34 protein-coding genes and 5 pseudogenes are annotated in these 41,382 nt (G+C 38.8%); 31 read left to right on the forward strand and 8 right to left on the reverse strand.

Annotation, left to right across the window (positions count from 1 at the left end; translation table 11 throughout):
• The coding region (locus A3IA_RS0104160; RefSeq protein ID WP_018380092.1) for a helix-turn-helix domain-containing protein at nucleotides 1-183 on the reverse strand (183 nt) is incomplete at its 3' end.
• 340 nt (nucleotides 184-523) lie between these two features.
• Here A3IA_RS0104160 and A3IA_RS0104165 point away from each other — a divergent pair.
• On the forward strand, nucleotides 524-2,437 hold the full coding sequence (locus A3IA_RS0104165) for a beta-glucoside-specific PTS transporter subunit IIABC (protein WP_018380093.1): 1,914 nt from the start codon (nucleotides 524-526) through the stop codon (nucleotides 2,435-2,437).
• A gap of 127 nt (nucleotides 2,438-2,564) precedes the next feature.
• Here A3IA_RS0104165 and A3IA_RS0104170 read toward each other — a convergent pair whose 3' ends face one another.
• Nucleotides 2,565-3,494 (reverse strand): helix-turn-helix domain-containing protein, encoded by a 930-nt coding sequence (locus tag A3IA_RS0104170; RefSeq protein WP_018380094.1) that lies wholly within the window; start codon nucleotides 3,492-3,494, stop codon nucleotides 2,565-2,567.
• 144 nt (nucleotides 3,495-3,638) lie between these two features.
• On the opposite strand from A3IA_RS0104170, the gene A3IA_RS0104175 reads away from it, so the two are divergent.
• The 8 genes and pseudogenes from A3IA_RS0104175 (at nucleotide 3,639) to A3IA_RS0104205 (ending at nucleotide 12,960) form a co-directional block, all read left to right on the forward strand.
• Nucleotides 3,639-5,075: a glycoside hydrolase family 1 protein gene (locus A3IA_RS0104175; RefSeq protein WP_018380095.1), complete on the forward strand. Its 1,437-nt coding sequence runs from the start codon at nucleotides 3,639-3,641 to the stop codon at nucleotides 5,073-5,075.
• A gap of 187 nt (nucleotides 5,076-5,262) precedes the next feature.
• Nucleotides 5,263-6,273, forward strand: coding sequence for a Gfo/Idh/MocA family oxidoreductase (locus A3IA_RS0104180; protein WP_018380096.1), 1,011 nt, complete (start codon nucleotides 5,263-5,265; stop codon nucleotides 6,271-6,273).
• A gap of 13 nt (nucleotides 6,274-6,286) precedes the next feature.
• Entirely contained in the window at nucleotides 6,287-7,099 is an 813-nt protein-coding gene (locus A3IA_RS0104185) for a Cof-type HAD-IIB family hydrolase (RefSeq protein ID WP_018380097.1), read from the forward strand.
• Between the two features lie 526 nt (nucleotides 7,100-7,625).
• Nucleotides 7,626-9,104 (forward strand): glycoside hydrolase family 1 protein, encoded by a 1,479-nt coding sequence (locus A3IA_RS0104190; RefSeq protein WP_018380098.1) that lies wholly within the window; start codon nucleotides 7,626-7,628, stop codon nucleotides 9,102-9,104.
• A 65-nt stretch (nucleotides 9,105-9,169) separates the two neighbouring features.
• Entirely contained in the window at nucleotides 9,170-10,069 is a 900-nt protein-coding gene (locus A3IA_RS0104195; RefSeq protein ID WP_018380099.1) for an ROK family protein, read from the forward strand.
• Between the two features lie 662 nt (nucleotides 10,070-10,731).
• A pseudogene (locus A3IA_RS12540) lies at nucleotides 10,732-10,860 on the forward strand (IS630 transposase-related protein); the annotation flags it as partial.
• 226 nt (nucleotides 10,861-11,086) lie between these two features.
• Complete coding sequence (locus A3IA_RS0104200) at nucleotides 11,087-12,526, forward strand: 6-phospho-beta-glucosidase (RefSeq protein WP_018380100.1); 1,440 nt, start codon at nucleotides 11,087-11,089, stop codon at nucleotides 12,524-12,526.
• Between the two features lie 104 nt (nucleotides 12,527-12,630).
• Complete coding sequence (locus A3IA_RS0104205; protein WP_018380101.1) at nucleotides 12,631-12,960, forward strand: hypothetical protein; 330 nt, start codon at nucleotides 12,631-12,633, stop codon at nucleotides 12,958-12,960.
• Here the strand turns inward: A3IA_RS0104205 and A3IA_RS12960 are convergent.
• Complete coding sequence (locus tag A3IA_RS12960; RefSeq protein ID WP_018380102.1) at nucleotides 12,957-13,103, reverse strand: hypothetical protein; 147 nt, start codon at nucleotides 13,101-13,103, stop codon at nucleotides 12,957-12,959. The genes A3IA_RS0104205 and A3IA_RS12960 overlap by 4 nt on opposite strands.
• 238 nt (nucleotides 13,104-13,341) lie before the next feature.
• On the opposite strand from A3IA_RS12960, the gene A3IA_RS0104215 reads away from it, so the two are divergent.
• From A3IA_RS0104215 to A3IA_RS0104245, 8 genes and pseudogenes are all read left to right on the forward strand, one after another.
• Nucleotides 13,342-13,656: a PTS cellobiose transporter subunit IIB gene (locus A3IA_RS0104215; protein WP_018380103.1), complete on the forward strand. Its 315-nt coding sequence runs from the start codon at nucleotides 13,342-13,344 to the stop codon at nucleotides 13,654-13,656.
• 44 nt (nucleotides 13,657-13,700) lie between these two features.
• On the forward strand, nucleotides 13,701-15,692 hold the full coding sequence (locus A3IA_RS0104220; protein ID WP_018380104.1) for a BglG family transcription antiterminator: 1,992 nt from the start codon (nucleotides 13,701-13,703) through the stop codon (nucleotides 15,690-15,692).
• 1 nt (nucleotide 15,693) lies between these two features.
• A complete protein-coding gene (locus A3IA_RS0104225) occupies nucleotides 15,694-16,008 on the forward strand; it encodes a PTS cellobiose transporter subunit IIA (protein ID WP_018380105.1) in 315 nt (104 codons plus the stop codon).
• A 12-nt stretch (nucleotides 16,009-16,020) separates the two neighbouring features.
• A complete protein-coding gene (locus A3IA_RS0104230; RefSeq protein ID WP_018380106.1) occupies nucleotides 16,021-16,542 on the forward strand; it encodes a hypothetical protein in 522 nt (173 codons plus the stop codon).
• Between the two features lie 19 nt (nucleotides 16,543-16,561).
• Nucleotides 16,562-17,557: pseudogene (locus A3IA_RS13400) on the forward strand (PTS transporter subunit EIIC); the annotation flags it as partial.
• Nucleotides 17,558-17,584: 27 nt separating this feature from the next.
• Nucleotides 17,585-18,679: a SpaA isopeptide-forming pilin-related protein gene (locus tag A3IA_RS13590; RefSeq protein ID WP_342302239.1), complete on the forward strand. Its 1,095-nt coding sequence runs from the start codon at nucleotides 17,585-17,587 to the stop codon at nucleotides 18,677-18,679.
• Between the two features lie 187 nt (nucleotides 18,680-18,866).
• The gene (locus tag A3IA_RS0104240; RefSeq protein WP_018380108.1) at nucleotides 18,867-19,514 is read left to right on the forward strand and encodes a YczE/YyaS/YitT family protein; all 648 of its coding nucleotides are present in this window, start codon (nucleotides 18,867-18,869) and stop codon (nucleotides 19,512-19,514) included.
• A 203-nt stretch (nucleotides 19,515-19,717) separates the two neighbouring features.
• Nucleotides 19,718-20,560, forward strand: a complete 843-nt coding sequence (locus A3IA_RS0104245) for a Cof-type HAD-IIB family hydrolase (protein ID WP_018380109.1) — start codon at nucleotides 19,718-19,720, stop codon at nucleotides 20,558-20,560.
• A gap of 155 nt (nucleotides 20,561-20,715) precedes the next feature.
• Here the strand turns inward: A3IA_RS0104245 and A3IA_RS0104250 are convergent, their stop codons facing one another.
• Together A3IA_RS0104250 and A3IA_RS0104255 are read right to left on the reverse strand one after the other, a co-directional pair.
• Nucleotides 20,716-21,213 carry a DUF308 domain-containing protein gene (locus tag A3IA_RS0104250; protein ID WP_018380110.1) on the reverse strand — a complete coding sequence of 166 codons (498 nt, stop codon included), beginning with the start codon at nucleotides 21,211-21,213 and terminating at the stop codon, nucleotides 20,716-20,718.
• A 271-nt stretch (nucleotides 21,214-21,484) separates the two neighbouring features.
• Entirely contained in the window at nucleotides 21,485-22,012 is a 528-nt protein-coding gene (locus A3IA_RS0104255; protein WP_018380112.1) for a TetR/AcrR family transcriptional regulator, read from the reverse strand.
• A gap of 828 nt (nucleotides 22,013-22,840) precedes the next feature.
• Between A3IA_RS0104255 and gdhA the strand changes: the two genes are divergently transcribed.
• The 8 genes from gdhA (at nucleotide 22,841) to A3IA_RS0104300 (ending at nucleotide 32,349) form a co-directional block, all read left to right on the forward strand.
• The gene (gdhA, locus tag A3IA_RS0104265; protein WP_018380114.1) at nucleotides 22,841-24,190 is read left to right on the forward strand and encodes an NADP-specific glutamate dehydrogenase; all 1,350 of its coding nucleotides are present in this window, start codon (nucleotides 22,841-22,843) and stop codon (nucleotides 24,188-24,190) included.
• 890 nt (nucleotides 24,191-25,080) lie between these two features.
• Nucleotides 25,081-25,491 carry a peptide deformylase gene (locus A3IA_RS0104270; RefSeq protein WP_018380115.1) on the forward strand — a complete coding sequence of 137 codons (411 nt, stop codon included), beginning with the start codon at nucleotides 25,081-25,083 and terminating at the stop codon, nucleotides 25,489-25,491.
• Nucleotides 25,492-25,575: 84 nt separating this feature from the next.
• Nucleotides 25,576-26,130, forward strand: coding sequence for an NADPH-dependent FMN reductase (locus tag A3IA_RS0104275; RefSeq protein WP_018380116.1), 555 nt, complete (start codon nucleotides 25,576-25,578; stop codon nucleotides 26,128-26,130).
• A gap of 251 nt (nucleotides 26,131-26,381) precedes the next feature.
• Nucleotides 26,382-27,587: a quaternary amine ABC transporter ATP-binding protein gene (locus A3IA_RS0104280; RefSeq protein WP_018380117.1), complete on the forward strand. Its 1,206-nt coding sequence runs from the start codon at nucleotides 26,382-26,384 to the stop codon at nucleotides 27,585-27,587.
• An 18-nt stretch (nucleotides 27,588-27,605) separates the two neighbouring features.
• Nucleotides 27,606-29,327, forward strand: a complete 1,722-nt coding sequence (locus tag A3IA_RS0104285) for an ABC transporter permease/substrate binding protein (RefSeq protein WP_018380118.1) — start codon at nucleotides 27,606-27,608, stop codon at nucleotides 29,325-29,327.
• A gap of 472 nt (nucleotides 29,328-29,799) precedes the next feature.
• Nucleotides 29,800-30,423, forward strand: coding sequence for a GTP pyrophosphokinase (locus A3IA_RS0104290; RefSeq protein WP_018380119.1), 624 nt, complete (start codon nucleotides 29,800-29,802; stop codon nucleotides 30,421-30,423).
• Between the two features lie 5 nt (nucleotides 30,424-30,428).
• Complete coding sequence (locus A3IA_RS0104295; protein ID WP_018380120.1) at nucleotides 30,429-31,121, forward strand: response regulator transcription factor; 693 nt, start codon at nucleotides 30,429-30,431, stop codon at nucleotides 31,119-31,121.
• On the forward strand, nucleotides 31,114-32,349 hold the full coding sequence (locus tag A3IA_RS0104300; RefSeq protein WP_018380121.1) for a sensor histidine kinase: 1,236 nt from the start codon (nucleotides 31,114-31,116) through the stop codon (nucleotides 32,347-32,349). The genes A3IA_RS0104295 and A3IA_RS0104300 overlap by 8 nt, the downstream gene beginning before the upstream one ends.
• Before the next feature lie 6 nt (nucleotides 32,350-32,355).
• Here the strand turns inward: A3IA_RS0104300 and A3IA_RS0104305 are convergent, their stop codons facing one another.
• A complete protein-coding gene (locus A3IA_RS0104305; RefSeq protein ID WP_018380122.1) occupies nucleotides 32,356-33,252 on the reverse strand; it encodes a LysR family transcriptional regulator in 897 nt (298 codons plus the stop codon).
• Between the two features lie 313 nt (nucleotides 33,253-33,565).
• Here A3IA_RS0104305 and A3IA_RS0104310 point away from each other — a divergent pair, with 313 nt between their 5' ends.
• Complete coding sequence (locus tag A3IA_RS0104310) at nucleotides 33,566-34,252, forward strand: gamma-glutamyl-gamma-aminobutyrate hydrolase family protein (protein WP_018380123.1); 687 nt, start codon at nucleotides 33,566-33,568, stop codon at nucleotides 34,250-34,252.
• A gap of 272 nt (nucleotides 34,253-34,524) precedes the next feature.
• On the opposite strand, the pseudogene A3IA_RS12550 reads toward A3IA_RS0104310, so the two are convergent.
• A pseudogene (locus A3IA_RS12550) lies at nucleotides 34,525-34,749 on the reverse strand (IS110 family transposase); the annotation flags it as partial.
• 981 nt (nucleotides 34,750-35,730) lie between these two features.
• Between A3IA_RS12550 and A3IA_RS0104315 the strand changes: the two are divergent.
• The 5 genes and pseudogenes from A3IA_RS0104315 to A3IA_RS13595 form a co-directional block, all read left to right on the forward strand.
• Nucleotides 35,731-36,426: a polyphosphate polymerase domain-containing protein gene (locus A3IA_RS0104315; RefSeq protein ID WP_018380124.1), complete on the forward strand. Its 696-nt coding sequence runs from the start codon at nucleotides 35,731-35,733 to the stop codon at nucleotides 36,424-36,426.
• A gap of 34 nt (nucleotides 36,427-36,460) precedes the next feature.
• Nucleotides 36,461-37,138 (forward strand): DUF4956 domain-containing protein, encoded by a 678-nt coding sequence (locus A3IA_RS0104320; protein ID WP_018380125.1) that lies wholly within the window; start codon nucleotides 36,461-36,463, stop codon nucleotides 37,136-37,138.
• Entirely contained in the window at nucleotides 37,131-38,576 is a 1,446-nt protein-coding gene (locus tag A3IA_RS0104325; protein ID WP_026217553.1) for a CotH kinase family protein, read from the forward strand. The genes A3IA_RS0104320 and A3IA_RS0104325 overlap by 8 nt, the downstream gene beginning before the upstream one ends.
• Nucleotides 38,577-38,582: 6 nt before the next feature.
• Nucleotides 38,583-40,727: a hypothetical protein gene (locus A3IA_RS0104330; RefSeq protein ID WP_018380127.1), complete on the forward strand. Its 2,145-nt coding sequence runs from the start codon at nucleotides 38,583-38,585 to the stop codon at nucleotides 40,725-40,727.
• Between the two features lie 162 nt (nucleotides 40,728-40,889).
• Nucleotides 40,890-41,030 (forward strand): annotated as a pseudogene (locus A3IA_RS13595) (glycosyltransferase); the annotation flags it as partial.
• Here the strand turns inward: A3IA_RS13595 and A3IA_RS11830 are convergent.
• Nucleotides 41,000-41,382 (reverse strand): annotated as a pseudogene (locus tag A3IA_RS11830) (transposase); the annotation flags it as partial. The pseudogenes A3IA_RS13595 and A3IA_RS11830 sit on opposite strands and share 31 nt — an antisense overlap.

Genomic DNA, 41,382 nt, shown 5'->3' on the forward strand with positions numbered 1-41,382 from the left:
CCTACTTTGACGCACTTGTTGGAGAATTAGCCCCCGCTTGACCTCATTATGAATGGTTTGAGGAGCTTTATCTAGTCGCCTAGCCACTTCACGATTGGAACACCCTTCATGTAACCAACGTTCAATATTTCTACGGTCTGATAGTGTTAAATGTTTTCCTTTTGGTGTATAATAGTCTTGCATCTCAGAGTCCTTCTAATTGTTTTTGTGGTGATTACAATTATATCTCTCTGAGGTGTTTTTTCATACTTTTAAGTGGCTAACTTCATTTTAAAACTTTTAATTATTGGTCTTTTTAAATTGATTGTATAAAAAAATAAAAAAGCGCTTGCATTATTTGGATAAGTCTGTTATGATAATAAACATCAGATGGATTGTTACTGGTTAAGCAGGCAAAACCTAAATAAATACAAGATAAACAAGGACAGGAGTAGTAGCCACTTCTGGAGGTTTATTTGGTATTTGTTTAGGTTTTTTGTTTGTCTAAAGCAATCCAATAAACAAATATTTAGGAGGAGCCCTAATGGCTAAAAAAGATTATACTGAGTTGGCAAAAGATATTGTCGCTCATGTTGGTGGCAAAGATAACGTTGTCAACCTTAGACACTGTGTGACACGTTTACGTTTTGTTTTGAAAGACGAAAGCAAGGCAGACACGGATTACCTTAAAGCGCGTGATGGTGTGGTCACTGTTGTCAAAGCAGGAGGGCAGTACCAAGTCGTTATTGGAAACCATGTGCCAGATGTTTATGCAGCAGTTCTTGAACAAGGCGTTCAAGGGGTTGGCTCACTTGATACAGATGAGGGGGATTCAGCACCTAAAGGCAATCTTTTTGACCGTTTTGTGGATTTGGTTTCAGGTATTTTCCAACCTTTCCTAGGACCTTTGGCAGCTGCTGGTATCATTAAAGGTATTGTTGCTATTATGGGTGGTCTAATGGGAATGGATGCATCAAATAGCGCTCTATACGTTATTTTAAATGCCACTGGTGATGGTTTCTTCCAATTCCTGCCATTGCTAATTGCCATTACGTCTGCGCGTAAGTTTAAAGTGAATGAATTTACCGCCCTTGCCATTGCTGCGGCTCTTGTTTATCCTGATATTGCAGCTTCAGTAGCAGGGCTAAAAAAAGCAGGACTTGACAACGTCTTTGGTATTCCATTTGCACTTCCAGCCAGTGGTTACCTCTCAACTGTTATGCCAGCGATTTTAGCAATCTGGGTTGCTTCAATCATTGAGAAATTTATGAAGAAAATCACGCCTGATGTGGTGAAACTCTTCGTCGTTCCTTTTGTAACAATCTTACTCACTGTACCGTTGACTTTTCTTGCAGTAGGTCCACTTGCTAATGTGCTATCAGACGGTTTGAGTAGTGGACTGGTTGCCATTCAAAGCTTTAACCCAATTATCTTCGGCTTTGTTCTTGGTGCTGGATGGCAAGTGATGGTTATGTTTGGTCTTCACTGGGCAATTGTCCCATTAGCCATCTTACAAGTGGCAAGTACTGGCGAATCTGCAATGTTTTCACCAGCCTTACTTCCAAACTTTACGCAAACTGGTGTTCTTCTTGCCATCTTGCTCAAAACAAAGGAACAAAAAGTTAAAACAATTACAACGCCAGCCCTTATCTCATCAATCTTTGGGGTTACAGAGCCAGCTATTTATGGGGTGACCCTCCCTATGCGTACACCATTTATGATTTCATGTGTTGTTTCAGGAATTATTGGTGCAGCTATGATGGCTTTAAAAGTCACTACTTATGCTATCGGTGGTATGGGTGTCTTCCTTTATCCATCGTTGGTAAATCCTAAAACTGGTGATACAAATGGTATGATGTGGGGGATTATCTTAACCCTTGTAGCTATTGTAATTGCCTTTGTTATTCAATACTTTGTACCAGTTCCAACGCTTTATAGGAATCCAACTGAAGAAAAAGTTAAAGAAGTAGAAGTGGTTGCGGCGGAAGAAGTTGTTGACATTAAACAAGAAATTATCGCCAGTCCACTTATCGGTAATGTTGTTGCTCTTGAAAATGTTCCTGATGAAGTCTTTGCTTCAGGAGCGATGGGGAAAGGTATTGCTGTTGATCCAGCAGACGGTGTTGTTGTTGCACCAGCAAATGCGGAAGTATCGCTCGTCTTCCCAACCAATCACGCTATCGGTCTTAAAACTGAGAACGGAGCTGAAATCTTAATTCATATCGGTATGGATACCGTGTCATTGGCAGGTAAAGGCTTTAAGAATTTTGTTGAAGTTGGTGACAAAGTGACACCAGGACAAAAACTTCTTGAGTTTGATGTCAATACTATCAAAGCAGCTGGACTTCCAGTCATCACACCAATCATCGTGACAAACACAGATGACTATACAGATGTTTTAACAACACAAGAAGGCCGTGTCAACACAGGTGACTACCTTCTTACAACTGTTAAATAAGTTATTTCAATCCTTCCTTCGGGAGGGATTTTTTACTGACTTTCAAAAAGAGCCTGAGACAAAAGATTTCTCAGACTCTGTGATGTTATGTTTTAAGTAGAACTTTTGTCCTCGCTTTTTGTTTCCTTTAATAGAGGCCGTCGTTGGTTGGATTAATGAGTGTTTTGGCTTCTTTAGTTTTGGTGTATTGTTTGCGATACTGGCTTGGGGTCATTTGGTAATAGTTTTTAAACTGGCGGTTGAAGTTGGATAGGTTGTTAAAGCCAACTTGTGTGGCGATTTCGATGATTGGTTTGCGGCTATTCACTAGAGCGTCACAAGCCTTGCTTAACCTGACTTGAATGATAAATTCGGTACAAGATGAACCCGTTTGCTGTTTGAAAACGGACATGAAGTGGGTTTTGCTGTAGCCCATTTTTTCAGCCAGAAACGAGATGGACAGTTCTTCATTGTAATGATTATTGATGTAATCAATCAGTTCTCTAAGTTTTTCGTCTTTGCGGTAGGAATCATCAGTGCGTTTACGAAGGACGTAGCGGTAGAAGAAGAGCAAGTATATCAACTCGTTCAATTTGGCTTTGAGCAAGACTTCATAGTGTCTCCCTTCTTCTGTGGCTAATTTAAAAATATCAAAAAGGATACGTTTAATCTCGTCATACCCCTCCATATGAGGTTGAATGCGCTGGACAAATTTGTAGGTGGAATTTTGCAGGGGTTGGAGATAGCGAAGACTGACCTGATCAACGATGGAGTAGCCAATCATGTCCAAGTGAAAGAGGAAAGTATCAGTGACGTGTTTTTCCCTACCAATGGGGTGAATGGAATGCATGCCATTGGGACGGATGAGTACAATGTCGCCAGCAGTGCTGTTGAAAAAATCATAATCAATATGATAGCGAGCACTCCCTTCATAGATATAGTTGATTTCCAACTCTGGATGCCAATGAAAAAGGGTATCTGGTCGACCATCCCTAACTTCTGTATGGTAGAAGTGGTAGGGCAGTAAGTGGTTATTATAATCAATATCAAGACGAAAATCTTCTTTTTGTTTGTTCACAAATGCTCTCCTTTTGTTCAATTCTATTTTAGCACAAGTGATGACATTATCAAAGGATAGTATCAGTTTTCCAAAGGATAGTGCTAGTCATTGAGACCTCATGTTTATATAATAGTTTCAGATAAAAATGAACGAGGTATTGATATGGCTTATACATTTCCAAAAGATTTTCTCTGGGGCGGTGCGACAGCTGCCAATCAATTTGAAGGGGCTTATAACCTTGACGGCAAAGGTTTGTCCGTGCAAGATGTGACACCAAAAGGTGGGCTACCTGCCAAAGCTTTTGATAAAAATCCCTTGATTACAGATCAGCCAACTGAGGACAACCTCAAATTGGAAGGGATTGATTTCTACCACCGTTACAAGGAAGATATTGCGCTTTTTGCTGAAATGGGCTTCAAAGTGTTCCGCATGTCGATTGCTTGGTCACGCATTTTTCCAAATGGTGATGAAACAGAACCCAACGAAGCTGGTCTTCAATTTTACGACAATGTGTTTGATGAGTTAGCCAAATACGGTATCGAGCCTTTAGTGACCCTGTCTCATTATGAGACCCCGCTTCACTTGGCGCGCAAGTACAATGGCTGGGCAAATCGTGATTTGATCGGATTTTATGAGAATTATGTCCGTACCGTCTTCACTCGCTATAAGGATAAGGTTAAGTATTGGTTGACCTTTAATGAGGTCAATTCGGTTCTTCATGCGCCTTTCATGTCTGGTGGAATTGGAACGCCAGTTGAAGACCTGTCCCAACAAGACCTATATCAAGCGGTACACCACGAATTAGTTGCTTCAGCGTCAGCCACTAAAATCGCTCACGAAATTAACCCTGATTTCAAGATAGGTTGTATGGTGATTGCTATGCCAGCCTATGGCATGACTTCAAACCCACTAGACCAACTAGCTGTGCATGAGTTTGAAAACCAAAACTATCTTTTCTCAGATATTCATGCGCGTGGGAAATACCCTAACTACATCAAACGTTTCTTTAAAGAAAATGACATTGAGATTCAATTTGCGCCAGGCGATGAAGAAATGCTCAAAAATACTGTTGATTTCATTTCCTTCTCGTACTATATGTCAGTGGCTCAAGCCCATAACCCTGAAGACTATGCTAGTGGAAAAGGAAACATTCTGGGCGGAATTACCAATCCTTACTTAGAGTCATCAGAATGGGGCTGGCAAATTGACCCGGTTGGTCTTCGGTTGGTTCTTAACGATTTTTACGACCGTTACCAGTTGCCACTCTTTATCGTGGAAAACGGTCTAGGCGCCAAAGATGTTCTGGTTGATGGTGCAAATGGCCCAACCGTTGAGGACGATTACCGCATTGACTATCTCCAAAAACACTTGGTGCAGGTGGGAGAAGCGCTTCAAGATGGCGTGGAACTTTGGGGTTACACGACATGGGGACCGATTGATTTGGTTTCAGCTTCAACTGCACAGCTATCCAAACGCTATGGTTTCATCTATGTTGACCGCAATGATGATGGAACAGGAAGTCTCGCTCGCTACAAGAAAAAATCATTTGACTGGTACAAAGAGGTCATCAGCACCAATGGCGAAGCCTTGTACCGCTAATTCTCTGACTACTCTCTAGCCACTCTCCAGACTAGAGAGTTTTTAGCTGATAGGAATTATGCTACAATGAGGGAAGCGTTTTATAACATAGCTATGTTTTTGCATGGCAAATACTAGAACTGTCGTTAGGGTATTGTGGTCTAGCTATCGACAGAATGGCTGTTTAGTCATGATGAGGAAGGATTTTATGATTACAACTGGATTTATCGGAAATGGCAAATCAACTAATCGCTACCATATGCCCTTTGTCTTAAAAACAGGCAAATTTAAGGTTAAAACCATTTATAATCGTTCTATCAAGGAAGATTGGGCAAGGGTTGAAGGAGCAAGGTACACCACTGATTTGAATCAGCTTTTAAATGACCCAGAAATTGACCTAGTTGTGGTGACGACCCCATTATCCAATCATTATGAGTCAGCCAAAAAAGCACTTCTTGCCGGTAAACATGTTCTTCTGGAGAAACCCTTTACGAAAACTCTTGCAGAAGCTAAGGAATTATTTCATCTTGCACGCGAGAAAGGTCTCATGCTTCAGGGTTATCAAAACCGTCGTTTTGATGCTGATTTTTTAACCACTCAAAAGGTTATCGAATCAAAGAAATTGGGCAAACTTCAAGAACTTGAGATGCATTATGATTATTTTCGTCCAGAAGTGCCTGAGAGTGTGACTGAATTTTCAATTGATACCAGCTTTTTGTATAATCATGGCTGCCATACCTTGGATCAAGTGATTTCTTATTTTGGCAAACCTGACCACGTTCATTTTGACTTGCGCCAGCTACTTGGTGAGCATCGTATGAATGATTATTTTGACATTGATTTGACATATGGAGAGCTTAAAGTTTCGGTCAAATCATCCTATTTTCGACTTAAAGAACGTCCAAGTTTTGCGCTATATGGTGATAAGGGCGTATTTATCAAGGCTACAAAAGATCGGCAGGAAGAAGATTTGAAGAAATTCTATCTGCCTAATCATGCTGACTTTGGCTTGGATCGTCCGCAAGATTACGGTGTCCTTTCTTATATGGAAGATGGACAATTCCACGAAGAAAAAGTGGTGTCAGAAGTCGGTGATTACAGCCTTTTCTACGATGCTCTCTATGATACTTTGAAAAATGGTGCTGAGCCACTAGTTAAAGAGGAGCAAACTTTACTTTTGATGTCCTTGTTAGAAGAAGGCATCGCAACACTAAAATAATAAAGGAGTCTCAATGATTAAACTAATTGCAACCGATATGGATGGTAGCTTTCTGAGAGATGATAAATCTTATGATGTGGCGAGATTTGAGAGAATTTTAAAGCGTCTAAAAAATCATGACATTAAGTTTGTGGTGGCTAGTGGTAACCAATACCGTCAGTTGACGTCGAAATTTCCCAATGATTATAAAGAATTGACTTTTATTGCTGAAAATGGCAGTCATATTGTTTCAAAGGAGAAAACCATCGCTCAGCATTTTCAATCGGGTGAGGAGATTGAAGCCTTGATACGATATATTGAGAAAACCTTTCCTGAGGTTGCTATCTGCCTTACAGGGGAAAAAGCAGGGTATTTACTAGAGACGACCAATGATAGTGTTAAGGATTTTTTGAGTCTTCATTTACCGGTGATGGTAGAGGTGAAGCATTTACAGCCTCTTCCTCAGGATAATTTCTACAAAACGGTAGTAGTCGTTCCAGATGGTAACAGTGAACCAGTGATTGAAGCTGTTTCTAAGGAGCTATCTGATTTATCTTTAGTGCCTGTTGCTAGTGGTTTTGGTAGTATTGACTTGATCACAAAAGGCATGCATAAAGCGTGGGGACTCAAGCAGCTGATGACCATGTGGGGGATAAGCGCTGAAGAGGTGATGGCTTTCGGTGACAATTCCAATGATATTGAAATGTTAACATTAGCTAGTGAGTCTTACGCTATGGCAAACGCTGGTGAAGCTGTTAAGGCATCAGCCAAGTATGAGGCTAAGACTAATGAAGAAGATGGCGTTTTAGATGTTATCGAAGCGTATCTGGACGATTTAGGATATTAAAGGAGCGCAGAGCTGTTGTAACTATAGAATGAAAGCTCTAGACGGCTGATGATGGGCGGTCTAGAGCTTTTTTAGACTAATTATTCTCACCACTAGTGATACCAGAAATCAGTTCATCACCGTCCAAGTCCTTGTCTGGAATGCCAAACGAAACAGAAGTTTGAGCTAAAGCACTACTATAGTCAAATGATACTTAATGAAAATCAAAAGTAGACAAGGCGACACTGATGTAAATAGAACTGAAGGTCATCACATCAAGTCAACAAGGTCTGCTTTTGATTTTCGAAGAGGATGAATTAATCTTCAGACAAGGAACTGAAATACGGACACTACTTGAGTAGGGCAAGTCGAAAATGCCCATGTATCAAAGTTAATGCATTTGACTATATAAAAGTGTCGTTCAGGCAGCTCCATCTTGACTTAAAATCGTAAGATAGTATCATTTTTTCATGCGATGCTACCAGAAATACTCCCTTGTTTGAGCTATAATATGGTTATAACATCAAAAGTAGAAAGAGGTAGGATAATGACATTTCCAAAAGATTTTTTATGGGGTGGTGCAATTGCTGCCAATCAAGCAGAAGGGGCTTATCATGAAGATGGGCGTGGACTTGTTGCAACGGATGTGTCAACAGGTGGCACAGCAAACTCACCACGTTACATGACTTACATTGACAAAGATGGTCAACCGGGCAAAGTTAGTGCAATGGGGCACAATGGTCAGATTCCAGAAGGCGCTAAGCATGCGATTCTTGATACGGAGCATTATCCTAATCATGTTGCGGTGGATTTTTACCATCGTTATAAAGAAGACATTAAGCTCTTTGCAGAGATGGGTTACTCGATTTTTCGCTTATCTATTTCTTGGGCGCGGATTTTCCCTAATGGGGATGATGCACAGCCAAATCAAGCAGGACTTGATTTTTACCGTTCTGTTTTTGAAGAATGTCGCAAGTACAATATAGAGCCACTCGTGTCCATCTGGCACTTTGATACGCCACTGGCTCTTGAAGAAAATTACGGTGGCTGGACTAACCGTAAACTGATTGATTTTTACGTCAAATACTGCGAGGTTATTTTCAATGAATACAAAGACCTTGTCAAATACTGGCTGACCTTTAATGAAATCAATAACACTACCATGTTTTTGGATATGTTTGGCAGCAAAGCTTCTGATGGGGAGTATCAAAAAGGCTATCAAATCCTTCATCATCAGTTTGTCGCTTCAGCTAAAGCTGTCCAACTCGGTCACAAAATCAATCCTGACTTCATGATTGGCAACATGATTTGCGGCATTGCCTTCTACCCAGCGACTGCTGATCCTAAAGATATTTTGGCAAATCAACACAAGTGGGAGTCCGGTATTTACTATTGCGGGGATGTGCAAGCCAAAGGAAAATACGGTACATACGCTAAACGTCTCTGGCAAGAGCATCATGTTGAGCTAGATATTACTGAAGAAGACTTGGAAGACATCAAAAATGGAACTGTTGACATGTATACCTTCTCTTACTACATGTCAAACAATGTGACAACTCATACCGGTGGGGAACAAGTGGCAGGAAACTTCTCAACTGGGGCTAAAAACCCTTACCTGACCTACTCTGACTGGGGCTGGGCGCACGATCCAGATGGTCTTCAATACTACCTTGAAAAAATCTATGACCGTTATGAAATTCCTCTCATGGTAGTAGAGAACGGTCTTGGAGCTTTTGATACCGTAGAAGAAGACGGCTCTATCCATGATGATTACCGTATTAATTACCACCGCGCCCATGTGAAAGCCATGAGCAAGGCCATTGACAATGGTGTTGACCTCATTGCCTACACCACTTGGGGCTGCATTGACATTGTTTCAGCAGGGACAGGGGAGATGCGTAAGCGTTACGGTTTCATCTATGTGGATATGGATGATGAAGGGAAGGGAACGCTTAACCGTACCCCAAAAGACAGCTTTTATTGGTATCAAAAAGTCATCGCTTCAAATGGTGAACATTTAGATTAAGTCCTAAAATCACGGTTGTTTGAGCAGCCGTGATTTTGAACTGTTAAAAAAGAAGAGGAAAAAACATGTCATTTCTAGCTATTGATTTGGGTGGAACCCAGTTTAAATCAGCCTTGATTTCAGAAGATTTTCAACTTGAACAATCTTTTTCAGAAAGGCCCTCTGCGCGTGATTTAGAGGATTGTCAAAAACTCTTGCAGGATATGATTGCGCCACATTTAGATACTATTGAAGGGATTGCGATTTCCTGTCCGGGTACGACTGATCCTATAACAGGAACTGTTTATAATGGAGGCATGTTGCAGTATTTAGATGGTTTTTCGTTCAAAGCCTTCTTGGAGAAATCCTATCAAAAACCAGTAGCCGTTCTTAATGATGGCAAGGCTGCTGCCTTAGCTGAACTAGCTTCTGGAAATCTAAAAGGGGTTCAGAATGGTTTAGCCATGATTGTGGGAACCGGTCTTGGTGGTGGGATTATTATCAATGGGGAACTTTATCAAGGGTCGCATTTTCAAGCGGGGGAATTGACCTTTGCTCTACCACAAGATAAAATGTCTCCCCTATCAGGGGAAGATTTGGCAGGTGGGTCTCTGTCTGCGGTGAATGTCATTGCAAGGTGTGCCAAAGCGCTTGGTTTATCAGAAGAGCAGGACGGTAGAGCGGTATTTGAAGCTATTAAGCGTAAGGATGAGCGCGTCTATTCCATTTTTCAAGGTTATTGTCGTCAGTTTGCGCTCCAAATTAACAATCTACAGAGCATTTTGGATGTGGAGCGAGTTGTTATTGGTGGTGGGATTTCCGCCCAAGCCATCTTGATTGAGGAAGTCAATCGTCAGTTGGACCAGTTGGAAACTGAAAACGCTTGGGTTTTCAAAGTGGTTAAAAGACCGCAGGTGACGGCTTGTTTCTATCAAAATTCAGCCAATCTAATCGGAGCAGCCTACTATTTAGAGCAAACCATGTAAAGGGGACTGGTTTTTTGAACATGTCATCGTAGAGAGCTTGGAAGTTGGTATGTTACCATATCGGCTTAGTTGAGGATTAGTGTGTAAATCATAAGAGCATGAGCAGCCTATTCTATAAAATAATACTTTCACCATTTAAAAAGAGGTTTCCATCAATATGAGCTCCATGGTTAGCGAAATGAAGGACACAGGAGCGAAAAGATAGTCCAAAATGGAAGATAAGATTGTGTTTGCTTTGCCTCGTTTGAGGACGAAAGGGCTAATAAAATAGATAATTAGAAATGTGCTGAAACAACATAAAGCAGAGTGGAACAAAAGTCACTAAGGTAAGGCGTTTGATTTAGTAGTCTCAGCTTCTATAGTCAAATGAATTAGCTTTCAGAACAAGGAACAGAAAAGACACGGACAGTACCTGATACTCTTCGAAAATCAAAAAGAAGACCTTGTTGACTTGATGTGATGACCTTCAGTTCTATCTGCTATCTGTGTCGCCTAGTCTGCTTTTGAATTTCATTGAGTATGAGTAGGGCAAGTCGAAAGTGACCATGTAGCAAAGTGAATTCAAAAGACTATACCAATTGGGTATGATGATAAAAAAAGTAGTACGTGGTGTTTTATAGCAAAATGAAATAAAAACAGTACACTTGTGATATCATGTTTTTATGGCATATTCACTAGATTTTCGTAAAAAAGTTCTCGCATACAGTGACAAAACTGGCAGTATTTCTGAAGCATCTGTTGTTTTCCAAATCTCACGNAACACCATTTATCAATGGCTAAAACTACTTGAGTACAATCCCATCGAGAAAACATGAGCTTACATCAAAAATGCCTCAATGAAAGTATCGCCAAATGGCCATATTTTCATGGAGGCACTTTTGTCCTGCTCTTGTTTCAGTTGACTATATCATAGCTTCTTAGCCTGAATTTCCTTAGTCACTAAGGAAATTTATGCTATGGTCAAATATGTAATCGCTTGCTAAACTAAAACTAAATAAAACTAACAAGGAGGCTAGTATGTCTAAATTACGTGACGATTTTTTATGGGGTGGTGCGGTTGCTGCTCATCAACTAGAAGGTGGTTGGCAAGAAGGTGGCAAGGGAATCTCTGTAGCAGATGTCATGACAGCAGGTCGCCACGGTGTTCCTCGTGAAATCACAGCTGGCGTTTTAGAGGGGAAATACTACCCTAATCACGAAGCAATTGATTTTTACCATCGTTATAAAGAAGATATCGCTCTTTTTGCGGACATGGGCTTTAAGTGCTTCCGAACATCGATTGCTTGGACGCGTATTTTTCCCAAAGGTGATGAACTAGAGCCTAATGAAGAAGGGCTTCAATTCTACGATGATTTGTTTGATGAATGTTTGAAATATGGCATTGAGCCAGTTGTAACGCTATCTCATTTTGAATTGCCATACCATTTGGTGACAGAATACGGTGGATTTACAAATCGCAAGGTTATTGATTTCTTTGTGCGTTTTGCGGAAGTGGTCTTTAAACGTTATAAAGATAAGGTTAAATACTGGATGACCTTTAATGAAATCAACAACCAAGCCAACTACCAAGAAGATTTTGCACCATTCACTAACTCAGGAATTGTTTACAAAGAAGGTGATGACCGCGAAGCTATTATGTATCAAGCAGCCCACTATGAATTAGTGGCGTCAGCGCGTGCTGTTAAAATTGGGCATGATATCAATCCTGACTTCCAAATTGGCTGCATGATTGCCATGTGTCCGATTTATCCTGCGACATGTAAACCATCTGATATCCTAATGGCTCAAAAAGCCATGCAAAAACGTTATTACTTTACCGATGTTCATGTGCATGGTTTTTATCCAGAACACATCATCAAGTATTGGGAACGTAAAGGAATTGAGGTTGATTTTACTGAAAAAGACCGTGAGGACTTGCTTGAAGGAACGGTTGATTATATCGGATTCTCATACTACATGAGTTTTGCCATTGATTCACACCGGGAAAATAATCCTCACTATGACTATCTTGAAACAGAAGATTTGGTAAAAAATAACTATGTTAAGGCATCTGATTGGGATTGGCAAATTGACCCAGAAGGTCTCCGTTATAGCCTAAACTGGTTTACAGATATGTACCACTTGCCACTCTTTATCGTTGAAAATGGTTTTGGTGCTATTGATCAAGTTGAAGAGGATGGTATGGTCCATGATGATTATCGGATTGACTATCTAGGGGCTCATATCAAAGAATTCATCAAGGCAGTCGATGAAGATGGGGTTGATTTGATGGGTTACACACCTTGGGGATGTATTGACCTTGTTTCAGCTGGTACAGGTGAAATGCGCAAACGCTATGGCTTCATTTATGTTGACAAAGATGATGATGGTGAGGGAAGTTATGAACGCTCACCAAAACAATCCTTTAATTGGTATAAAGAAGTGATTGCAAGTAATGGTGAAAGTCTTTTGAAATAAAAGGCATATCATTGTCACTTAAAAAAGTAGACAATATTTTTTAGATAACTTGTTGAATGGTATATAGGATTTAAAATAAAGTAAAATATAGAAAGCGTATTGAAATGGAAGATATCATCATTTATTTTATGATGCTAATGTTCTTAGTTGGACTCGTGTATTTACCAACGAGAGCGATGCTAAAAGTTAATAAAAAAATTGGTTACAACTATTCTATTCGCTTTATCGGTGTGTCTGATATACCTGATTTAAGAAGCGATGATGAACTTAGAAAACATTTAAGAGTTGTCTCACAGTCAAAAAATACATATGTTGTTCAATCAAGATGGAATGATCGTAAATTGAGAGATTGCTTAGTGAATAAATACCATTTAACTAAACAACAAGTCATTGTGCAATCTGTTCAAGCGTCTGGACCATTAGGTGTGGCTTAATCAAATGGAAAAATAGCTCGTTTGAGCTGACTATTCAGAATTGAAGAAAAAGTCCATTTTTGAGCATTCTTCTTCAATCTTTTTTCAAGCCCAAAATGCCCCCCAAAAAAACGTTGAAATAACAGCCTTTCTAACAGTTTCATTCTTATCGGTCTCCCTGCAAAATTTCCCAAATTATCAAATTTTTAGAAAGGGTGTCTACGTTTCGAAATCAGCTCGTTTGGGCTGATTTTTTTCGTTTTTATGAGATAAGGAAATTCTAAAAATTAAATAGAGACTTTTTCCGCAGTGCTAAGGAAAAAGTCTCTTTTGATATTGAAAACGGTTTCGAATAGAATGAAGTCATAACATAAATTAGAAAATATATTGGAGGATTTACTTATGACTAAAGCTTTGATTATCTGTGCTGGTGGGATGTCATCTTCACTTATTGCCAAAAAAACGCAAACACTCTTGGCAGAACAAGGGCATGATGTTGAAATGAATGCTGTGGGTGTTCCTGAAGGTGGTAAGAAAATCAATGCCGCTGAATATGACTTGTACCTTATCAGTCCGCAAACTAAAATGCACTACAAACAATTTGAAGAAGCCGCTAAAAAAGTTGGTAAACCAATCGTTCAAATCCCACCACAAGCTTATATTCCTATTCCAATGGGGATTGAAAAGATGGCGAAGTTGGTTTTGGATAACATCTAATTCCTTTTTCTAATAGATGAGCGATTTCATTTTGGGAGGATGGTATGCTTAACACGAAGGAAAAAATGATTTTACAATACCTCTACCAACATCGAGGAGAGTATTCAACTAGTAAAGCCTTAGCAGATTATCTTTCCTATTCTGATAGAACGATTCGTACTTATATCAAAAAATTATCGTCAGATTTGTCTGTTGAAGAAGCGGGTTTTAGGATTGTTTCTAAACAGGGGTTCGGTTATCAGCTTGACATTATTGATGATGACATTTACCATCATTTCCTTGTTGAGAATGATCTCGCTGTGGGTCTAGATTATGGCGATATTGAAAATCGGCATAAAGCGATTTTAAACAAGTTGATTTTTGAAGAAGAAACGGTTCTGTTTGATGATTTAGCAGAGCAGCTATTCGTGAGTCGGTCAACTTTATCAAGCGATTTTAAGAAGATTAGGAGCCAGTTAGCAAAGTACCAATTGAGCATTGAGAGCAAACCCTACCGTGGCGTTTATGTTTTGGGAAATGAACAAGATAAGCGCCACTTTATTATGGATTACTTTTTCGGCGATCATTTTCATCAAAACATGTCTCATTTTGTTGGTAAAGACATGTTAACACTGCCCTTATCAATGGAAGAATTGACCATTATCGTCTTAGATGAATGTCGCAATGAAGGCTTAAAACTTTCTGACTATGCGATTCAAAATTTAGTGATTCACTTAGCATTAGCCATCCAGCGCTTCCAGAAAGGGTTCCGCATTTCTCCAGTGGACTTGAATGCTAAAAAATACGCAAAGGAGCTAGCTGTTGCTAAAAATATTAGCAAACGACTTTCTAGAAGATTGGTGCAAGATGAATTAATCCCGCCTGAAGAAACAGCCTATATCGCCCTTCACCTTATTTCAAAATCAAATGTAAACGAAGACGTTAATATTGAAAGAGCCAATTTAAGACAAGAAGTCAGCCTTGGGATAGAAGCCTGCGACGCGAATGAAGAGTACGATTTTGCCAATGACCCCTCTTTAATGGAAGGTTTGATGTCCCATCTTGACATTTTATTGGAACGTTTGAACAACAATATTCATTTGACCAATCCTCTCCTTGATGATATAAAAAATCGCTATCTAGATATTTTTAGATTAACAACAGATTTTATGTCGGGTCTCCCATCTTTTCAAAAGTATCATCTTTCGGAAGACGAAATAGCTTATGTTGCCCTTCATTTTATGGCATCCATAGAGCGTCAAAAGGAAAGGAATAAGTTAAGTGTTCTGGTTATTTGCGCGACTGGTTTTGGAAGCGCCCAGATGCTTAAAAATAGAATTATTAATGAGTTGGGACAGTTGGTGACGATTTCAGATGTCATTGGTTATTATGACTTAACGAATGACAAACTTAAAGACGTTGATGTCATCATGTCAACCATTGATTTATCGAACTTAGTCTTTAATATCCCTGTTCAAACGGTTAGTGTTTTCTTATCAGAACAAGAAGTGCTTGATGCTAAAAAAACATTTTCTCAACTTAGAGGAAAGCATCATCAAAAGAAAGTTCAACAGAATCATAGTGTTTCAAGTGAAGATGTCTTGTTAGCATCTTTTGAGTCTTATTTTTCAAAAGACCATTTTATAGTTTTGGAAAAAGCTGATAAGTCTGAACTTATTTCTGAAATGATTCGATTGCTAATTCCAGATAATGTTAGTCAACAAGAAGAATTAGCTGATTTAATTAAAGGGCGAGAACGATTGAGCACTTTGGTCTTTGATCAAGATATTGCAGTTCCTCACCCATTAAAGCCGATTAATGAGAAACATCAGATTGCTGTTGCCATTATCAAAAATGGTTTGTATTGGGAAGACGGTTTTGAAAACATTAAGTTAATTTTCTTAGTGGCACCATCAATATACTCGAATGAAGGTTTGAAACCTATTACAAGTCGAATAGTTGATTTGGTTGATTTACCTGATGTCAAAAATGACCTTATTAAGGCAAAGGATTTTGAAACATTTAAAGCTATATTTTTAGATAGTAAAAGGAGTTAATATGAATACAGAAGAATTGCAAATGGCTGCTTTTGGTATTATTCTAAGCAGCGGAAATGCTCGTACTATCGTTCATGAAGCTTTTGCGGCTATGCGTGAAGGAGATTATGATAAGGCAGAGCAACTTTTAGAAGATGCTAATGCAGATATGCTAGAAGCGCACCATGCTCAAACAGATCTTTTACAAGAGTATGCTAGTGGCACAGAAATCAAAATTGAAATTATTATGGTCCATGCACAAGACCACCTAATGACAACCATGACACTGCGTGAAGTGGCACTTGAAATGCTAGCTTTGTATAGAAAAGTTGGATAGGAAGGTGATGAAATGAGTAAGGTAACGTCTACTCATAAAGAAAATAACACTCCTAGAACAGCTGAGGAGATTAGAAGAGAAGTTAAGCAAAAAAATAATTTATTTAACCGTTACATGCTCTTTCGATTTAGTTTGGCACTCTTTTTCTTTGCTAATATCTATTGGTCATTAACTTTATTTTTTAAGCCAAATCTTTACTTGCTTATCCCTCTTGCTTTGCTAGCTGTATTAATTATAGCAACCGTTGAGCAATTTAAACTATATGGTGCATCTGCTCCAAAATTGTCACGTACAGAGTTAGCTTTAAAAATACAGTTGATGACTCATCTATTAGTCATTGCTTTGACAGCGTTCAACCAAACATCTGTTTTATTTCCAACTTTTACAAATCAATTCTCTGCAAAGTTAATGATTATTATTCTGCAAGTTTTAGGAATGCTTCTTGTTAATTTAAATTTAAATCGCATTACCTTAATTAAGCAGAATAAGGACAAATATTACCAACGTTTTCAAACTATTGAAAAATACATTTAATTTTTTAGGAGGAGTTCTCATGGAAGAACAAAAAGGTTTCTTTAGTCTATTGGACAAATATCTCATGGGGCCTATGGGGAAACTGGCGTCATATAAAATCGTTCGTGCCATCACAGCTGCTGGTATGGCTGCAGTTCCCTTCACGATTGTCGGGTCAATGTTCTTGGTATTTAGTATCTTGCCACAAGCATTTTCATTCTGGCCAATTGTTGCTGATATTTTTGCAGCATCATTTGACAAATTCACAGCCCTCTATATGGTTGCTAACTACGCAACAATGGGATCATTGTCACTTTACTTTGTACTTGCTATTGGATACGAATTGACAAAAATCTATGCTGAAGAAGAAGAACTTGATTTGACACCAATCAACGGTGCTCTACTTGCCCTCTTTGCATTCATTATGACCGTTCCTCAAATCGTTTTTGAAAAAGGGATGATGTCATCAGTTGTTTCCCTTAAAGAAGGTGCAGTTGTTGCTGATGGTTGGGCAATGGCAAATGGTGTCACTCGTTTTGGTACTACTGGTATCTTTACAGCTATCATTATGGGTGTTGTTTCAGTTCTTTTGTACCGCATGTGTGTGAAAAACAACTGGGTCATCAAAATGCCTGAATCAGTTCCAGAAGGAGTATCTCGTGGTTTTACAGCCTTGATTCCTTCGTTTGTTGTTGCTTTCTTTGTTATCATTTTAAATGGTATTCTCGTAGCATTAGGAACAGATATTTTCCAAGTTATTGCGATTCCATTTGGTTTCGTTGCAAATCTTACAAGTACTTGGATTGGTCTTGTCATCATCTACCTTCTAACTCAGGCTCTTTGGATTGTTGGTATTCACGGTGCCAATATCATCTTTGCTTTTGTTAACCCAATCGCCTCAGCAACCATCAAGGTTGTTGATAATGGCTTCAACCCAGTTGTCGGCGCAACAGTTGAATTGTTGGCAGCAGATGGTTCAGGTCGTCAAGTCAAGACTGATGCGTTTGGTAACGCTACCTTCACAGATGTAAAACCAGGCAAAGGTTACACAGCAGCGCTTGCCATGGTTCCAGAAGGTTATGACTACAACAGCTACCGTACAGCAGCGTTTGACCTAGCAAACACAGACCACCACGAAGACTTCATCACTGTTGGTAAAGTACAAAAAGAAGCACCAAAATCCGAAGACTCTGTTGGCAACGCTTCAGCAACCATCAAAGTTGTAGATAACGGCTTCAACCCAGTTGTCGGCGCAACAGTTGAATTGTTGGCAGCAGATGGTTCAGGTCGTCAAGTCAAAACTGATGAATTTGGTAATGCTAACTTCACAGATGTAAAACCAGGCAAAGGTTATACAGCAACTCTAGCTTCTGTACCAGAAGGCTACGAATTGAACAGCTACCGTACAGCAGCGTTTGACCTAGCAAACACAGACCACCACGAAGACTTCATCACTGTTGGTAAAGTACAAAAAGAAGCACCAAAATCCGAAGACTTTATTGGTAACGCTTCATCAACCATCAAGGTTGTTGATAACGGCTTCAACCCAGTTGTCGGCGCAACAGTTGAATTGTTGGCAGCAGATGGTTCAGGTCGCCAAGTAATAACAGATGAATTTGGTAACGCTAACTTCACAGATGTGAAGCCAGGTAAAGGCTACACAGCAACTCTAGTTTCTGTACCAGAAGGCTACGAATTGAACAGCTACCGTACAGCAGCGTTTGACCTAACAAATACAGACCACCATGAAGACTTCATCACTGTTGATAAGGTTCAAAAAGCTGACAAGCCAAGTCAAGAACAGCCAAAAGAAGACCAACCGAAGGCAGATAAACCAAATCAAGAGCAACCAAAAGAAGACCAACCAAAGGCTGACAAACCAATGAGTCCTAAAGTAGACGATGGTAACAAAGATGGTCAGGGTAAAGATGATTCTAACGTCTCAAATAAAGAAGCAAATAAACCAAGCAAAACCCCTAAAGCAGCAGAAGGAAAGCTAGTTCAGACTGCTTCAAAAGCTGCTCCGAAAGTGTCAGCTGACAAAGAAGAACTACCAAGTACTGGCGATACCTCATCATCAGCTGCAGTCTTTGCAGGAACAGCTATTGCACTTGCTTCATTAGGACTTGCAGTGTCACGTCGTCGTAAAGAGGACTAGAGAGATGTCTAGCACCTCCTCATAGATGATACTATTAGACGAGTGTTTTTCTAACTGAAAATGCTACCATTATGGATGGATTTTTCATCAAGCATAAATCTTGACAGATCATTTTTTGAGCAGAGACGATTTTAACACCTTTCATGTTATAATAGAAAAAATATCATTTTTCTGAAAGGTTTTGCACTTGCTTCATAAAGTTAATCGCTTAAATCAAATACTGTTTTATTTGCTTGGTCTTTTCCTTGTAGGCTTAGGGATTACCCTCTGCACCAAAGCTTCCTTAGGCGTATCGCCAGTCGTTTCTCTAGCCTACAATGTCTCGGTGATTTTCAATATTCCAATCGGAATAACCAGTTTTGCCAATTTCTCGCTCTGTATTTTCATCCAATTTTTACTGCTAGGAAAAGAGTTTGACCATTTTAGAATTCTCCAAGTAGTAGCCAGTTTTCTAACCAGTTTTGTCATGCAGCTTTTTGATAATACTCTGCTAACGCCCAGACTTCTAAGTATGCGATTTGTTTGGCTCCTTGCTGGGATTGTGATTGTGGGATGCGGTGCAGCCTTGACTGTTGCCATGCGTTTTATTCCCAATCCTGCTGATGCTCTTGCTCATACTATCGGTCAGGTAACTGGCAAAGGATTTGGAACAGGGAAAAACCTCCTCGACCTTGTTTTTATCAGCCTTTCTTTGGTTTTATCTTTTGGATTTGGCAAGGGCTGGCTCGGTGTTAATATCGGAACACTCATTGCCAGTCTGGTAACAGGTCGTGTGATATCAGTCTTTTTTCCGATTTTTGAAAAACTCTACGAGACACGAGTTGAAAAATCATAGGATAGTATTATTATTTCAAAGGATAGTGATGGTTTCGTCACTATCTTTTCTTTATACTTAGGATAATTAAAACTAGAATGACTAATACTCTTCGAAAATCAAAAGCAGACCTTGTTGACTTGATTTAATGACCTTCAGTTCTATCTGCTATCTGAGTCGCCTAGTCTATTTTTGATTTGCATTGAGTATAGGTGAGGTAAGACATGTCAAAAATTATCTTTTTAGATGTAGATGGAACTCTGGTGGATTATAATAATAGGGTTCCAGAATCAGCAGTTAAAGCCATTCGCTTGGCACGTGAAAAGGGACATAAGGTCTATGTTTGCACAGGCCGTAGTCGTGCCGAAATGCAAGATGCAATTTGGGATATTGGTATCGATGGAATGATTGGCGGCAATGGCTCCTACGTCGAAGATGACGAAAAAGTTATTATGCACCAATTGATTTCGAAAGAAGAATCCAAACATATCGTCGATTGGCTTCACAGTCGTGGTTTAGAATTTTACCTCGAATCCAATAATGGACTCTTCGCTTCTGAAAACTTTAGAGAAGCAGCCCGCTCAGTTCTAAGAGAATATAGCCTTCGTAAAGGAAAAACGCAAGAAGAAGTCAAAGACCAAGAAGCTGAAGACGCTCTGCATGGATTGATTTACGGGGGTGAGCTTTACCGTGATGACCTCAACAAAGTCAGCTTTATCTTGTCTGATTACCAAGACCACCTTGATTCGATTGAGGAATTTCCCAATCTTGAAGCCCACACTTGGGGTGGACGTGGTGAAACAGCCCTCTTTGGAGATTTAGGGGTTAAAGACATTAACAAGGCACATGCTGTGGAGGTTCTCTTGAAACATCTTGGAGCTGACCGTAAGGACACTATTGCCTTTGGCGATGCTAAAATTGATATTCCCATGTTGGAGTACTGCCAAGTAGGTGTTTCTATGGGGAATGGTGGTCCAGAAATCCTTGCCATGGCCGATATGGTGACAGATGATGTCGAAGAAGACGGACTCTATAATGCTTTTGATAAACTAGGACTTTTTGCCTAATTCTTTTCGAAAATCACATTGAGACCTTGTTTGCAGGATGGACTCCTGTTCTATCTGCATTGACATCGCCTCGTCTGATTTTGATTTTTATGGCATATAAACTAAAAAACACCTAAGATCCGTATCAGATCTTAGGTGTTTCAAATGAAGTTATTTTACAATCGTAAACTAACTACTAATCCGGAAAAACCAATCACAAGGAAAATAAGAGATAAGAATTTACCGATAAAAACAGATGTGAAAATCGGACTTGCTAAAAGCAGAACGCCCAATAGCAAGAGTCCCAAGCCAGATAAGAGCGTACGCTTACCGAATCCCGCTTGCTGAAGCTGATAGCCAGAGACTAATCGCAGGAATCCAACCACCAAAATCCAGTAGGCAATAATCGTGATGACTAAGCGACTGAGTGAAAAGGCTGAGCTACCAAGAAGAATGAAGCCAAAAATGATGGTTACGCTTGCCTGAAGCAGCTGCCAGATGGTTCGTTGAGCGCTGTCGCCACGGAAATAGGTGAGCAAGCCTTGAATGCCCCAAACAAAAATCATAAGGGCGATTAGCCAGCCGATGGAGGCGATGGCTGATAGGGGTTGATTGAAAAGGTAGAAACCTAGTAATAGTGAGAAGAGGCTTGGTAATAGTGTCAATAATTTCATAGAAAACTCCTTTGCTTACAGTATTATAGTCAATAAAGGTCAGACTGTCAAAAATCTACTGTTATCTTTTACATTTTCTTAGTTTTTAGATCTTGTACATGTTTGCAAAATCATGTTGAAATAGTTAGGCTGGTAGCAGGAGGATATTTCTATGAATGTGATTTTCAAGGGGTATCAAGTGCTGTTCTGCGTCTTTTCTGTTCCTTGTCTGAAGGTTAATTCATTTGACGATATTATCGGTCAGATTTAAAGGATTTTCTGAAATATGTTATTAAATTTGAACGGCTTTATGAATGATTTCAGCAATTTCCTGACTGGATTCTATAAAGTTAGAATCAATCCATTTATAGATGATTGTCTTAACTGTTAAGACATAGACATCAAATGCGAATTTTTCAGGGATGTGATAGCCATCTTCCAATTGTTTTTCAAGGTCCACGATGTCAGAATTTTTGATAATCTTTTCCATAAAAGTTGTGACTGTGGCATCGAAATCAGAATGATATTTTTTCCAGACTTGGAAGTAGAAGCCTTTTTCTTTGATGTAATCTAACATTTCGATTAAAACAGGTATTTTAAACAATAGATTCTTGGTTAGAATGTTGTTGATGTCGTTGATAGCGATATTCAGACTTTTCTGCTTAAGGTCATCTAAGCCAGTAAAATGATTGTAAAAAGTGGTACGGCTAGTGTTAGCGCGCTGCACGAGGTCTGTGATACTGATTTTGTTTTGACCCTTTTCTTCTAAGAGCGACGTATATGCAAAAATTATTCTTCCTTTAGCAGGATTTATAGCCATATTAGTCCACCTATTTCATTTCTAATTTTCAAGAATATTATAATTTATTTTTGCGTAATAAACAAACGATGACTGTAGTTTGGTTCCAATTGTTTGGTATTTAAGATAATTAAATAAAAAGGATTTAAGTTTTTGGTACAGGTTAAAGAACGTTTATTGGATAAAATCTTGCCAGCACTAGGATGGTTTGAAAGGAGTCATTTCGTAACCTAAAAAGTGACAAACGAAAAGTTTATAGTCCCCCTTATGTCACAAATGGTTGGAAAATATAAGGATAAGGACTATTGGGGAGACATTTGTGCTACAAAGAGGGAGTTGAGAGCCTTTAAGAGAATGCAAAGTTAGAGGTGCAATGATTAGTGACATAGCTTTCTTAGTCGAAATTTCAGGAGGGCGATAACTTGTAAAAGTGGTTACTGGAAGCAAAAAGTGCTAAAATAGGAAAAGCTGCTTGATATAATCGTAAATCCCATCATCGTAGCTAAAATGGTAATTGATGAGCCTAGCCTAGCAAAACATTATTTTTGACATTACCAGTTCATTTTTTGAAATATTCCTAAAATAACAAAAGTATCGCTTTCTAATAAGGCGATAACTTGTCTTTTTCACAGAAAAAGCAGTCAGAAAAGACATGAGAGAATAAGAATGTCTCAAAAATAATAACCACTTGGTATCAGGAATTGTCGGAAGTCTGTTAAGAATGTCATTTTTCCTAACATAAAATCCGAAAGATCATCAAAAATATATGAAAAAGACTTGACATAAAAATTCTGAAAAATTTATACTATGTTAAGTGAACTAAAATTTAAATCTCGAAAGGAAATACTTATGCTATCAGGAAAAGAATATGTTACTAGTGTTTTTGAAAAAGTAAAAGAGCAAAATGCTCATGAAGAAGAATTTTTACAAGCCGTTGAGGAAGTGTTTCAATCACTTATCCCTGTTTTTGACAAGTATCCCAAATACATTGAAGAAAATCTCCTAGAGCGTTTGGTAGAACCTGAACGCATCGTTTCTTTCCGTGTGCCTTGGGTTGATGACAAAGGTCAAGTACAAGTTAACCGCGGCTACCGTGTGCAATTCTCATCTGCCATTGGTCCATACAAAGGTGGTCTTCGTTTCCACCCATCTGTTAACCAATCCATTGTTAAATTCCTTGGCTTTGAACAAATCTTTAAAAATTCATTGACGGGTCAACCCATCGGTGGGGGTAAAGGGGGATCAAACTTTGATCCTAAAGGGAAGTCTGACCTTGAAGTGATGCGCTTTACACAAAGCTTTATGACAGAATTACAAAAACATATTGGACCAGATACTGACGTTCCTGCCGGAGATATCGGTGTTGGTGGTCGTGAGATTGGCTATATGTTCGGTCAATACAAACGTCTTAATGGCTATGAGAATGGCGTCTTGACTGGTAAAGGCCTCACCTATGGTGGTTCCCTTGCTCGTACAGAAGCAACTGGCTATGGAGCAGTTTATTTTGCTGAGCAAATGCTTAAAGCCCGTGGCGAAGATTTCAATGGTAAGACAGCTATTGTCTCAGGCTCAGGGAACGTAGCCATTTATGCTACCGAAAAATTACATGAGCTTGGTGCAACAGTTATTGCGGTATCAGATTCATCAGGCTATATTTACCACGGTGATGGTATTGACCTTGACCTTCTTAAAGAGCTTAAAGAGGTCAAACGTGCTCGCATCAGTGAATACGTGGAAACACACCCGGATGCCGTCTTCACTCCAGCAGATGAAAATTCTATCTGGAGCTTGAAAGCTGACCTTGCTTTTCCGTGTGCTACTCAAAACGAACTTACTGAAGAAGATGCGAAAGCTTTAGTTGCTAACGGCGTCATTGCTGTTACCGAAGGGGCAAATATGCCATCAACACTCAAAGCTATCGATGTCTTCCATGAAGCAGGTGTTGCCTTTGGACCAGCCAAGGCTGCCAATGCTGGTGGTGTTGCGGTTTCAGCGCTTGAAATGTCTCAAAATAGCCAGCGCACACCTTGGTCATTTGAAGAAGTTGATGAAAAACTCAAGGGTATCATGAAAGATATTTACGACAACTCTGCTTCAGCTGCTAAAGAATTTGACGCAGAAGGCAACCTTGTTGTCGGCTCAAACATTGCCGGTTTCCTAAAAGTAGCAGAAGCCATGTCTGCTCAAGGAATTGTATAAGAAAAGTTGACAGAAGAAGAGGTTGGAATGTCCAGCCTCTTTTTGATAGAAGAAGCTCATAGTGGCGGCATTAGCTACAGATAGGCTTATATTTTCTGATGGAAAATAAAAATCAAAAAATAGATTTTAGTCCAACTTCTATGAAGAATTAATGTTTAGTCAGACCAATGCAAGATTTGAATGACTTTCTGTCCATTTCATCAAGTGTCTTAGAGACTTGGTTCAGATTGAGGAAAAAGTCCATTTTGGATATTTTTCTTCAGTCTTTTTTCTTTCTGGTCAAAAGCAAAAAACGCCCGAAAATGTTGAAATATCAGCGTTTCTAAACATTCAATGATTATCCGTCTTTCTGCTAGATGTCTCCAAATAGCGCATTTTCAGAGGTTCTGTCTACATTTCAGCATCAAGTCTTTAAGACACTTGATGCTGAAATGTTTGTGGTGCGAAAATAAGGAGATTGCCAATAGCTAAAAACGTTAAAACTTCATGATGCCAAATAATGGATTGAATGCGCCTGTGATAGGAAGTATAGGGCTTATTTTAATCCGTTTCATTGATTAGAAGATAGCGTTAGTTTTCATAGTATAGTCAAATGAATTAACAGTCAGACAAGAAAGTGAGACGCAGGCAGTACTTGAGTAGGGCAAGTCGAAAGTGGCGATGTATCAAAATTAATTCAAAAGCCTATAACTATGACATATCTATTTTCGTTAAGTATTAATCCTCTTCAAACACCAAATTCTCTTGTCAACTAGATTTGATGAAGACAGCTCTGTCTGCATTGGAGTTGCCTAGTCTGATTGTGATTTTCATTGAGTATAAGCTGAAAGGTCTCAAGCTTTTTGTTATAATGTCTGACAGTGAGTTATATTATTCAAATAGGAGTTATCATGATTAAAAACATCGTCAAAGATACATTTTTCTTAGGGCAAAAGTCACAGAGAGCAAGTAAAGAAGACCTTTATATTGGTCAAGATTTGCAAGATACGCTCAATTATCATCGTGAGGGTTGTGTTGGTCTAGCTGCCAATATGATTGGCTATCAAAAGCGTGTGATTATCATCAGTATGGGTTTTGTAGACTTGGTCATGTTCAATCCTGAGATTGTAGCTAAAAGTGAGCCTTTTGATACGGAAGAGTCCTGTCTTTCTTTGACAGGCGCTCGTCCGACTAAACGCTATCGTCAGATAAGCGTGACCTATCGCGACAGCAATTGGATGACAAAAACCATCACGCTCAAAGACTTTCCTGCACAGATCTGTCAGCATGAACTGGATCATCTGGAAGGGATTATCATTTAGTATAAAACTGGTAAAACAAATAGGTTGAAGAAATTTAGGAAAAAAGTTACTATTAGTTAGTAATAAAAGCAAGGAGGTTATGAATTGGTCAAACGTATTGGCATCATTGTGGGGAGTGTGCGAGAAAAATCGTATTCTAAATCCCTAGCTAAGGCTATTTCAGGCTTTTTTCCTGAAAAAATAGAGATTACCACTATCCGCATTGATGACTTACCCCTTTTTAATCCTGATTTAGATCAAGACGCAAGCCTAAGACCGGGCAGTTACGAACGTTTTAGAAGAGAAGTGAAGGCTCAAGATGCCTTGATTGTGATTAGCCCGGAGTACAATCGTACCATTCCCGCAGCCCTCAAAAATGCTATTGAAGTCGGGTCGCGCCCAATGACTGACATTTCTTTCAATGGTAAGCCAACTTTGATTATCACCCAATCGGCAGGCAGTATGGGAGGGTTCGGAGCCAATCATCACCTCAGACAGGCACTTGTCTTTCTCAATGCCATTGCCATGCCTCAACCAGAAGTGTATCTATCAGAAATCCATAACTTAATTGATAAGGAAGGTACTATTTTAAGAGCAGATACAGAGAAATTTTTACGAATGGTTGTTAAGAATTTTCTTGGTTTTGCGGGATTATTTTAAAAGTGGCAATGAAAAGAAGGATAAGATCATTAAGTAGGCTAATCCATAATGCTCCTAAACAACAAACAAAAATCATCCAGAGGGTGATTTTTCTTGTTTTTAGGGAACAATTTAGCCTTGTAAAGATAGCTTTTTTAAAAAAGATGAGACTTTTGCTTTGACATAGTGACCACTTTTTTATATTATGTTGTGGTAACTTAGTGACGATATGCTATGTATAGTTATATGGTCACTAAAGAGAGGAGAATAAGGTGACATTACTCGAAGTCAAAAATCTAACCAAAGTATTTGGTAAAAAACCAAAAGCTGCGCTTGAGATGGTCAAGCAAGGCAAGTCAAAAACTGATATCTTAGAAAAAACAGGCGCTACCGTTGGTGTTTACGATGCTAGTTTCGACATCAAAGAAGGTGAAATCTTTGTTATCATGGGTCTTTCGGGGTCTGGTAAATCAACGCTAGTTCGTATGCTCAACCGTTTGATTGAACCATCGTCAGGCAATATTATGCTTGAGGGTAAAGACATTTCTAAGATGAACGCAGAAGAGCTTCGCAATGTTCGTCGTCACGATATTAACATGGTTTTCCAAAGTTTTGCCCTGTTCCCACACAAGACGATTTTGGAAAATACGGAGTTTGGGCTAGAACTTCGTGGTGTTTCCAAGGCTGAAAGAACAAAGGCAGCTGAAAAGGCTCTTGATAATGCAGGTCTCTTGGCATTTAAAGATCAATACCCCAACCAATTATCGGGTGGTATGCAGCAGCGTGTTGGTTTAGCACGCGCCTTAGCTAATAAACCTAAAATCCTGTTGATGGACGAGGCTTTTTCAGCTCTTGACCCCCTAATTCGTCGTGAAATGCAAGATGAACTCTTGGATTTGCAAGATGCTAACAAGCAGACTATCATTTTCATCAGTCACGACTTGAATGAAGCTCTTCGCATTGGGGATCGTATCGCTCTTATGAAAGATGGTCAAATCATGCAAATCGGTACAGGTGAGGAAATTCTTACCAATCCAGCAAATGATTTCGTGCGTGAATTCGTTGAAGATGTCGATAGATCAAAAGTCTTAACAGCACAAAATATCATGATTAAGCCAATTACAACAACACTTGAATTAGATGGTCCTCAAGTCGCGCTTATGCGTATGCATACGGAAGAAGTATCAATGTTAATGGCAACCAATCGTCGTCGTGAATTGATTGGAGCAGTAACTGCAGATGCAGCACTGAAGGCTCGTAAAAAAGGCCTACCACTTTCAGAAGTTGTCGACCGTGAAGTTTTAACGGTTTCTAAAGATACCATTATTACAGACATCATGCCTCTTATCTATGATTCATCTGCGCCAATTGCCGTAACCGATGATAATAACAAACTTCTTGGAGTTGTTATTCGAGGGCGCGTGATTGAAGCCTTGGCAAATGTTCAAGACGATGCAGAAGAAACTGTTGAGAAATAAAGAAAGAGGTAATCTAGTTTGGATATTTTACAAAAAAAATTACCAGTCGCTCAACTGGTAGAAGCGTTTACTGAGTGGATTACAAAGACCTTTTCAGGGCTCTTTGATTTCCTACAAATGATTGGTAGCACTATTATGGACTTTGTTACCAACACCTTGGTTTTCATCAATCCACTATTATTCATTGTTTTAGCTACGGTGGCAGTCTTCTTCTTAGCTAAGAAGAAATGGCAAATCCCAACCTTAACTTTTCTTGGATTCTTGTTTATCTATAATCAAGGTCTTTGGGAACAGTTGATGAATACTTTAACCTTGGTAATCGTAGCAAGTCTTATTTCGATTGTCATTGGTGTCCCACTAGGAATTTGGATGGCTAAAAACAATACCGTTAAGAACATTATCAACCCGATTCTTGACTTTATGCAAACCATGCCAGCCTTTGTTTACTTGATTCCAGCCGTAGCCTTCTTTGGTATCGGTATGGTACCCGGCGTCTTTGCCTCAGTCATCTTTGCCCTACCGCCAACAGTGCGTTTCACTAACTTGGCTATTCGTGAAATCTCAACTGAGTTGATTGAAGCTTCAGATTCATTTGGTTCAACGCCATCACAAAAACTCTTTAAAGTTGAATTGCCACTTGCTAAAAATACAATCATGGCAGGTGTTAACCAAACCATGATGCTTGCACTTTCTATGGTGGTAACAGGTTCGATGATTGGTGCCCCCGGTCTTGGACGTGAAGTGCTATCTGCCCTTCAAAAAGCTGACATCGGTAATGGTTTTGTATCAGGTATTTCCTTGGTAATTCTGGCTATCATTCTTGACCGTGTGACACAAGCCTTCAATGCAAAGTCAGAAGGTGGTAAACCAAAATCCTCGGTCAATAAATGGGTAGGTATCGCAGCACTTGTTGTTTTCTTGGGAGCAGCCCTAGGTCGCGTAGTTGTTAATATGAATTCTGATAAAGTAGGTAATGGCGAAACTGTTCGAATCTCATATATGCAATGGGATACTGAAATTGCATCAACAAACGTCATAGCGACAGTTTTAAAAGATCAAGGTTATAAAGTGGAGATGACGCCATTAGATAATGCGGTGATGTGGCAATCAGTTGCTAACGGTGATTCTGATTTTTCAGTTAGTCCATGGTTGCCAGTGACACAAGCATCACTTTACAAGAAACATAAAGCTGATTTAGAAGATTTAGGTCCTAACCTAAAAGGAACTAAATTAGGCTTGGTTGTCCCATCTTATATGGATGTTGATAGCATTGAAGAGTTATCTAATCAAGCTAATAAAACGATAACTGGTATTGAGCCTGGAGCTGGTATTATGGAAGCAGCTGAAAACTCACAAAACGATTATTCAAACCTATCTGATTGGGGATTGACCAAAGCATCAACTGGTGCCATGACAACTGCCTTGGATAAAGCCATCAAAGCTAAGGATGAGATTGTCATCACAGGTTGGTCACCACATTGGATGTTTTCAAAATATGATTTGAAATATCTGAAAGACCCTAAAGGTTCATTTGGTGCAGAAGAAAATATCAATACCATTGCTCGTAAAGGTTTGAAAAAAGATATGCCTGATGTCTATAAAATCGTTGACAACTTTAACTGGACGACAAAAGACATGGAAGAAGTCATGCTTGACATGAATGACGGCATGTCCCCAGAAAAAGCAGCTCGTAAATGGGTTGATGCTAACGAAGACAAGGTAAAAAAATGGCTACCATAAGCCTTAACAAATCCTAAAGAAGTCGCTGAGTCGGCTTCTTTTTTAGTTTTTTAGAAGCTTAAAATGGTATAATAAAAAGCAAATCGTTTCGAATGATGGTGGGGATTTGGCATTATCATGTTAGAACACTAACCTGATTGAATTCAGACGTTGCCACTAGCGGAAACACTATTTATACTCAATGAAAGTCAAAAGCAGACTAGGCGACACAGATAGCAGATAGAACTGGTGTTCATCAAAGTAAGTCAACAAGGTTTGCTTCTGATTTTCGAAGAGTATTAGTTTTAAAATAGTCAGTCAAAACATTATGATGTCATTGAATGCTTATTTTGAACGGAAAGTTTAGCAGACCCTATCAACACACTGTCATAAAAAGACGATTTGGTTGCACTGGCTTAATAAAAACGAAATAGCTATAGCAGTAAATAATGTAGTGAAACCTAGTATTACTAGTAGAGAAGAGTGAGAAAAAATGTCTATTTATGGTTCCTATGCCCAGTACCTTCCTTTTATCCTCGATGACTTAGAAGAGCGCATTCTAACAGCTAATCAGACGATTAAAGCAGCCACTGGTTTTAAATTATATGAACACTTTCATTCACGGATTAAGACAGAGGACTCCATGCAGGAAAAGTTGGTTAGAAAAGGGTATGCCCAAACGCCACAATCTGCTTTGAAAAAGGTTCGAGATAGCATTGGAATGCGGATTGTCTGTGCTTTTGTCGATGATATTTATAAAACTATCGAGTTATTGCGTGAGATGGACGATATTACTATCGTTGCAGAAAAAGACTATATTCAAAATGCCAAGCCAAACGGCTACCGCTCGTATCATCTCATTCTTGAAATGATAACCTCCTATCCTGATTGTGATGGCAATGAAGAAGGGCGCTATTATATTGAAATTCAACTAAGAACCATTGCCATGGATTCTTGGGCGAGTTTGGAGCATCAAATGAAGTACAAACGGACGATTAAACATCAAGAGATGATTACAAGAGAGCTCAAACGCTGTGCTGACGAGCTAGCTTCTTGTGATTTAACGATGCAGACCATTCGTGATTTGATTCAGATGGATAATCAAAGTAAGGAGTAGTCAATATGAAAATATTATTAGCAGAAGACGAGTTGCAGATGTCGCGTGTTTTAAGCGTTGCGCTTTCACGTGAAGGCTATGATTTAGATGTCGTGCATGACGGACAAGCGGCTGTTGACATGGCTGCTAAAAATGCCTATGATGTGATGGTATTGGATATTATGATGCCAATAAAAACGGGTATTGACGCTCTTAAAGAAATCCGTGCGACTGGTGATGAGAGCCATGTCATTATGTTAACAGCCATGGCAGAAGTAGATGATCGCGTCGTCGGTCTGGACTCAGGGGCAGATGATTATTTGACCAAGCCTTTTTCCTTGAAAGAGTTGCTCGCTCGCTTGCGCTCAATGGAACGTCGCCTTGAGAATATGTCGCCCAATATTATTGAAGTGGGTTCGGTAACATTAAATTTAGGCGAACAGGAACTTTCTGCTGGAAATAGTATACGATTAGCCGGAAAAGAAGCCAAAATGATGGCCTATTTTATGCGAAATCAAGGCAAATGTCTAGCAGCGAATGATATTTTTACCCATGTTTGGACGAAGGATGAACGAGATGAAGTCGATCACACCTATGTTTTTGTCTACGTTTCTTATTTGAGACAGAAATTGCAGGCAATCAAGGCAGATTTAACCATTTCAGATGCTGAGGATGGACAGTTTGTCTTAGAGCAAGTGGAAGGAGAGCGAGATGTTTAAACGCTTGCGCATACGCTTTATCCTTGTTGCTTCCTTAGCCATCTCTATATTGATGGCAACCATTCTTGGTATTACAACCTCTGTACGCTATTTTCAAACACAAGGTGAAATTTCGGCGGTTTTAGAGGTCTTATCTGAAAATAAAGGTAGCTTTCCGAGTTTGGATGAAACGAAGAAAAAACTCGGACAACCAACCAATAAAGATACACTTAGTAAATATCGCTTTTTAAGTGCTAGAATTGCTAGTGATGGAACAGTGTATGATATTAATACCAGCAATATCTCTGAACTATCACCTGAAGAAGCTATTTCCTATGCTGAAAGTCTGGCTAAAAGTGGTCATGAAACCGGACACTTTTCAGATGGCTTGCGTTATTATGCCTACCAAGTGAACCAGCTAAAGAGTGAAGAGACGTTTGTCGTCTTGCTAGATGCGACCGGTATTCTAGCAGAGTATCAAGCTCTCTTGAAAATATCTATTTGGTTAGGGCTTGGAGGAATTATCTTCTTTACGGTGATTATTAGTGTCCTGTCTAAAAAGGTCATCGAACCTTACGTGCGTAACTATGAGAAACAAAAACGGTTTATTACCAATGCCGGACATGAATTAAAAACGCCATTAGCTATTATTTCTGCCAATAATGAACTAGTGGAGTTGATGAACGGCGAATCTGAGTGGACACAGAGTACAACCGTTCAAGTTCGGCGCCTCACAGACTTGATTAATCAAATGGTAACTTTGGCTAGACTTGAAGAACAAGAGGATGTTGTGTTACGTGATTTAGACTTCTCAGCTATTGCAAAGGATGCGGCAGAAGATTTCAAAGGCCTCGTGATGAAGGATGGAAAAACGTTTCGAATGGATATTGCACCTGATATCCACGTTAAGGCAGAAGAAAAGTCACTATTTGAATTAGTGACCATTTTGGTGGATAATGCTAATAAGTATTGTGACCCGGGTGGTGAAGTACGTGTATCGCTGAAATCAATAGGAACTGTTTCTAAAAAGGCTAAACTCAGTATCTCGAATACTTATAAAGAGGGGAAAAATATCGATTATAGTCGATTCTTTGAGCGTTTTTATCGCGAAGATGAGTCGCACAATAATCAGCGAAAGTCGGGATATGGGATCGGTTTATCAATGGCAGAAAGCATGGTTAATTTGTTTCACGGCAAAATTGCTGCTCATTATAAAAATGATGACATTACCTTTACCGTTATTCTGTAAGATAGCTTACTGTGCCAAAGTCAACTCTTCTTTAACCTTATCAATAAAGGCTTCTACAATCTCGGAAGTCTTTTTCTGATTAGAGATGACATAGCCTAAGGTATGAACTGGACTATCAGATAGAGGAACCAGTTTGATGTGTTTTTTTACAAATCCTGTCACAATCCCCAGCCCAGAAGCATAGGCTTGTGTTGCTAAAAGCATGTTCATCAAACTCCCACGGTCATTGGCATAGATGACTTTTTGGCCATCTTCAATCGCCAAGGGATCCTCATCAAAGGTCATGCCAGAATCATCCTGACTAAAGCGGATTTGGGCGTAGCCCTGCAAGTCGGCTATGGTCAGCTCTTTTCTGTCAGCTAAAGGGTGCTTCTCACTCAAAAAGATTTTTGTTTGAAAGTCTCCTAGTGGTATGAAGGACAAGTCTTTTTGTTTGAAGCTTCTTTCTAAAATAGCTTTGCTGCTATCATCAAGGTAAATAATCCCCAAGTCACTTTGAAAAGAGGCAACACTATCAATAATGGCTTTTGTAGTGGTTTCAACTAGCTGAAATTCTTGATGAGAATCGGAAAATTGTTCCGAAATAGCTGCCAAAGCTTGAGATAGAAAGTCATAGTGGTGACTCGCAACAACAAAACTTTTCTTAAAATCTTTATGATAGCGATTTTGGAGCAAGTCTAATTCACCAATAATCCGTTTAGCGTATTTGATGAAATCATAACCGTCATCGGTCAATCGAGTACCGGTATTTGAGCGAACAAATAGTTGAACGCCAAGTTCATCTTCGAGTTGATGAATGGAAGCAGAGAGATTGGGTTGGCTAACAAACAAGCGTTTGGCTGCTTCGCTAAATGAACCAGCATCTGCAATCGCGATAACGTAACGGCATTGTTGAAAATTCATAGGACCTCCAGGATCATGTACTAGGACTATTATAACAGAAAAAAAGTATCTTACTATTTTTCAAAAATCTGTTAGCAACTGTTAAGGAAGCTATAAGTTTTTCTTATACCCACCTATCAAAAATAAAGATTTGGCAGGACAACATTGGCGTGTTAAGATATTATAGTCAAATGAATTAACTTTCAGAACAAGGAGCAGAAAGTTGCGGGCAGTACTTGATTTTCGAACAGTATGAGTAGAGCAAGTCAAAAGTGACGATGCACTAAAGTTAATTCAAAAGATTATAACATTAAAAAAAGAGAGGTAACATGTCATGGGGAAACCAATTATAGGCATTACAAGCACTGAAACAAAGGTATCACCTGACGGCTTGATGGTTCATAGCTCAGTGTCTCGACACTTTGCGCGTGCAGTCATCAAAGCTGGTGGGGTACCAATCCATATACCAGTTTGTAGCCCAGACATGGCTGAAGCATATGTTACAATGATTGATCGCTTGATTTTATCTGGTGGTCAGGATGTTCAGCCTTCTCTTTATCATCAAGAAAATGATAGCGATACTAGCCTTTATTTTCCAGAGCGAGATGCGTTCGAATTTGCCCTTGTTCAAGAAGCCATTCGCCAGAAAAAGCCAATTATGGGGATTTGTCGAGGGATTCAACTTTATAACACGGTACAAGGTGGTAGCCTGAATCTTGATATTAAGGGGCATCAGTACGAAAATCCAGAAGTTCTTGTTCATGGTATTTCAGTTGAAAGAGGAAATGCTCTTCACGATATTTTTGGAAAAAAAGGTGCAGTCAATTCCCTACACCATCAAAGTATCAAGGATTTGGCACAAGGATTGGAAATTATAGCGCGTGATAGTAAGGACGAAACGATTGAAGCTGTTCAGTCGAAAGATAAGCGTAGCTTTCTCGGGGTACAGTGGCATCCAGAATACCTTTTGGACATCAATCCGAAAAGTCAGACCTTGTTTAATTATTTTATCAGCCTATAGTACGTCGCTAATGACGATTGCAAGCAAAAATACCCTATAATGATGTCTATTATGTTGAAAAGTTCCGAAGTGTGATGTTTTACTTCGGAACTTTTTTCTACCATTTGTCAAGTTTATCAAGGGTTTCAGTTAAAAAATACGATAATACAGTGACTGTATAGAGATTGCTGACTCATTTCCGTCACTCATTTAGTTAAAAAGGGCATGCCAAAACAACGCCCTATATTGGAAATGTTTTGATAAGGTGTTACCCTGCTAGGGCATGGACGACTTTAATGATTTTGGGTTGAAGTATAATCGTAAAGTTTGTTATGCGTTATGAGGTAATACATTGTCCTGATGAAGCGATGTATAGAGGCAATTGCATATGGCTTAGTTGAAGTCATCTGCGATTGTCTTTTTCGTTTCTCATAGAGGTCAGCGATATGACACGCCTTAGTGTGGCTGGCTGCAGCGATATTGTGAATACACTTGAATAGAATCTTTCTGGCATAAGGGGTTATGTTGTTTTATTTTAGAAATAGTCAACAATCTTTCGTAGCTACCTAATAACGAGGTATCTATCATGATTTTTTTATCCACCAGTATACTGTTAGTAGAAAATAGAACTGGAGGCTATCGTCACATCACAACCTATTGTCTTTTTAGAGGGCACACAGTCTCGGCGTTTTGGGAAGAAAACTAGAACTGAGCTTCTGATGATTTGCCGTAAAGTTTTTGACAAGATAAGCTAGTGAGTTAATACCCTGTCTGATATTTGTTTTCCCGCAAATGAGGATGCTCCTGTCCTAAATCGCTTAGAGTAACGGTCATAATATAGTTTTTGAATTAACTTAGCTCCATGGTCACCTTTGACTTGCCCTACTCATACTCAATGAAAATCAAAAGCAGACCTTGTTGACTTGATGTGATGACCTCCAATTCTATCTGTGTCTTAGTTCCTTGTCTGTAAGTTAATTCATTTGACTATACCTTATCTAGAATATCAGTAGCTTGTCCAGAGGAGGTGAACGAAGTAGAAGGAAAAAGTCAGAATCTCTGTATGCACGGCAAATAATTAATATATTTTTATCAAATTTTCATAAGACTGGTAATGGTTCTAAGAGATTGCCGTTTATAGGTAACAATATAGAAGAAAAAGAATGGGGAGGCTGGCTACCTTGTTAAGAAGAACTTACAATTATCTTATACTAATCAATCATATTTCTATCATAAATTAAAAAATCAAAATATTTTCAGACTACTTATATTCCTTGTTTTTCTTTTATTATTTCTTCTTTTTAGTGACAAGGGTACTACTAATAGCTTAATATAATCAGCTTTCTCATTATCAAAAATAATTTGAATTTTTGATAAATTTTTTGTTAATATTGTCACTAACACATATTGACACACCAGATGGCTTCTGTTACAATCATTCATATTCAATAATATGTTAATATTGGTATATATTATTAATAAGTGATTAGAGGGAAGAAATGAATGAAGTCTTAAGACAAGAAAAAAAGTATTTGATTACCATAGAAGATTACTATCGTTTGTCTAAACAGTTTTCACAATTACTGACTTTGGACTCGCATAGTTCTGGTGATGGCTACTGTATTCGATCCTTGTATTTTGATTCGTTAGAGGATAGGGATTGGCAGGAAAAAGAAGATGGTGTAGATTTACGCCGTAAGATTCGTTTTCGTAATTATGGCAGCCACAGCCAATTTGCAAAATTAGAAATGAAGCAAAAGCAAGGTGCCAATCAAAAGAAGCGGTCTTTACGCCTATCTAGAGAGGATGCACAGGAGGTGATTAGGGGAAATAATTCAGTGTTGCTATCTTATCCAGATGATTTTGCGGCAGAATGCTATGCCGTGATGAGTATGAATCTTTATAAGCCTAAGGCTGTCATTGAATACCAGCGAAAAGCTTTTGTCGCAAAAGAAAATAATATTCGGATTACCTTTGACCATCATATTATTGGGACCGAGTCCTGCTATGAAATTTTTTCAGAAAACTTGAACCAATATTATCTTTTAAATCCTTATTTGGTGATTTTAGAAGTTAAGTATAACGGATTTCTTTTATCTTATATCAAAGAGATGTTGGCTTCTATAAATGGGAGCGAGTTGTCGGCAAGTAAATACTGTATGGGTAGAGCTATCAGCAAACATTACAGATTTTAAAATAGTGGTTATTGTTTAAGAGAAAGGATTAACAATGAAACATTTATTGAGAAATATTTTAGAGCAAAATGGTAATTTGAGCTTCCAAGATATGCTACTACATATTCTTGTAGCGACTTTACTGAGTGGGGCTATTTATATTTCCTATGCTTATACGCATAGTGGGACATCTTATAGTAAAAAATTCAATGTTTCCTTAATGACTTTAACGGTCTTAACAGCAACAGTAATGACAGTTATTGGAAACAATGTGGCTCTATCCTTGGGGATGGTCGGTGCCTTGTCTGTTGTTCGTTTTAGAACGGCTATCAAGGATTCGAGAGATACTGCTTATATCTTTTGGACAATAGTAGTCGGTATCTGTTGTGGCGTTGGAGATTATGTCGTTGCTTCCTTGGGGAGCGGTGTTATTTTTATCTTGTTATGGATTATGGGTAGGGTCAGAAATGAAAATCGTCTGTTGTTAATTGTACGCTGTGACAGATTACTTGAAGTAGCAGTAGAAGGCATTTTTTTCCAATATTTTGCAGGCAAGGCAATTCAACGCGTTAAAAATTCGACGGCTGATTCCATCGAAATGATTTTTGAGATATCCAAAAAAGATTATGATAAACAACACCAAGAAGACAATCAGCTAACAGAGAAGGTGTACCAATTGGGGAATATTGATTATTTCAATATTGTCAGCCAGAGTGATGAAATTAATGGGTAGGCTTATGAGAAGAAAAGTTATTTATGTAACGACTCTTATGTGCCTTTTCTTATTTATTATTTTGGCGGTTGGGCTACCTAAGCACCATCATCAGAGGGTTCATCATCACCAACTGCTTTCCTATCCTACCAAGAAGGAGGGGAAAGGGCTCAAGAGTCATCTACCTATCATTAGCATTGATACTAACCATCAAACTATCCCTCTCGTGATGAAAGAAGCAGGAAAGTACATTAAGGAGAAAGATAATGTTTCAGCAAAAGTGGAACTTCGTGACCAGCTTGATCGTCCTCATGACATCAACGAAAAGCCTAGAGTGACAACAAAGGCTTTGGTTACCTATCGAGGCAATTCTTCCCGTTATTTCGATAAAAAGTCTTTAAAAATCAAGTTTGTCACAAAAAACTTAGATAAAAAAGAGTATGGGATTGCAGGTATGTCTAAAGAATCTGAATGGGTCTTGCATGGTCCTTTCTTAGATAGGAGTCTTGTTCGGAATTATCTTAGCTATAATATTGCCGGTGAAATAATGGACTATGCTCCAAATGTTCGCTACTGTGAACTGATTGTTAATAAGACTTATCAAGGGCTTTACCTTGTTGTTGAGAGTATTGAACAGGGGAAAAAACGTGTTGACATTGAAGAGAGTGATAAAAAGCTTCATAAAACCCCTTATATTGTGGCTTGGGATCGAGAACATAAGGCTGAACAAAAACTTGATAATTACCTCCACTATAGTCATCAAGCTGGGGTTTCAGCGCTAGATGTTAAATACCCGGGCAAGAATAGATTGACGTCAGGACAGTTAGCCTTTATTAATAAAGATATTAGTCATATTGAAAAAATACTCTACTCCTATGATTTCAATCAGTATCCTAAATACATAGATCGACAATCATTTGCAGACTATTTTATTATTAATGAATTTTTTCGAAATGTAGATGCTGGGAAGTTTTCAACCTATTTATACAAAGACTTACGTGGGAAATTTAAATTGGTGGTTTGGGACTTTAACAATGCTTTTGATAATCAAATTGAGGGAAGGGTTGATGAAGCAGATTTTACATTGACAGATGTCCCTTGGTTTTCAATGTTGGTCAAGGATCGAGAATTTATTGATTTGGTCATTCAAAGGTACCGAGAATTGAGGCAGGGGATTTTGGCAACAGATTATTTAAACGCTTATATAGATGAAACGGTTTCTTTTTTAGGTCCAGCTATTGAGCGAAATAATGACAAGTGGGGCTATGTTTATCAACTCGAACAAACTGACACCAGAAATTATTTACTGCCTTTGGACCGTAATATGACGAGTTATGATCAATCAGTTGATCAGCTGAAAAACTTTATTAGGCGAAGGGGAAGGTGGCTAGATAAGCATATTGAGACTTTATACCAATACAGTGCCCCTTCTAAGAATGATAATACTACTTTGGAGTAGAAGAGTATGAAAAAATATTTAAGTATTGTCGGTTTATTGACCTTCTTGCTGAGTTTTAGCTATTATTTTTATTACTTTGATGGGAGCCTTTATCTGCCAAACAGGCTTTTTGAAAAATCTATCGAAACTAACTTTCAGGTCAAGGGTAAGTCTATTTACCATTCACAGTCTGGTAAGCCTTTTCAAGTAAAAGGTGTTGATTTGGAATCTTCTCTTGCAGGGTATCACCAAAATGAGTTTCCCATTGAAGAAGCAACCTATCGGAAATGGTTTCGGGAGATTGCTGCCATGGGAGCTAATACCATTCGAGTCAAGGTACCGATGAATGTTGCCTTTTATGATGCTCTTTACCATCATAACCGCGAAGAAAAGACTCCCCTTTATTTATTGCAGGGATTTCGGGTTGATTCCTATCGAAATAATGCAGCTATGACCGCTTTTGATCCTCCTTATCTAGGTTATTTACTACGTGAAGCTAAGGGAGTTGTGGACATTATTCATGGTCGCAAACAGGTTTGGAATACAGATTTTGGTAGCAGCCATTACCATTATGATTTGAGTAAGTGGCTGCTTGGTTATATTGTTGGGGATGACTGGCACAGTGGGACGGTAGCTTATACTAATCACCAACAAAAGACTCAGCGGTTTAAGGGAAATTATTTTACAACGTCACCCAATGCTAATTCATTTGAGGCGATGTTAGCAGAAGTGATGGAAGAGGTGATTCATTATGAGAGTAAAAAATATGGTTGGCAACACCCCATCAGTTTTTCAAACTCTCCTATGACAGATCCTTTTTCATACCATAAATTTTTTGAGGCTCAGGCACCTAAATATGTTTCACTCAATATTGAACATATTAAGCCGAGTGCTCAGGTCAAAGCTGGTGTATTCGCTTCTTATAAAGCTTTAGATTTTCATCCAGATTATAAAGACTACCTTCTCTTTCAGCGAACGGGAGTCAACGATGAAACGATTAGTCAGGTTAAAGCCCTATCCTTAGCTCAAGGATATGTCAGATTATTGACTGCCTTTCATAAAAAGCCCGTTCTTGTTACAGGCTTTGGTTATTCTACGGCTAGAGGAGTAGATAAAGATAGAATTGATCAAACTGAACTGCCGATGACTGAAGAAGTACAAGGGAAACGTATTGTGGCTGATTATAATTCCTTCATTGATTCTGGAACGGTGGGAGCAACTATTAATGCGTGGCAAGATGATTGGAATGCAAGGAGTTGGAACACCTCCTTTGCGACAGATAAACACAGCAATTTTCTTTGGGGAGATGTGCAAGTCTATAATCAAGGTTATGGTCTTATGGGCTTTAAAAATGCACTGAAAACGCATCGTATTGATGGTGAAAAGGGAAAGAAAGAATGGCAAGTTCCTCCTCTCGGAAAACAGAGGAAAGGACGCCGCTTGTTTGTTGATAGCGATCAAACCTACCTTTATTTAGGCTTAGAAGGTAAGCTTAGTGGTAGCAATCAAGAACTTGTTATTCCGATAGATGTTACCCCAAATTCAGGTAGTCAAAAGGCAACTGGTATTTCGGCGAGCTTTGAAAAAAACAGTGATTTTTTACTCTTGCTTAATCCTAAAGGTCAATCGCGGTTGCTGGTTCAAGAAACTTATAATGCTGTTAAGGCAAACTATTTAAAGCAGATGAATGGTAAAGATTTTTACGCTTATCCACCTGAGAAAGATTCAAAACAGTTTGACTTGGTTACGATGGTTTTACGTAATACAACTATTGTTGAAGATATTGAAAAAGCGGGACCAGACAAGAGATACCTGCCAACTTTCCCAACGGGGCTCTTAAGAAAGGGAATTAATCACCACGGGGTCAAGATGATTGATTCTCAAACAGATGTTGTCTTTGGGAAAGAGTTTACTGAGATACGGATTCCATGGCAACTGTTGAATTTTTCTAATCCAGCTACAAAGCGAATTCACGATAATTATTTTCAGCATTATGGTGTCAAACAAATGGAAACTAAAACGATTGCTCTCGGATGGGGTCTAGCACAGTCACAAGATACTATTAGTATGGCTGACTATCCTTTAGCCAGTTGGGAAAGACCTAAGGTTAAGACTTTTCTAAAAGAGTCATACTCTATTATTAAAAGAGAGTGGAGGAAGAAAGGAGAGTAGCAATATGGTACATCGTGTTTTATATTTTTATATTATGATTTGTGTAGCGTTGATTATTTTTAATCTTAGCTATATTCTTAAGCAACGTTTTACTCAGTCTCAAAGACCTCATTTCTTTGATCATTGGAAAAAAGGCTCTAAACACTAGGGTGGAGGAGAAGCATGAAACTATTCTTTACCTTTTTGCAGGTATCACAGCTCATTTTTTTGGTGCTTTTGATTGTTTATGCCAGTTTTTTAATCGTTTCTCTCGTTATTGGAGGGGTTCATCTTTATGAAAAGCGAAAAAGTAAAGCAAACTTAGCAGTTTGTTCAGATTGAAGACAAACTTGCTTTTGTAGGTTTGTCTTTTTTGATTTCTCCTATTTTTGAAGTGAAAAATGGGGAATCAAACTGAATTTGACCAAAATAAAAAGGCTTCCCTGCCATCATTTTAACCAATTTTTTGATATTTAAACACGCCAAAGTTAGCCCAACCTTATCTTCCATTTTGGACTTACCTTTCTCTCTCGTGTAACGTAGATTGTGATACTCCTTAGCCGTCCCAAAGAGGCGCTCTATTGTCTCTTTACGTTTCTGGTAAAGCTCTTTCATCCCTCTTTGATGGCGGATATCTTCACAGATTTCTAGATAGTGCTTCCAAATATGGTGGGTG

Origin of the sequence: Streptococcus thoraltensis DSM 12221 (assembly GCF_000380145.1) — a bacterium.
GTDB classification, from domain to species: Bacteria; Bacillota; Bacilli; order Lactobacillales; family Streptococcaceae; genus Streptococcus; species Streptococcus thoraltensis.

Bases quoted from the DNA above. Each gene is read 5' to 3' on its own strand.
- A3IA_RS0104250 (WP_018380110.1), bottom strand. From the start codon at position 21,213: ATGAAATTATTGACACTATTACCAAGCCTCTTCTCACTATTACTAGGT.
- A3IA_RS0104190 (WP_018380098.1), top strand. From the start codon at position 7,626: ATGACATTTCCAAAAGATTTTTTATGGGGTGGTGCAATTGCTGCCAAT.
- A3IA_RS0104220 (WP_018380104.1), top strand. From the start codon at position 13,701: ATGCTTAACACGAAGGAAAAAATGATTTTACAATACCTCTACCAACAT.
- A3IA_RS0104175 (WP_018380095.1), top strand. From the start codon at position 3,639: ATGGCTTATACATTTCCAAAAGATTTTCTCTGGGGCGGTGCGACAGCT.
- A3IA_RS0104320 (WP_018380125.1), top strand. From the start codon at position 36,461: ATGAAACATTTATTGAGAAATATTTTAGAGCAAAATGGTAATTTGAGC.
- A3IA_RS0104200 (WP_018380100.1), top strand. From the start codon at position 11,087: ATGTCTAAATTACGTGACGATTTTTTATGGGGTGGTGCGGTTGCTGCT.
- A3IA_RS0104180 (WP_018380096.1), top strand. From the start codon at position 5,263: ATGATTACAACTGGATTTATCGGAAATGGCAAATCAACTAATCGCTAC.
- A3IA_RS0104295 (WP_018380120.1), top strand. From the start codon at position 30,429: ATGAAAATATTATTAGCAGAAGACGAGTTGCAGATGTCGCGTGTTTTA.
- A3IA_RS0104225 (WP_018380105.1), top strand. From the start codon at position 15,694: ATGAATACAGAAGAATTGCAAATGGCTGCTTTTGGTATTATTCTAAGC.
- A3IA_RS0104330 (WP_018380127.1), top strand. From the start codon at position 38,583: ATGAAAAAATATTTAAGTATTGTCGGTTTATTGACCTTCTTGCTGAGT.
- A3IA_RS0104205 (WP_018380101.1), top strand. From the start codon at position 12,631: ATGGAAGATATCATCATTTATTTTATGATGCTAATGTTCTTAGTTGGA.
- A3IA_RS0104310 (WP_018380123.1), top strand. From the start codon at position 33,566: ATGGGGAAACCAATTATAGGCATTACAAGCACTGAAACAAAGGTATCA.
- A3IA_RS0104245 (WP_018380109.1), top strand. From the start codon at position 19,718: ATGTCAAAAATTATCTTTTTAGATGTAGATGGAACTCTGGTGGATTAT.
- A3IA_RS0104185 (WP_018380097.1), top strand. From the start codon at position 6,287: ATGATTAAACTAATTGCAACCGATATGGATGGTAGCTTTCTGAGAGAT.
- A3IA_RS0104165 (WP_018380093.1), top strand. From the start codon at position 524: ATGGCTAAAAAAGATTATACTGAGTTGGCAAAAGATATTGTCGCTCAT.
- A3IA_RS0104215 (WP_018380103.1), top strand. From the start codon at position 13,342: ATGACTAAAGCTTTGATTATCTGTGCTGGTGGGATGTCATCTTCACTT.
- A3IA_RS0104255 (WP_018380112.1), bottom strand. From the start codon at position 22,012: ATGGCTATAAATCCTGCTAAAGGAAGAATAATTTTTGCATATACGTCG.
- A3IA_RS0104305 (WP_018380122.1), bottom strand. From the start codon at position 33,252: ATGAATTTTCAACAATGCCGTTACGTTATCGCGATTGCAGATGCTGGT.
- A3IA_RS0104230 (WP_018380106.1), top strand. From the start codon at position 16,021: ATGAGTAAGGTAACGTCTACTCATAAAGAAAATAACACTCCTAGAACA.
- A3IA_RS13590 (WP_342302239.1), top strand. From the start codon at position 17,585: ATGGTTCCAGAAGGTTATGACTACAACAGCTACCGTACAGCAGCGTTT.
- A3IA_RS0104300 (WP_018380121.1), top strand. From the start codon at position 31,114: ATGTTTAAACGCTTGCGCATACGCTTTATCCTTGTTGCTTCCTTAGCC.
- gdhA (WP_018380114.1), top strand. From the start codon at position 22,841: ATGCTATCAGGAAAAGAATATGTTACTAGTGTTTTTGAAAAAGTAAAA.
- A3IA_RS0104325 (WP_026217553.1), top strand. From the start codon at position 37,131: ATGGGTAGGCTTATGAGAAGAAAAGTTATTTATGTAACGACTCTTATG.
- A3IA_RS0104315 (WP_018380124.1), top strand. From the start codon at position 35,731: ATGAATGAAGTCTTAAGACAAGAAAAAAAGTATTTGATTACCATAGAA.
- A3IA_RS12960 (WP_018380102.1), bottom strand. From the start codon at position 13,103: ATGAAACTGTTAGAAAGGCTGTTATTTCAACGTTTTTTTGGGGGGCAT.
- A3IA_RS0104270 (WP_018380115.1), top strand. From the start codon at position 25,081: ATGATTAAAAACATCGTCAAAGATACATTTTTCTTAGGGCAAAAGTCA.
- A3IA_RS0104290 (WP_018380119.1), top strand. From the start codon at position 29,800: ATGTCTATTTATGGTTCCTATGCCCAGTACCTTCCTTTTATCCTCGAT.
- A3IA_RS0104195 (WP_018380099.1), top strand. From the start codon at position 9,170: ATGTCATTTCTAGCTATTGATTTGGGTGGAACCCAGTTTAAATCAGCC.